The 43,620-nt window shown below is 71.7% G+C and carries 39 protein-coding genes and 1 tRNA gene; 23 read left to right on the top strand and 17 right to left on the bottom strand.

Features of this window, described 5'->3' with window-relative positions; all coding sequences use genetic code 11:
• Positions 1-252: 252 nt before the first annotated feature.
• Positions 253-987 (bottom strand): 4'-phosphopantetheinyl transferase family protein, encoded by a 735-nt coding sequence (locus IE318_RS22140; RefSeq protein ID WP_189902923.1) that lies wholly within the window; start codon positions 985-987, stop codon positions 253-255.
• A gap of 313 nt (positions 988-1,300) precedes the next feature.
• Here IE318_RS22140 and IE318_RS22135 point away from each other — a divergent pair, with 313 nt between their 5' ends.
• The 3 genes from IE318_RS22135 to IE318_RS22125 all read left to right on the top strand — a co-directional run bounded on the left by IE318_RS22135 (position 1,301) and on the right by IE318_RS22125 (position 6,406).
• Positions 1,301-2,146 carry a metallophosphoesterase family protein gene (locus IE318_RS22135; protein WP_229903666.1) on the top strand — a complete coding sequence of 282 codons (846 nt, stop codon included), beginning with the start codon at positions 1,301-1,303 and terminating at the stop codon, positions 2,144-2,146.
• 197 nt (positions 2,147-2,343) lie between these two features.
• A complete protein-coding gene (locus IE318_RS22130; RefSeq protein WP_189902921.1) occupies positions 2,344-5,184 on the top strand; it encodes a helix-turn-helix transcriptional regulator in 2,841 nt (946 codons plus the stop codon).
• A 250-nt stretch (positions 5,185-5,434) separates the two neighbouring features.
• On the top strand, positions 5,435-6,406 hold the full coding sequence (locus tag IE318_RS22125) for a polyprenyl synthetase family protein (RefSeq protein WP_229903665.1): 972 nt from the start codon (positions 5,435-5,437) through the stop codon (positions 6,404-6,406).
• Positions 6,407-6,731: 325 nt separating this feature from the next.
• On the opposite strand, the gene IE318_RS22120 is transcribed toward IE318_RS22125, so the two are convergent.
• From IE318_RS22120 to IE318_RS22105, 4 genes are read right to left on the bottom strand one after another with little or no spacing between them, the layout of a single operon-like run.
• A complete protein-coding gene (locus IE318_RS22120) occupies positions 6,732-8,492 on the bottom strand; it encodes an AMP-binding protein (protein WP_189902919.1) in 1,761 nt (586 codons plus the stop codon).
• Positions 8,489-10,819 (bottom strand): ATP-binding protein, encoded by a 2,331-nt coding sequence (locus IE318_RS22115; RefSeq protein WP_189902917.1) that lies wholly within the window; start codon positions 10,817-10,819, stop codon positions 8,489-8,491. Before IE318_RS22115 ends, IE318_RS22120 begins: the two co-directional genes overlap by 4 nt.
• Before the next feature lie 52 nt (positions 10,820-10,871).
• Positions 10,872-13,655: an AfsR/SARP family transcriptional regulator gene (locus tag IE318_RS45090; RefSeq protein WP_229903664.1), complete on the bottom strand. Its 2,784-nt coding sequence runs from the start codon at positions 13,653-13,655 to the stop codon at positions 10,872-10,874.
• A gap of 10 nt (positions 13,656-13,665) precedes the next feature.
• Positions 13,666-14,676: an AfsA-related hotdog domain-containing protein gene (locus tag IE318_RS22105; RefSeq protein WP_189902915.1), complete on the bottom strand. Its 1,011-nt coding sequence runs from the start codon at positions 14,674-14,676 to the stop codon at positions 13,666-13,668.
• Positions 14,677-15,005: 329 nt separating this feature from the next.
• Here IE318_RS22105 and IE318_RS22100 point away from each other — a divergent pair, with 329 nt between their 5' ends.
• Complete coding sequence (locus IE318_RS22100; RefSeq protein WP_189902913.1) at positions 15,006-16,466, top strand: MFS transporter; 1,461 nt, start codon at positions 15,006-15,008, stop codon at positions 16,464-16,466.
• A 15-nt stretch (positions 16,467-16,481) separates the two neighbouring features.
• On the opposite strand, the gene hypE is transcribed toward IE318_RS22100, so the two are convergent.
• The 6 genes from hypE to IE318_RS22070 all read right to left on the bottom strand — a co-directional run bounded on the left by hypE (position 16,482) and on the right by IE318_RS22070 (position 22,532).
• Positions 16,482-17,384, bottom strand: coding sequence for a hydrogenase expression/formation protein HypE (gene hypE, locus IE318_RS22095; protein WP_189902911.1), 903 nt, complete (start codon positions 17,382-17,384; stop codon positions 16,482-16,484).
• Between the two features lie 202 nt (positions 17,385-17,586).
• On the bottom strand, positions 17,587-17,976 hold the full coding sequence (locus IE318_RS22090; RefSeq protein ID WP_229903663.1) for a hypothetical protein: 390 nt from the start codon (positions 17,974-17,976) through the stop codon (positions 17,587-17,589).
• 734 nt (positions 17,977-18,710) lie between these two features.
• Positions 18,711-19,772, bottom strand: a complete 1,062-nt coding sequence (locus tag IE318_RS22085) for a DNA cytosine methyltransferase (RefSeq protein WP_189902909.1) — start codon at positions 19,770-19,772, stop codon at positions 18,711-18,713.
• A 50-nt stretch (positions 19,773-19,822) separates the two neighbouring features.
• On the bottom strand, positions 19,823-20,656 hold the full coding sequence (locus IE318_RS22080) for a type II restriction endonuclease (RefSeq protein ID WP_229903662.1): 834 nt from the start codon (positions 20,654-20,656) through the stop codon (positions 19,823-19,825).
• Positions 20,657-20,790: 134 nt separating this feature from the next.
• Positions 20,791-22,038, bottom strand: coding sequence for an NsdA family TPR-like regulatory protein (locus tag IE318_RS22075; RefSeq protein WP_189902907.1), 1,248 nt, complete (start codon positions 22,036-22,038; stop codon positions 20,791-20,793).
• Between the two features lie 158 nt (positions 22,039-22,196).
• Positions 22,197-22,532 carry a winged helix-turn-helix domain-containing protein gene (locus IE318_RS22070; RefSeq protein WP_229903661.1) on the bottom strand — a complete coding sequence of 112 codons (336 nt, stop codon included), beginning with the start codon at positions 22,530-22,532 and terminating at the stop codon, positions 22,197-22,199.
• 550 nt (positions 22,533-23,082) lie between these two features.
• Between IE318_RS22070 and IE318_RS22065 the strand changes: the two genes are divergently transcribed.
• The 14 genes from IE318_RS22065 to IE318_RS22000 all read left to right on the top strand — a co-directional run bounded on the left by IE318_RS22065 (position 23,083) and on the right by IE318_RS22000 (position 33,867).
• On the top strand, positions 23,083-23,352 hold the full coding sequence (locus IE318_RS22065; protein WP_189902905.1) for a DUF6284 family protein: 270 nt from the start codon (positions 23,083-23,085) through the stop codon (positions 23,350-23,352).
• Positions 23,349-23,693 (top strand): hypothetical protein, encoded by a 345-nt coding sequence (locus tag IE318_RS22060; protein WP_189902903.1) that lies wholly within the window; start codon positions 23,349-23,351, stop codon positions 23,691-23,693. Before IE318_RS22065 ends, IE318_RS22060 begins: the two co-directional genes overlap by 4 nt.
• On the top strand, positions 23,690-24,550 hold the full coding sequence (locus tag IE318_RS22055; RefSeq protein ID WP_308438585.1) for a protein spdB: 861 nt from the start codon (positions 23,690-23,692) through the stop codon (positions 24,548-24,550). Before IE318_RS22060 ends, IE318_RS22055 begins: the two co-directional genes overlap by 4 nt.
• The gene (locus IE318_RS22050) at positions 24,547-25,164 is read left to right on the top strand and encodes a GGDEF domain-containing protein (protein WP_189902901.1); all 618 of its coding nucleotides are present in this window, start codon (positions 24,547-24,549) and stop codon (positions 25,162-25,164) included. Before IE318_RS22055 ends, IE318_RS22050 begins: the two co-directional genes overlap by 4 nt.
• Positions 25,161-25,496: an RRQRL motif-containing zinc-binding protein gene (locus IE318_RS22045; protein ID WP_189902899.1), complete on the top strand. Its 336-nt coding sequence runs from the start codon at positions 25,161-25,163 to the stop codon at positions 25,494-25,496. Before IE318_RS22050 ends, IE318_RS22045 begins: the two co-directional genes overlap by 4 nt.
• Before the next feature lie 80 nt (positions 25,497-25,576).
• Positions 25,577-27,751 carry a cell division protein FtsK gene (locus tag IE318_RS22040; protein ID WP_189902897.1) on the top strand — a complete coding sequence of 725 codons (2,175 nt, stop codon included), beginning with the start codon at positions 25,577-25,579 and terminating at the stop codon, positions 27,749-27,751.
• Between the two features lie 141 nt (positions 27,752-27,892).
• Positions 27,893-28,162 (top strand): hypothetical protein, encoded by a 270-nt coding sequence (locus IE318_RS22035; RefSeq protein ID WP_189902895.1) that lies wholly within the window; start codon positions 27,893-27,895, stop codon positions 28,160-28,162.
• Positions 28,159-28,353, top strand: a complete 195-nt coding sequence (locus IE318_RS22030) for a hypothetical protein (RefSeq protein ID WP_189902893.1) — start codon at positions 28,159-28,161, stop codon at positions 28,351-28,353. Before IE318_RS22035 ends, IE318_RS22030 begins: the two co-directional genes overlap by 4 nt.
• 13 nt (positions 28,354-28,366) lie before the next feature.
• Positions 28,367-28,822: a hypothetical protein gene (locus tag IE318_RS22025; protein WP_189902891.1), complete on the top strand. Its 456-nt coding sequence runs from the start codon at positions 28,367-28,369 to the stop codon at positions 28,820-28,822.
• A 90-nt stretch (positions 28,823-28,912) separates the two neighbouring features.
• Entirely contained in the window at positions 28,913-29,605 is a 693-nt protein-coding gene (locus IE318_RS22020; RefSeq protein WP_189902889.1) for a class I SAM-dependent methyltransferase, read from the top strand.
• Entirely contained in the window at positions 29,602-30,450 is an 849-nt protein-coding gene (locus IE318_RS22015; protein ID WP_189902887.1) for a bifunctional DNA primase/polymerase, read from the top strand. Before IE318_RS22020 ends, IE318_RS22015 begins: the two co-directional genes overlap by 4 nt.
• Before the next feature lie 3 nt (positions 30,451-30,453).
• Complete coding sequence (locus IE318_RS22010; RefSeq protein ID WP_189902885.1) at positions 30,454-31,932, top strand: AICE element replication initiation protein; 1,479 nt, start codon at positions 30,454-30,456, stop codon at positions 31,930-31,932.
• Between the two features lie 447 nt (positions 31,933-32,379).
• The gene (locus IE318_RS22005) at positions 32,380-32,589 is read left to right on the top strand and encodes a helix-turn-helix domain-containing protein (RefSeq protein WP_189902882.1); all 210 of its coding nucleotides are present in this window, start codon (positions 32,380-32,382) and stop codon (positions 32,587-32,589) included.
• 72 nt (positions 32,590-32,661) lie between these two features.
• Complete coding sequence (locus IE318_RS22000; RefSeq protein ID WP_189902880.1) at positions 32,662-33,867, top strand: site-specific integrase; 1,206 nt, start codon at positions 32,662-32,664, stop codon at positions 33,865-33,867.
• A gap of 83 nt (positions 33,868-33,950) precedes the next feature.
• Here IE318_RS22000 and IE318_RS21995 read toward each other — a convergent pair.
• From IE318_RS21995 to IE318_RS21985, 3 genes are all read right to left on the bottom strand, one after another.
• Positions 33,951-34,024, bottom strand: a tRNA-Pro gene (locus IE318_RS21995).
• A gap of 33 nt (positions 34,025-34,057) precedes the next feature.
• Positions 34,058-34,780: a Pr6Pr family membrane protein gene (locus tag IE318_RS21990; protein ID WP_229903660.1), complete on the bottom strand. Its 723-nt coding sequence runs from the start codon at positions 34,778-34,780 to the stop codon at positions 34,058-34,060.
• Between the two features lie 275 nt (positions 34,781-35,055).
• Positions 35,056-35,982, bottom strand: coding sequence for a metallophosphoesterase (locus IE318_RS21985; RefSeq protein ID WP_189902875.1), 927 nt, complete (start codon positions 35,980-35,982; stop codon positions 35,056-35,058).
• A 121-nt stretch (positions 35,983-36,103) separates the two neighbouring features.
• On the opposite strand from IE318_RS21985, the gene IE318_RS21980 reads away from it, so the two are divergent.
• Positions 36,104-36,568, top strand: a complete 465-nt coding sequence (locus IE318_RS21980) for a GatB/YqeY domain-containing protein (protein WP_189902873.1) — start codon at positions 36,104-36,106, stop codon at positions 36,566-36,568.
• 167 nt (positions 36,569-36,735) lie between these two features.
• Here IE318_RS21980 and IE318_RS21975 read toward each other — a convergent pair whose 3' ends face one another.
• Positions 36,736-39,024 carry a transglycosylase domain-containing protein gene (locus IE318_RS21975; RefSeq protein WP_189902871.1) on the bottom strand — a complete coding sequence of 763 codons (2,289 nt, stop codon included), beginning with the start codon at positions 39,022-39,024 and terminating at the stop codon, positions 36,736-36,738.
• 495 nt (positions 39,025-39,519) lie between these two features.
• Between IE318_RS21975 and wblA the strand changes: the two genes are divergently transcribed.
• The gene (gene wblA, locus IE318_RS21970; RefSeq protein WP_030177205.1) at positions 39,520-39,858 is read left to right on the top strand and encodes a transcriptional regulator WblA; all 339 of its coding nucleotides are present in this window, start codon (positions 39,520-39,522) and stop codon (positions 39,856-39,858) included.
• A gap of 23 nt (positions 39,859-39,881) precedes the next feature.
• On the opposite strand, the gene bagB is transcribed toward wblA, so the two are convergent.
• Together bagB and bagA are read right to left on the bottom strand one after the other, a co-directional pair.
• Positions 39,882-41,246 (bottom strand): ATPase BagB, encoded by a 1,365-nt coding sequence (gene bagB / locus IE318_RS21965; RefSeq protein ID WP_189902869.1) that lies wholly within the window; start codon positions 41,244-41,246, stop codon positions 39,882-39,884.
• Entirely contained in the window at positions 41,243-42,229 is a 987-nt protein-coding gene (bagA, locus tag IE318_RS21960) for an ATPase BagA (RefSeq protein WP_189902867.1), read from the bottom strand. The genes bagB and bagA overlap by 4 nt, the downstream gene beginning before the upstream one ends.
• A gap of 219 nt (positions 42,230-42,448) precedes the next feature.
• On the opposite strand from bagA, the gene sp36 reads away from it, so the two are divergent.
• The 3 genes from sp36 to IE318_RS45085 all read left to right on the top strand — a co-directional run.
• Positions 42,449-42,607, top strand: coding sequence for a Sp36 family protein (gene sp36, locus IE318_RS21955; protein ID WP_107473408.1), 159 nt, complete (start codon positions 42,449-42,451; stop codon positions 42,605-42,607).
• On the top strand, positions 42,604-43,068 hold the full coding sequence (locus IE318_RS21950) for a RidA family protein (RefSeq protein ID WP_189902865.1): 465 nt from the start codon (positions 42,604-42,606) through the stop codon (positions 43,066-43,068). The genes sp36 and IE318_RS21950 overlap by 4 nt, the downstream gene beginning before the upstream one ends.
• 178 nt (positions 43,069-43,246) lie before the next feature.
• The coding region (locus IE318_RS45085) for an NUDIX hydrolase (protein ID WP_506005416.1) at positions 43,247-43,620 on the top strand (374 nt) is incomplete at its 3' end.

Below are 43,620 nucleotides of genomic sequence, written 5' to 3'. Positions count from 1 at the left end.
GGGGTCTGGCACCGCGCCTCGCCGCGTTGTCGTCGGTTGCCATGGCTCCGCCATGACGCCCTCCTCCGCCTTGCGATCCTCCCCCACTGCCTGAACGGCGTGGGAGGTACCCCCACCACCAGACCCCGCTCCCTGATCCGGCCTGATCCAGACGAAAGGCCCTGGCCCCCGCGGCCGGGTCCCGCGGCTGGTCCGGCAGCCGGCTCCCGCGGCCGGTCCTCATGGTCGGTCCGCGGCCGGTCCCCGCGTCGATCAGCCGCACGGATCCGCGCACAGGCTCACAGCGCTCCCCGCGGCAGACCGCGGGGGGCGCTCTTCGCCGTTCCGGGCCGGCGCCGGCACCCAGGTGGCGCTCACCAGCACACCGTTCCCCGCCGCCCAGCGGCCCTCGAACACGGTCGGCCCCGCGGGCGAGAGCACCATCCCGACCGGCACCAGCCGGGCCCGGAACCGTCCGCTCGCAGGGTCCACCGTCACCGACGCGTCGGGAAAGTCCAGCTCCTGCCCCGTCAGCGGGAACCACGCCTTGTACACCGACTCCTTGATGCTGAACAGCAGCCGCCCCCAGGACACCTGGGGCACCGCGCGCTCCAGCTGCCGTATCCAGCGCATCTCCTCCGGGAGGGCGATCGACTCCAGAATCCCCTCGGGGAGCGGCTCGTCGGGCTCCGCGTCGATGCCCAGGGCCGTGAACTGCCCGGCGCGGGCCAGCGCCGCGGCCCGGTAGCCGGCGCAGTGCGTCATGCTGCCCACGACGCCCGGCGCCCATTGCGGGACACCCCGCCGGCCCGGCAGCACCGGCCCCGGCTCCACCCCGAGCTCCTCCATCGCGCGCCGGGCGCACCAGCGCACGGTGCCGAACTCCAGCTGCCGCTTCTCGACGGAGTGCGCGACCAGCGCCAGCTCCTCGGGGTGCAGCCCGGCGTCGGCCGGGTCGGCGGTGGCCTCCGAGACGGCAACGCCGGTCGGCAGCAGGTTCGCGAGCATGGCATCCCCGATTCGCTCCGGACGGGTGGACTGCCTCCACGCTCGCCGCGGCACCGCCGCCCCGGCCACGTTCCGCGCCCCGCCCCCGGCCGGAAGGCGGCCCGCGGCGCCCTTTCCTGCCTGAGTGCTGCCATCCCCGGCGCCCCGCCACCACCACCGGTCAGCCAACTGGCAGTCACAGGACGTGACTTGTCATCCCCTTGCCACAGTCCGCGCCGAAAGCCCCTTCACCGTGCGCATCCACGTCGATTCTCTGAGTATTGGGGGCGCCTAGGGGTACGGGCGCCGGCGGCCCGTGCCTAGCCTCCGGTAGATGGCTCACGGAAAGCTCATGGGCATCAGCGACCTGCATGTCGCCCATCCGGAGAACCGGCGCATTGTCGAGGATCTCCGCCCGGACGACCCGGCCGACTGGATCGTCGTCGCGGGCGACGTGGGCGAGAGCCTGGCCGATGTGGAATGGGCCCTGGGACTGCTGAGCAGGCGCTATGCCCAGGTGGTGTGGGCGCCCGGCAACCACGAGCTGTGGACCCCGCGCGACGACCCCCGTCAGGACCTGCGCGGCGAGCACCGCTACCGCCGGCTCGTCGACCTGTGCCGCTCGTTGGGCGTCCACACCCCCGAGGACCCTTACCCCGTCTGGTGCGGGCCGCAGGGACCGCTGATCGTCGCACCGCTGTTCCTGCTGTACGACTACACCTTCCGCACCCCCGCCGCGGCCACCCGGCGGCAGGCCCTGGAGCAGGCCTACGAGGCCGGTGTGGTCTGCAACGACGAGTTCCTGCTCCACCCCGACCCCTACCCCAGCCGGGAGGCCTGGTGCCGCGCCCGGCTCGCGCTCACCGAGCGGCGCCTGGCCGCCTGCGACCCCGAGCTGCGCACCGTTCTGGTCAACCACTTCCCGCTGGTACGGCAGCCGACCGGCATCCTGCGCCACCCGGAGTTCGCCCTGTGGTGCGGCACCGAGCTCACCGGCGACTGGCACCTGAGGTTCCGGGCGGCCGCGGTCGTCTACGGCCACCTGCACATCCCGCGCACCACCTGGTACGACGGCGTCCGCTTCGAGGAGGTGTCCGTCGGCTACCCCCGGGAGTGGCGCGCCCGGCGGCACCCCGTGGACGTGCCGCGGCGGATCTTCCCCGCCACGGTGGCGCATTGATGCAGGGGCACTTTCGGCCACCGTGGGCGGCCGGACGGCCCGATACGCTGGATTCCTGATTCCGCGCGACCCTACTTCCCCGCATGCTCCGGCGAATTCGCCGAGAAGCCCTGAGGACGGGCACCAGAACAGCCGCAAGAACAGGGTGAAGAAGGCGAATTCCGCGGAAATTCGGAACCAATGGGGGATGGATTCATATGGTGCTGATCCAGCGTGCCGAGGAACTCGCCCTGATGGACTCGGCCCTCGACGGCGCCGCGGCCGGAAAATCCATGCTGGTTCTCGTCGAGGGCGCCGTCGGATGCGGAAAGAGCGAATTCCTCCAGGCGGTCGCCCTGCGCGCCGCCGACCGCGCGGCGGTCGTCCTGCGGGCCACCGGAACGGCCACGGAGCGTGACCGTCCGCTGGGAGTCGTCGCCCAGCTCGTCGGCAGCGCCCCGGCCGGTACGCTGCCCGCGCCCGCATCGCCGGAGCGGGCCGGATGCGTCGAGGCGCAGCAGGCCTTCACCCGCGCCGTCCACGAGCTGAGCGACACCGCACCCGTCGTGATCGCCGTCGACGACCTGCACCACGTGGACGAGCTGTCCCGCCGTCATCTGCTGCACCTCGCGCGCGAGACCCGCAGCACCAGGGTCCTGCTGGTCCTCGCCGCATCCGTGCACGAGTCCGTCGACGACCCGCTGTTCGCCACCGAACTGCTGCGCCAGCCGAACTTCGTCCGCGTCCGCCTCGAACGCCTGGACCGGGCCGCCGTCGCCACCCTGCTGGCCGGCCGCGACACCGCCGAGGCCGAACGCCTCCACCGGGCCAGCGGCGGCAACCCGCTGCTGCTGCGCGCCCTGCTCCAGGACCCCGGCACCCAGCCCGGCGGCCCCTACACATACGCCGTCCTGGCCTGCCTCCACCGGTGCGGGGCCGCCACCACCGAGCTGGCGCGGGCCGTCGCCGTGCTCGACGGGCACGGCGGCCCCGAACTCGTCGCCCGGCTCCTGGACATCGACGCCGTGGCCGCCGCCCGGGGCATGGCCGCCCTCGGCGACGCCGGCCTGCTCGACGGGCCCGGATTCCGCCACCCCGCCGCCCGTGACGCGGTCCTCGGCCACATGGACCCGGCCGACCGGCGCGCCCTGCACCGGCGAGCGGCCGTCGTCGCCCACGGCATGGGCGCGCCCGCCCCGGTCGTCGCCGCGCAGCTGCTCGGCGCGCGGCACACCGGCGAGGAGTGGGCCATGGGGGTCCTGCGCGCCGCCGTCGGCCAGTTCCTCGCCGACGGGGACGCCGCCCGCGCCGCCGCCTGCCTGGAACTCGCCCAGGAGGGCTGCGCCGACGACAGCCACCGGGCCCACGTACGGATCCGGCTCGCCGCCGTCACCGCGCGCACCGACCCCGCCGCCGCGGAACACCATCTGTCCGGTCCTCTCACCGCGCTGCGCGAGGGCCGCCTGCCCGCCGACGCCCTGGGCCCCCTCGCCCGCGCGCTGACGGCCCAGGGGCGCATCGACGAGGCCGTGGAGGCCCTCGACCGGCTGACGGCGAGCGGAGTGCCGGGGGGCCGGGCCGAGGCGGGGACGGGGGCGGGGCTGAGAGACGTACCAGGGGGACTGAGGGACGTACCGGGGGGACTGAGGGACGTACCGCGGGAGGACCCGCTGGACGGGCTGTCCGCGTTCCCCCACTGGGCGGCGGCCCGGCAGGCCGACGGCCGTCCGGACGGCGGCGGTGCGGGAGCGTCGGGTGCCGCGACGCGGGGAGGCCTGGGACCTGCCGCGGGCTCCACGGGCTTCGTGGCGCGCGGCGGTACGGGGCAGCCGGCGGGCTTCCCGGCGCGCTTCGGGATTCATCCGGCCGCGCTGTGGGCCGTGCCGGAGCAGGTCGAGGCCGGGGCCGCCGCGCATGTGGCGGAGGTGTTCCTGCGGGGTGCCTCGCCTGCCGAGGGCATGGTCGAGCCGCTGGCCCAGGCGCTGCGGGTGCTGCTGTATCTCGGCGGGCCGGCACGGGCCCTGCCGTGGTGCGAGATGCTCGCCGCGCAGTCCGCGCGGCGCGGTGCGACCGGCTGGCAGGCCGTCTTCGGCGGGCTGCTCGCCGAGGCCCGGCTGGGGCGGGGCGACCTCGCCGGAGCCGGGGCGGCCGCCACCGCCGCCCTGGACGCGGTCCCCGGCCGGGGCGGCAGCGTGCTGCTGAGCGGCATCGCGGGCACCCTGGTCCGGGCGTACACGGCGATGGGCCGGACCGAGGCGGCCGCCGCGGTGCTCGGCCGCCCGGTGCCCGAGGAACTGGCCGGCAGCGTGCACGGACTGGCGTATCTGCGGGCTCGCGGGCAGTACGCGCTGGCGACCAGCCGGTACCGGGCCGCGCTCGGTGACTTCCTGGACATCGGCCGGCGCATGAAGCGCTGGGGACTGGACCGGCCCCAGGTGCTGCCCTGGCGTACGGACGCGGCCTCGGCCCTGATGCGGCTCGGCGAGCTCCAGCAGGCCGAGCGGTTCATCACGGACCAGCTGTCCCGGCCGGACGCGGCCGACCCCCGGGTGCGGGGCGTCGCGCTGCGGCTCCAGGCGGAGCTGCGTGAGCCGAAGGAGCGGCAGACGCTGCTCACCAAGGCGGTGGACGAGCTGCGCAGGTCCGGCGACCAGTACGAACTGGCGCTGACGCTGGTGGACCTGGGGCGGGTGCTGAAGGAGACCGGCGAGCCCGCGCGGGCCGCCATGGCCAACCGCAGGGCCTGGCATCTGGCCCGGGACTGCGGGGCCGAGGTGCTGTGCGAGAAGGCCCTGCCCGGGCACACCGACGGGGCCGACCCCCAGGCGGAGTCGTCCCGCGGCCGGCTCGCCGAACTCGTCGCCACCCTCAGCGAGTCGGAGAAGCGGGTGGCCATGCTCGCCGTCCACGGACACACCAACCGCGAGATCGCGCTCAAGCTGTACATCACCGTCAGCACGGTCGAGCAGCACCTGACCCGCGTCTACCGCAAGCTCGACATAGCCGGGCGGCAGGAACTCCCGGTGGACCTCCAGGTGCCGGCGGACGAGTACGTGTAAGGGGGCCGGGCCCGTGCCCGGGTGACGGGACCGGGGCCGCAACCCCTTGGCAACCCCATGGCAAACTCACCGTCAACCCTTGGCAGGCTCACGGCAGTTCTCCCGCCGGGGCGGACGGCCCCGGCAGACTCCTGTCGCATTCCCGCCCCGCCCCCCTTGCCCCACCCTGGTCCTGCCCCACGCCCTATGGACCCGGCGCGGCGCTCCCGGAAGGCTCGGTACGAGCCGGAGCCCACCGGGAGGGCAGACCATGACGACATCCGCACATCCGCGGCGGCGGCCCCCCGCAACGCCCGCGCGCCTGCGCGAAGGCATGCTGCAGCGGGTCGAGGAAAGGCTGCGCTCACTGCTCACCGAGGAACACCGCGGCCGGCGTACGGCCGAGCCGCGCTCCACGGCCCTCGTCGTCGGCGTCACCGAACTCGTGCAGGCCGGCGTGGACCGGGTGCGGCCCGTCATCTGCCTCAACGGCTTCCTCGCCGCCGGCGGTGATCCCGACGGCCCCGCCGCCGACGCCGCCGTGACGGCCGCCGTCGCGCTGGAGTTCCTCGACACCTGTCTGATGATCCGCGCCGACGTGCACGACAACGCGCCCATGCGGCGCGGCATCCCCACCCTGCACATCAGCCATGCCGCCGAGCACGAACGCAACGGCTGGCGCGGCGAGTCCCGCCGCTTCGGCGAGGGCACCGCAGTGCTCGCCGGCGACCTGGCGCTCGCCTACGCGGACCGCCTCGCCGCCCGGCTGCCGCACAGCGTCCGGGAGCTCTGGGACGACCTGCGCACGGAGCGGGTGATCGGCGCGCACGCCGATGTCGCCGCCGCGACCGAGTACCTCGACGACCCCTGGCCCGAGCGCTGCATCACCGGTTGCACACGCGGCTGCGCCGCCGGCTGGTACGGCCTCCACCACGCCCTCCTGATCGGCGCCTCGCTCGCCGGCCGCGCCGACCTGGTCGCCGTGTACGAGGAGTACGCCTCCGCCCTGCACGCCGCCTGGCGGCTGCGCGGCTTCCTGGAGGGCGGTCCCGGCTACGACACGGACGCCCAGTTCCTCCGCGAGGTCGTCTTCGGCGGCCACGCCCGCGAACAGGCCGAGCAGTCCATCACCACCCTCCTCCACCGCGCCACCACCACGGCCGCCACCGCCCCCGTCCCGCCCGACTGGCGCACCGAACTGACCACCTTCGCCCACCACGTGGCCGGCCACACCACCAGGTGATGCCCGAGGCGCCGACCAAGTTGTTCGCCGGAGCGCCGGGTGATGCCGGAATGCCGGTCCGGGCCCGGCGGCCGGAGCGCGTGAGCCACCCGAGGCCCCGGCCTCCGGGACCTCGGCGCCCGGCCCCCTGTCCACGCGTGAGGCATGCCCTGCACCGCGGTTCACACGTGAGGCACGCTCTGCGCCGGGCCCGTCGGCCACCGCCCCCGACCGGCGCACCTAGGGCCTTCGCCCACCATGTGGCCGGCCGCTGCGCCGGGTGATGCCCGAGGGCCGGACGGGACCCCGCGGGCGGGCCGCGCGTGCGACACAAGGATCCCTGCGCTCAGGCGTCGGGCGCGGGCCGTGGGGCGCCCGCTCGGAGCCGGCCCAGCCAGCCGCGCAGCACGTCCCGCCGGACCTCGCCCCCCTCCCCACGTGGCAGCGCGCCGACGATCTCCAGGCGGGTGGGCAGAAACGCCTCCGCGATGCCCAGTCCGGTCAGATGCTCCCGTATCTCCGCCGGACCGGGCGGATCGGCCGCGACAGCGGGCACCACCACCGCACAGGGCAACTCCCCGTGCACCGGGTCGGTGTAGGCGACGACCGCCGCCTCCCGCACCCGTGGATGGGCCAGCAGCCGCTCCTCCACCTCCGCCACCGGCACCATGAAGATGGACCCGGTCCGCCCGCCGTCCCGGGCCAGCACCCGCACCCCGCCGTCGGTGTCCGGCGCCGCCAGGTCACCCGTGTCCAGCCAGCCGTCCCCGCCGGCCCACGTGGCCACCGGCGCCGGACTGCCGTACGACCACGTCGCCAGGCACACCGACGGTCCCCGCACCCGCAGCCGGGACCCGCCCTCGTCCACGCACACCTCCAGCCCCGCCAGCGGACGCCCGCCCACCCGGCCGGGCTGCGGGCTGAGCGTGCCCATGCCGAGCTGGGGCGCCCCCCACACGGACAGCACCTGCGCGCCCAGCGCCTCCCGCAGCCCGTCGAACAGCTCCGGCGGCGTACTGGTGCGGCCCCCCGACAGCAGCAGCCGCGGCGCCCCGCGGTCCCTGGGCCGCTCCTGCCGCGCGGCGAGCACCTCCTGCCAGTAGACCGGCTCGGCGTACGCCTGGTCGACGCCCGCCGAGGACATCAGGTCCAGCCACCGTCCCGCGTCCCACACGTCCTGGTACACACCGGTGCCGCCGACCGCGAGCGGCCAGCAGACGGTGTACAGCAGCGAGGCCAGCGAGGTCAGCGGCAGCGCGCTGAGGAAGACCTCTCCCGGGCGCCTGCCGGGGCCCGCCGGATCGGTCTGCGCGCCGATGTTCGCGTACAGCGTGTTGGGGGAGTGGAGCACCGCCCGGTAGGCGTCGCCGAGCCCCATGACGGTGATCATCAGGCAGACCCGGTCGGCGGCACCGGGCCGCAGCGCCGCCGCCCGGCCCGCCGGTGTCCGCTCGTGCGGGGTGCGCAGGAAGTACGACCCGAAGTCGACCGCACCCGTCGCGGCCGCGTCACCGATCACCACCCGGTGCCGCAGCCAGGGCACGTCCCCGGCCATGTCGGACAGCGCCTCGGCGTGCGCGAAGCCCTGCCACTCGTCCGCCACCACGCAGACCCGGGCCCGTGAACCCTCCAGGATCCGCCGCAGCCCGTGGGCCCGCACGGTGGGCAGCACCGGCACCGCCACCGCGCCCAGGCGCATACAGGCCAGCGTGAGTGCGGCGGTCTCCCACCAGTCGGGCAGCTGGTACGCGACCGGGGCGCCCTCACCGACCCCGAGCGAGGCCAGCGCGGCGGCGAACCGGTCGGTGTACAGCGCGAGTTGCGCATAGGTGACCGTGACGAGGCGCCGCCCGGCGCCCCGGTGGATCCGCTCCGACACGATCGCCGCCCGGTCGGGTGCACGCGCCGCGCCCCGGTACAGATCGTCCAGGAACGTCCCCGTACGCCACCACCCCTCCTCGCGGAACCGCGCGGCCACCTCCGCGGGCGGCACCAGTCCGCCTTCCGGCGGCGCCGACTCGCCGACCAGGTACGTGGATCCGCCTTTCGGGTACGCCGATCCGCCTCCCGGGTACGTCGACCCGCCTTCCGGGTGCGCCCTGGTCATGCCCACCGCCCCACCGCCCCGGCCACCTGCACCCGTGAGGTGCAGCCCAGTCGGCGCATCACCTGGCGTACGTGGTTGACCACCGTCCACTCCGAGAGGTCCAGCCGGGCCGCTATCTGGCGGTTCGTCAGTCCTTCGCCGACCAGCAGGGCGACCTGTACCTGCCGGGGTGTCAGCGGTGGCCGGTCCGCCGCGGCCGGGGCGTCCGCCGCGCGCCGCGCGGGCGCCGGTGCCGACAGGGCCTCCGCGACGGCCGTCCGCGGCGGCATCCGCACCCCTTCGGCCCACGCGGTGGCGAAGTCCGTCCAGCCGAGCCGCGCGCTCAACTCGGTGCGCGCCCGCTCCGCCTGGCTGCGCGCCTCGTCCCGCACCTGCGCGCCCAGTGAGGCGCGCAGCCGGTCCGCCGCCGCCAGCAGCCGCACCATACGGGGCTGCTGCCCGGGCGAGACCCGCCGCAGCAGCAGCGCGAACTCCTCCAGCAGACCGGGGAGTTCCGTACGCTCCCCGATCGACTCGTACAGCCGCAGACTCTCCCGCAGCGCCCGGTCGGCCCGCTCCGGCTCCTCACCCTCCAGCGCCATCGACGCGACGATCCGCAGCGCACCGGCCAGCCCCCGGGCGTCCCGGATGCGCCGGAACGACTCCAGCGACCGGTCCAGCAGCTCCTGCGCCTTGCGCCGCCCCCCGTCGGCGCGCAGCACCGCCGCGAGCGCGGCCGCCGTCTGGGCCGCGGGCCCGGTGAGCCCCAGCGACTCCAGCGTGCTCAGCGCGGTGACCAGGACCGGGTGCGCGCCCTGCGGCTCACCGGCCGCGAGCAGCGCCACCCCCAGATGTGCCGAGGCCAGCGCGCCCTGCCGCCGGTCGCCGGAGCTCTTCGCCAGCGCGATCGCCCGGCGGTGCCGGCGTACCGCCTCCTGAGGGTCGCCCAGCGCGAGCGCGAAGGTCCCCGCCATGTCGGCCAGCCGGGCGTGCACCGCCTCCGGCAGCCCGGGATGTTCCTCCGTCACCTCGTCGCACCGGTTCAGGCCCTCCCGCAGCCGCCCCTGCACCAGCCACGGCAGCCGGCAGCCGAGCGTCATCGCCGCGACCGCCTCGCCGTCGCCGCGCTCGCGCAGGCGGTGCAGTGCGGCCGTCACGTTCGGCCCCTCGGCCTCGAGGATCCGCAGCCACCGCACCTGCTCCGTCCCGGCGAGCCGGGGCCCGGCCGCCGCGACCAGCTCCCGGTACCGCCCGGCATGCGCGTCCAGGGCGGCATCCGCCCGCCCGGCGGACGTGGCCTCGGCACGGCAGTACGACCGGACCGGCTCGGGAACGGCGAAGCACGGCTCCCCCATGTCCCCCATGTCCTCCTGGTCCACCGCCACGACCAGCCCGCGCTCCAGCAGCGTCTCCAGCACGGCCTCGACGGCCGGCTCGGCCATGGACAGTCCGAACCCCCGCTCGTACACCGCCAGTCGCTCCAGCACCTCCCGGGCGGTGCCGTCCAGTCCGGCGAGGGCCGACGCGGCCAGCGCCGCCAGTGAACGGTGGCGCTCCGGCGCGTTCGCGGATCCGCCCGCGAGCACGGTGGTGTTCGGGCGCAGCCGTGCCAGCAGGGTGTGCGGCGGGAAGAGCCGCGACCGTCCGGCGGCCAGCTCCACGGCCAGCGGGAGCCCGTCCAGCAGGGTGCACAGAGCGGCCACGGCCCGGCCGTTCTCCGCGGTCAGCGCGAACGAGGGATCGGCATCCCGCGCACGCCGTTCGAACAGCGCCACCGCCGCGAACTCCCGCAGCTCGTCGGGGTCCGGCTCCGTGGCGCCGTCACCCCCGATCCCGGGCCCGGACCCGAACCCGTGCCCGGGCCGGGCCATGGGCCCGGGCACGGGCAGCGGCCCGACCGGCACCAGCCGCTCTCCGGGCACCCGCAGCGGTTCCCGCGCGGTGACGAGCACCACCAGCCCGGGAACCTCGGTCAGCAGCGCGGCGACGGCCTCGGCGGGGGAACGGACGCCCAGGTCGGCGTCGTCGAGCACGAGAAGCGGCCGCCCCGCCGCCCCGCCCGCGACCGCCTCACCGACCGACGGCAGGTCCCCGCCTGTCGACCGCAGCGCCTCACCCGCCGACCGGAGATCCGTCGCCGGCCCGGCCGTCCACACGCCGGAGAACTCCGCCCCGACCGCACGCACCGCCTCCACGGCCAGCCTGCTCTTGCCGACCCCGCCCGGCCCGGTCAGCGTGACGAGCCGGACGCCCGGATCGGTCAACCGGCCGTGCAGAGTGACGAGTTCCCGCTCCCGCCCGATGAGCTCCGTCACCGGGCAGGGAGGTGCCCACCGTGTCACGGACATCCAGACCCCCTTGCAGACAGACGCCTGAGACAGACGCCTGAGACAGACGTCCTCACACGCTCGCCCACGCCGCCGAAGCGCCGCTGAAGCGAGGGCGCAGCCGCCACACGCCGGGCCGCGTCTCCAGCGGCTGCCCGGCCCCGCCCGACCCCGGCGCGTGCAGGGCCCGCAGCGAGCGGAGCGCGTACGCCTCCAGACGTACGTCCCGCAGCTCCCGGGCCAGATCCAGACACCGCCCGAACCAGACCCGCGCCGCGTCCGGCCCCTCCGACTCCAGCGCCACCAGGGCCAGCGCCCGGCAGGCCTCGTACCGGCCCCGCACATGCTCCGGCGCCGGCATCGCCGTGACCGCCGACCTCAACAACTCCGCCGCCTCCGGCGCCGCGCCCGTGTCCAGACACAGCTCGGCCAGGCCGACCAGCGCCCGCCCGGCCTCCTCCCGCGCGCCCGCGTCGTCCGCGACCGCCCAGGCCCGCTCGTAGTGCTCGCGGGCCGGACCCGGCCGCCGCCACTGCCACGCCAGATCCCCGAGCACCCGCAGCATCCGCGCCTCGGCCGTACGGTCGCCGCACCGCCGCGCGGCCTCCAGGGCCAGCGCGCACACGCCCTCCGCGTCCTCCTCGCCACCCTCCGGCTCAACGCCCCCCGCCAGCCGCACGGTCAGCTCCCACAACCCGGCCTCGTACGCCACGCGCGCCAGCCGGGCCGGGACAGGACGTAAGGGATGTGCGGTGCGCACGGAACGTACGGGATGCACGTGAACCGCCGCCGCCGTCGGCACAGGCACCGGCCCCGGGCCGGTCGTCGTCAGGGCCTCGGCCTGGGGGGCGTACGCCTCGCACATCCGCTCCGTGGCCGCCCGTACCGTCGCCGCGTCCTCCCGGGCGGACAGTTCCTCGGCGGCCAGGAGCCGCAGCAGTTCCGGAAGCCGGTAGCCGCCGCCGGGTGCCACCTCCAGCAGCCCCGCGTCGACCAGGCCCTCCACCAGATCAAGGGCGTCGCCCTCGGACAGACCGAGCACCGCGGCGGCGTGCCCGGGCGCGAACTCCCCGGGCGGCAGCAGCCCCAGCAGCCGAAAAGCCCGCCGCTCGGCGCCCGCACCCGACGCGTACGCCGCCAGCAGGTGCCCCCGCACCTGGACATCACCCGTGCGCAGCACGCCGAACCGCGTGCGCTCGTCCCGCAGTCGCGCCGCCAGCGCGGCGGCCGTCCAGTGCGGGCGGGCGCCCAGCAGCCCCGCCGCGATCCGCAGCGCCAGCGGGTGACCCCCGCACAGTTCGACGATCTCCGCGACGGCCGACGGCTCCGCCGCGCCGTCGAACATCCTGCGCGCCTCCCCGGCCGTCAGCGCGCCGAGCACGACCGTCCGCAGCCCGTCGATCCCGGCGGGCACCCGGTGTCCCGTGATCAGCGCGGCGCTGCCCGGCGCGGCGGCGAGCACCTCTCTGACCTGGGCGGCGGAGTCCGCCCCGTCCAGTACCAGCAGCATCCGGCGGCTGGCGAGCGACTCCCGCGGGCCGCCGTCCGCGGTGCCGTCGGCGCGGCGTACGACATCGTGCAGCAGCCGGACCGCCTCGTCGGCCGTCAGCGGGGTCCGGTCGTCCGACGGACGCAGTTCGAGGAAGAACCGCCCGTCGGGGAAGTCATCCGCGACCCGATGGGCCCCCTCCACGGCGAAGGCCGTCTTGCCGATGCCCGGCATCCCGGTCACGGCCACCCGGACCGCCCCCGGGTCCTCCCGGAGCATCCGCTCCACCTCGGCCAGCTCGGCGCCCCGCCCGACGAACGACGGATCGGCGCCGGGCAGACACCCGTCACCGTGGTGGGCCGATCCAGGGCCGGTCACCTCACCCATGACCGCCCGGTCCACGGCCGCCCGGTCCACGGCCGCTCGGCGCACGGCCGTTCGACCCATGGCCGCCCGACCCTCGGCCGGCCCCTCCCCGGCCGCCCGCCCGGCGGGTGCCTGCGGCTCGCCCCCGGGATGGAGGAGTGCCGGATCGCCCTCCAGGATGCGCCGGTGCAACCGCTGCGACCGCGGCCCCGGTTCGATGCCCAGCTCGTTCACCAGGGTGCGGCGCAGGACGCCGTAGACCTCCAGCGCCTCGGCCGCCCGGCTGCAGCGGTACAGCGCCACCATCAGATGCAGACGGAGGTCCTCCCGCAGGGGATGCTCGGCGGTCAGGGACTGGAGTTCGCCGACGAGGTCGTGGTGCCGGCCCAGCCGCAGGTCCGCCTGGATGCGCTCCCCGAGGGCGGTCATCCGCGCCTCGGCCAGCCGCACCGCGGCACTCTCCAGCAGCGGCCCGTGCGGCGTGTCGGACAGCACGGGTCCGCGCCACAGCCCGACCGCCCGCCGCAGCAGCCGGGACGCCGAGGCGAAGTCGCCCGCCGCGAGGGCCCGTCTGCCCCGCTCGGACACCTCCTCGAACACGGCGGCGTCCAGCTCCTCGCCCACGGCCCGGAGCACATACCCGGGGCTCCGGGTGACCAGCGCGTCCTGCCCGTGGCGCGGGTCGGCCGACCGCAGCAGCTTGCGCACCTGGGACACGTACACCTGGAGCGTGGTCGTCGCGGTGCGCGGCGGTGCGGTGGGCCAGAGTTCGTCGATGAGGGTGTCGACCGAGACCACCTCGTTCGCCCGGACCAGCAGGGTGCCGAGCACCACGCGCAGCTTGGCCGCGCGCGGGGTGTACGAGATGGACGAGCCCCCCGCGTCGGTACCGCTTCCGCTCTCGCCCCCGGGACCGCTTCCGCTGCCGTCCTCGGGACCGCTCCCGGCCTCGGGACCGGTGATCTCCAGCGGGCCCAGGATCCGGAACCGCGTGCCGGACACGGGACGGACCTCAGAAGTCCTGCACCACGAGGGTGCGGGCCTCGGCCACCGTGCGCCGCCGCTGCGTCACCGTGAGCGTGACCGGCACCGAGGGCCGCCCCTCGGCATCGCGCCCGAGCGCCCCCACCACGGCGAAACAGCGCAGCGGCACGTCCAGGTCCGCCTGGCCGCGGAAGTTCACCTCGCAGGAGACCGGCATGCTGCGCTCCGCGGACAGACCGTGCGTACGGCCCGCCGCCAGCAGCGACGCCTGGCGCAGTGACTCCATCAGGTGCAGCCCCGTCAACTGGCCGTCGCCGCCCACGAAGACGGGGCTGACGCCCTCGGTCAGCACCCAGGTGCTCAGCCGGCCGCGCGCGCAGTCCGTCGGCTCACTGATCACCACGTTCTCCGGCAGGTACCGGCCGACCTCGGCGCACGTCGCCGGCCGCGGCGGCCCGTCCGGGAAGTCGTCCAGCTCCGGCATCGCCGGCTGGGCCCGGCGGACGTGCTCCAGATGCTTGCGGTAGAGGCGCGGCATCAGGAACACCAGCCCCGCTGCCCCGGTCCCGCACGACATGCCGTCGATGAGGATCTCGATGTGGAAGTCCAGCCCGCGCGGCACCTCGTCGACGACGTTCGCCGGCCGGACCCTGATATGGGTCGTCACCGGTATGCCGCCCTCCCCGGGAAGCCGGTGCGGCGAGCGCCAGCCGGAGAGGTCGGTGAGCTCGAGCGCGAGGCGGAAGAAGAGGCCGGGCCGGTCGTCCGGCACCCCGAAGTACCGGTGGCCGATGAACTCGCCGACCTCGCGGACCGTCTCCGTCGCGATCTGCACGTCGTGGAAGCGGCCGGGGCCGTCGTTGAAGAGCGGGTGGGCGACCGGCATCTCGCCGGCGAGGGCGAAGTTCTCCTCGCCGGGGCCGGGAACGTCCAGAAGGTAGTGGTCCCGGGGGGACGGGCGGTGGATCAGGTGGCACGTTCCCATGCCCGGACCGGCCGGGACCGTGTGGCTCATGGCGGTGCCGTGATCGATCGTCATGTCCCTCCCCTTGTCCGCCTCCCATCGTGAACACGAGGGCGAGCACCGGGCCAGCCGGACACGGTGGCAGCAAGATGCACGGCAGCAACTGCGCGGCGGCCGGGCGTCCATGGCGACGACACCTTGGCCTCGAGGTCGGCTTTAGCCGTATCCATGCCCCTCGCCCGACCCTGATGTCACTGCCCCGCCCCCGGATTTCCCCCGTCTGCGGGCGGGGCATCGACCTGATGTCCCCCTCTACGCCCGCGGAATGGTGCCCGCGGACACGTGCCCGCGGATCCGCACCCGCGGAATGGTGCCTGCGGATCGCTGCCTGCGGAGGAGCCGAGATGACCGTCACCGGAACCGAGCAGGCGCGGGCCGAGCAGGCGCGGGCCGAGCCGCACGCCCGCCCGAGAGCGGGCGCACGGGCGCGAGGCCGTGCCACGGCCGGTCCGTCGCGCGGGCTCCGGCTGGGCTACGCGTCCGGCTCCCTGGTCACCGGCACGTTCACCACGCTGCCGGGCCTGCTGCTGCTTCCCTACCTCACCGACACCCTGGGGGTCGGCGCCGCGCTGGCCGGGGCGATCGTGTTCCTGCCCAAGGCGTGGGACGCCCTCCTCAACCCGGTCGCCGGCCGGCTCAGCGACCGTACGCGGACCCGTTGGGGTGCCCGCCGCCCGTACGTCCTCGGTGGCGGCCTCGCGGTGGCCGCCGGCTTCGCCCTGACGTTCGCGGGGCTCGCGACCGGCACGGCCGGCGCGTGGTGCGCGGCGGCCGGATTCCTGCTCACCGCCACCGCGTTCGCCTTCTTCCAGGTGCCGTACGTGGCGATGCCCGCGGAGATCACCGACCGCCAGGAGGACCGGGTCCGGCTGGTCGGCGGCCGGGTCACCTTCATCGGCGTGGCAGCCCTGGTCACGGGAGCGGCCGGTCCCGCCCTGGTCGAGGCGGGCGGGGGAGGCGTGGCCGGGCACCGCTGGATGGGCCTGTTCGGCGCGGCCGTCGTCGCGGCCGGAACGCTCGGCGTGTTCCTGGGCACGGTTGCCGCCCCGCCCGGCCCCGTCCAGCGCAGCGAGCCGAGCCTGCGGCGCCAGCTCGCCGTCGCCCGCAGCAGCCCGCCCTTCATGACGCTGCTGCGCTGCGCCCTCGTCCAGTCGGCCGCCTCGGGCGTGCTGATCGCGGGCGCGCCCTACGTTGCGGACCACGTGCTGCCTGAACGGCTCGGCATCGGCCCCTTGGTGGCGGCGTTCGTCGCACCCAACCTCCTCACGATCGGCCTCTGGTCGCGGCTGGGCCGTCGGAGGGGGAACCGTCGCGGCCACGCGGCGGCGTCCGCGCTCTTCGCGGCCGGCTGCCTGGTCTTCCTCGCCGCGCCGGTGCTGCCCACCCCGGCGGTGCTGCTCACCATGGCCCTGGCGGGTGTGGGCCACGCCGGCCAGCTGCTCTTCCTGTACGCGATGCTGCAGGACTGCATCGCGGCGGACACGGTCCGTACGTCACGCCGGCAGGCGGGAGTGTTGTCCGGGGTCTTCACCACCGTCGAGGGCCTGGGCGTCGCCGTCGGCCCGTTCGTCTACGGACTGGTGCTCCAGCTCTCGGGCTATGTCTCCTCCGGAACCGGCCGGGCCGCCGAACAGAGCACGACCACCGGATGGGGCCTGCTCACCGGCTTCGCCGTCCTGCCGGCCCTGGCCACGGCGGCGGCCATCGCACTGCTGCGCAGCTACGACGTACAGGACTCCCGGCGGACACGACCCCCCGCGGAACCGGAACCCCGAACCGACCCCCCGACGAAACCCCACCCCTGACAGTGCCCAGTGCCCTCAATGCAACCGCACCGGCGCATGCGCATCGGGCGGTCCGAGCGGCCTCGCGCCCCCGTCCGCGCCCCTGAGCTGCACCTCCCCGGTGCGATCGGCGGTGACCTCGCCGATGACGGCGGCCTGCCGGCCGTAGGGGTGCGCGTGCAGCGCGGACAGCACCATGGCGGTGCGCTCCTCGGGGACGAACAGGCACAGGCACCCCGCGCAGGCCGCCTCCAGCGGATCGATCCCCAGCGCGCCGAGCGCGATCCGGGCCTCGTACTGCACCGGCAGGGCGGCCTCGTCGACGCGCAGGGTGAGCCTCAGGCCCGCCGCGCACGAGCGCAGCACACGGGCCAGGCCGCCCTCGGTGACGGCACGGGCGTGACGCAGGTGGGGCAGCACCGGGGCGAGCAGGCCGGACAGGGGTGCGCAGTCGCTGGGGACGAGGTGCTCGTAGCCGAGTTCGTGGCGCAGGGAGAGCAGGTGTGCGGCGTGGCCGCCGAGCGGCCCGGTCACGAGCAGCCGGTCGCCGGGCCGTATGTTCCTCTGGTCCAGCGGTGGGCCGGGGGGCCGTACGCCGAGCGCGGTGGCCGTGACGAACACCCGGTCCGCCTCGCCCGCACGCACCACTCGCGTGTCCACCGCCGCGATCTCGACCCCGGCCTCGTCGGCGGCGCGCCGCACCGAGTCCGTCAGCCTGCGCACCAGAGGCATCGGCAGCCCGGCCTCCAGCACGATCCCGAGCGTGAGCCGGCGCGGCTCGGCGCCGCTCGCGGCCAGCTCGTTGACCACCCCGCACACGGCGACCCGCCCCACGTCCCCCGCACCGAAGAACGGGGGATCGACGACGTACGCCCCGGTCCGCACGGCCGGCTCCGGCACACTGCGCAGCAGCCCGGCGACCAGTTCCCGCACCGGCATCCCGAGCCCCACCTGCGCCGTACTCCGGCCGTCCCCCTCAGCTCCCACAGCGGCCCCCCGAGACCTACGAGATCTCCGCGACCTCCGACCGACAAGATCGCCCCGCCTCTCATCCTCCTCCCCGCGCTCCGCGCGGAACACCCACCGACCGCCCGATCAGGGGGCGGTTAGGGGGACCGCATCAGGGAGCCGCTGTTGCCCGTCATGCAAGGAACGGCCAGAGGTAGACCACTCCCGCGACGCACCCCGCGGCGGAGCCGGCCATCCAGTACAAGGAAAAAGTGTTGAGAGGCACCTTGTCCCAAGGCTTCTCCTCCTGCTCCGCGATATCGGCTGCAACCCTTTTCGCGACGGGCATCAGCATGATGACGAACATCATCAGCCCGCAACTGTAGAAATACAGGGTGTGCGAGACGGAATAGCCTTTTACCGCGGCGTTGGGGAACAGGAACGCCCAGCCGGCCAGCGGGGCGATGAACATGCGCCGCTTGGCCTTGGGCGTCGGCATGCACCAGTACATCGCCGCCATGTAGACGACGGTGACCGCGCCCGCGATGAGCCCCCAGTCGTCTGTGGTCAGGTGCGCATGCATGATCGCGGCTCCTCCGGGGCGAAACACGACGTGAAGTTCCATGGCCGGGACGCACGGTCCCGCAGCGCACCCGCGCCGGTGAAATCAGCGAAACAGCAGCCACAGGCATGAGCTGGGCGGCGTGTATCGCGAAGTCCCCAGGCATTTGTGTCGTCTCGGGTCGACGCGCCTCGAAATCGAGTGGCACCCCCCGAAACTGTGGCCCGAATTCACTCGGCGAAAACTGCTCGAACAATCATACGTACCTGGTCTCCTGCCGTGAGTGGCAACTTCCGGCAGCAAGAATCAGCTGAACTCTGCCGCCCTCCGGCAACCTCACGCTCCGGCGGAACCGCTCCCCACCCGGGCGCCAGGCGCCGGCCACATCCCGCAGCTTCTCCGGTGACCCGCGGTGGCGAAGGCTCATGCCGACGGAGGCCGGGACCCGGACTCCGAAGTCGGCCGGCAAGGGGGTGGGCCGGCAAACACGTCAGGGGCCCGATCCGCTTTCACGGATCAGGCCCCTGACCTGGTACTACGGCGTCGGGGTGGCGGGATTTGAACCCACGACCTCTTCGTCCCGAACGCGATCAGGCCCTAGTGTGCCTGCGACCCTGGGCACTCATCTGAGCCTTTGGTTCCTACAGCCGTCCACTACCGTCCGCGAGGGTATGGGTGTGGCTGCATCGTTTGGCCCCCTGTTTGGCCCCCTCAACGACGCATGAGCTATCCGCGCCGCGGTCTGTTGCCTCTGGTCAACTCAGCACGTCCGCGACCGACCGGACAACCGCCTCAGCGAGACGCGGTGGCACGCTGTTGCCAACCTGGGCCTGGACTGACGAACGTGACCCGACGAACTCGAAGCTGTCGGGAAACGTGAAGAGTCGCTTCAGCTCGGGGATGCGCAGGCGCCTGTTCTCCCAATGGAACGGGCCCACGTACGGGCCGGGTTGGGCCTGAATCGTCGGGGAGGGCTTACCAGGGTCCAACTTCAACAGGAAGGACCAGTACCTGCTCCGCCACTTGAACAGCGGATCGGGGTGGCCCCGCTTCTCCGTGTAGAAGAGGTAGTTGTCTCCCGGCGGAACGTCAGGCAGAAGATGACCGAACTGCCCGCCGACGCGCTCTTCAGGCTCTGGATCACTGACGAGTCCCTTCAGGGCCTCGCCGGCTGTGACGTACGGCGCAGCACCTTCTGTACCCGAAGACCTACGCTCCCACTTGCCCGTGTGGGTCGCTGTAGGCAAGGAAGGGATCTTTTCCCCTTCGGGCGCGCCGACGATGAAGAGGCGCGGCCTGGCTTGCGGCACCCCGTAGTCAGCTGCGTTGAGGACTTTCCAGTCAAATTCGTACCCCGCCTCCTTGATCTCTCTCAAGAGTCGATCGAAGGCAGGACGACTGGCCTTGTTGTTGTACGTCAATGCGTAGACGTTTTCGAGCACAAAGGCTCTCGGCTTGGCCTCACGGAGAACGCGCGTATATTCTTGCAAGAGACTGGCGTCGGGGTCCAGTCCGTCTCGTTTCCAGTCCAGCCAGAAGCCAGACTTGGAGAATGGAGTGCAAGGGGGACCGCCGACCAGCAGATCCGGCCGCTCGCCACCCCTTAGGCCAGCGTGCTCCAAAATCTCGTCCGTGGTCGTCATGAGGATGTCATTAACAATGACGGAGTCGAGGTGGGGAAAGTTTTTCTCCATAGTGAGAGCAGCGTCCTTGTTGCGTTCGACCGCTGCCCGAACCTCGAAACCGGCGGCCTCGACGCCAAGGTCCAGGCCGCCAGCCCCGGAGAATAGAGAGATCGCCACCCCTTGATTGTTCATGAGCTGTAGTGTGCCACAAGCGTCCGCAGGTGCGGGAGGGAGGCGCGAAGTCAACCCTGTAGGCTACCGGAGCCGCCCTGTGCGGCTCCGCGCAACCTGTCAAGCTCTGCCTGCTGCGCGGTCATGAGCTTGTTCAGCTGGTTGCTAACTTGCGCGCTGATCTTGAACTGGAAGGCACGCCAGAAGCGGTAGAACTCCTCCGGTGTGTCGAACTCGCCACGTCCCTCTCGGAGGGCGGCGATGGAGTCTACTGCCCCTATGTACTCGCGTGTGGTCGACGAACGTTTCTTGCTGGCGATGCGCCAAGGCTCCTGCACAATAACTTCAAGGTCGTCTACGCGCCAAGCTGAAGCCTCATTCAATGTGTAGATTACGAGAACGTCTAGATGAGTCTCGTAGTCTCCGAAGGGACGGAATGTTCCAGGCCAGTGGAGGGCTGGCCATTTGAAATAAGTGTTTCCGGTATAGAGGGTGATTCTGCTTTGTGTCCGGCCGTTTGGAACTCCGCTTGCGGTGACTGCCCTACGCGCCGCCTTGATGTCAATCGCGTGATGTCCGCCGCCGAATCGAGGTCCACTGACTTCGAGGTCCGGATATCCGCGCTCTGACCCTCGCTGAAAAGCAATCCCGCCTGCCCCGGTGATTGCGGAGATTATGAAGTCGATGATGGAGACTTCGATAATGTTCGCAAGCGAGGCGGGTTCTTTTGGTAGCGGCAGTAGATGACCCCGGGTCGCGAGTTTCTCCTCTAGATCTTGTGGGCCAGTGATTGTGATTGGCCATTCGGCACCCGGGCTATCGGTTTGGAGTACTCCCCTCACGTTGAACTTGTACTGGCTGCAGACCTCGCGCAGCCATTCTTCAATCGTGTCCGCACCTGTCACAGACTGATCTTGTCATGCAAGTCGGCTGTTAGGTCGGGGGAGTTTGATATGCAGGCAATTATCCGATTGACGCCTATTCGCCCAGTATGGTCGTAGGCGGTCAGTTCCAGTGCCTGCTTGTGGGAGCCGTCAGGTCACTGCGGAAGAAACCCGGGTTTCTCCTGCCCGAGTGTTTGTAGGCGTGCCAGGTAGTCCCGGGCCCCAGGTTCTGCGGCGTACCGGCGCTTCATCTCGGCGGCAAGCTCGCGGCTTGTCATGATGAGGGATGGCACCGACTGGCGGTCCCCTTCGAGGGCTCGTTCCCCCATGATGAGTGCCTGTTCCAGATCGCCTTCACGTGCCGCCGTGACTCCGAGGGTGACGCGCGCTTCGGCGTTGCGCATTGGTGAGCGCTCGGTGCCGTCGAAGTCTGTTCCTGCCCTCAGCACCTCTTCGGCGAGCGTGCGCGCAAGCTTGTCTTCGCCGACCAGGCGGTAGCAGTCCATCGCGTAGAAGTCGAACTTGGCTGGGTCCACCACGAAGTGGTTGTCCAAGTTCTCGGGGTACGGCATCCCTTCGAGCAACCGCCGCCCCTTGTCCAAGGCGACCTCGACTTGCCGGCGGTCCCCGATCCGCGCCCATGCCTTGGCTTCCTGGCCTGCGAGCTGCACGGCCACGCCGTGGTGCTGTGCCGTCTCTGCTCCAGCCTGCGCCGCTGCGATGACGCCCCGGTAGTCGCCGGTCGTTAGGGCGAACCACGCCCGCATCTCGTGTGCCCAACCGGCGACCTCTGCGTGATCAGCCTCGGTCGCGAGCGAGAGCGCGGCCTGTCGGGTCGACTCGGCCGCGTGGCGGTCGCCTGTGTCGTACTCGACGCAGCCGACCAATAGCGCGAGCCAACCGGACAGCGCGAGCACCTCCCGGTGCTGTGCGAGCGTGAGGCTCTTCTTGTGGAGGTCGACGACGCGTCGGAGCCACTGCCGCCCCTCGATGAGGAGCTGTTCACTCGGCATGAACGGGTATTCCGAGGCAAGCCGGTCCGCTGTGATTCGCAAGGCATCAAGCGTGGCGTTGTCGACATCGGACCGGTTGAGACGGCTGACGATCTCCAGCGTCTCCATGCCAGACGCTGCAAGGATCTCCCTGTCTCCATCCCGCCGCGAGGGTGCCGGGAAGAGCGCGTGCGTCACGGTGCCGAAGAGGGCCGCGATGATCGGTTGATAGAAGTCGTTCGGCATCTGGCCTGACTCCCAGCGCTTCCACTGGCGAATCATGCTGTCCTCCGCCGGCAGCTCCGTGGGAGCGTGCGCCCGCAGTGCCCTCACTGCCTGACGCTGCGACCAGTCGCGCGCCGTTCGTTCGGCAGCAATGCGCCGAGCCCATGCGGGCCTGTCGTCGGTCATGTGCCCTCCTCCGAGTGCCTACTCCGAGTCTCACCCGCGCGTCAGGGGGACAGGGAAGGGGACAGAGGGGTGTCACTGGACATGTCCCCACCTCCGCCGTGCCGTCCCCTAGCTGTCACTTACCTCACAACTACCGTTCCTCGCATGCTGGTTGCAGATCACGCACCACCCGGGGCGGAGCGCTCTTCGAGTGCTGCGACCCGTTCAGCCAATGCCTGAATCTGGGAGCGGATGTCCTTGATGTCGTCGCGTACGTCGCCGGTGGGGGCCGACCCGTCACCGACGAAGTTACCGAGGTTCCCGGCCGAGACGATGAGCCCTTCGGCCCGAAGTGCTGCCAACCCGTTCTGGATGGTCTGGCTCGCGAACCCGAATCGGTCCATCAGCTCTCGCTGCGACGGGAGCTTGTCTCCCGGCTTCATTTTTTTGATGTCAGCGCGTAGTGCGTCCGCGACCTGCACCGCTTTCGACTTGGGGCCTCCTGTGGCAGTCATGCTCTGAGCGTACCCACCACAGCGAACTAGCGCGCATCACTTCACAAGGGTTGTGCACCACAGCAGACTAGTGCACGCTAGTCAGTGAGCGGCCTCGCGGAATTCCGTGGGCTAGCCGCCTGATCTGCACGAATGCACGGGGCGGGGACGCTGCAATCCCGCCAAAGGCCAGGTGGAACAGGGTTTCGGCCCGTACTGGCGAGGTGGCCCGGCGACCGCGAGCAACGGCCGGAGAGTGGGGACGTGGTCCCCCTTGCAGTGCTTCACCCCTGTTGACCCCGTGGAAAGGACACCTGATGTACCGACGAAGACCGTGAGCGCCGCCGCGACGGACCGGCTGGCGGCGCTGTGCGACAAGCCGGTCCGTCTCTGGTTTCGCAGCCGATGAGCTGCGGCCGGCTGCCTCCCTCGCCCGTCCGTCTCACGTACTGCGTGTGGACGTACGGGCGGGAGGCGGGGAGCCGGAATCGACTCCAACGGCGCGAGCCCCCGGTGCGGGAACACCGGGGGCTCTGTTCGGGCCGTTCCTCGCTGGAAGGAACTACGACCCATGAACCACGTTGTCACACTTCAGGACGCCATCACGGCGTTCGCCGACTTCATCGAGCCGACCGCTGCTGAGCTGGACGCGATCGAGCAGGAGATGCCCGTGATCCTGGCGGACGTCGACCTGTTGGACGCGCACATCACCACCCTGGACCGCATCCCGAGCGAGCTGGACGAGCGGCGCATCCGTCGGGCCCGGCGCCGGGCGCTCGCCGCCCGGGTCGCGCTGGTCAACCGCGCGGCGGGTGCGAGCCTTCCCGGGGGTGCCGCGTGACACTGGACGACCTCGCGGTCCCCCTGCGGGCGCTGCGGCTGCTGGCCGTGGACTTCGGTCACCTGCCCGCCCCCGACGTGGACGTGTCCCTGCTCTACCCGGAGCAGTTGCGGCTGGCTTTCCACGACACCTCGTGCGAGAGCCTGGCCGCGTTCGAGGAGTGGCGCACCGCGTTGCAGATCGCCCCGGACGCGGTCGACTCCCACACCCAGAGCGACGGTCAGACCCTCGTGCTCAAGGCCGAGGGACCGTTCGCCGGCGCGGTCGTGATGCTGACCGCCTATGCCGACGTGCCGGTCAACGACCGTGCCCCGGCGGGGCAGGCGGGAGGTGCCCAGTGAAGGCGAAGACGGTTCTGCCGGCTGTCGCGATGACGGCCGTGTCCATGGTGCTCACCCTCGCGGTGGTCATGATGTGGCTGGGGGCGGCGGTGCCGTGGCCGGTCGCGCTGGTCGTGGGTCTCGGTATCGACGGTGGATGGCTGGCCACCCTCGCCTACGAACGGCGTCTCGCGGCACAGGGCGACCACAGCCGTGCGGTCACGGCGGTCGGCTGGTCTTTCGGCATCCTCGCCGCCGGCGTCCTGGTCGCCCACGCGCTGACCGCTGAGCACTCAGCCGGCGCGTGGCTGGCCGTGGCGTGGCTGCCGATCGCGGCGAAGGCCCTGTGGCTCGTGCACAGCCTGTGGGAGCGCACCGCGCTCACGCCGCTCGCGCTGGACGCGATCCGGGGAATCCAGCAGGAGGCGCGCGACGAAGCCGCCGTGGCCCGTGCTCGGCTGCGGGCGGAAGCGGCCACCGAGGAGACGCGGCTGGCGGCCGTGACGGAAGCCGGTGCCCGCGTCGCACGCGTCCAAGCCAAGACCTCACGGACCCTCGCGGGCGCCTGGTCGACGCTGGAGGCCGCTCGCAGGGGCGAGGAGACTGGCAGGGCCCTGACCAGCGTGACGACACCCGTCACGCCCGGCGTCACACCCCGCTGGGAACTGCCCGTCTGGGGCCCGACCGAGCCGGTTCCGGCGCTGGAGACAGCCGCCCCGGCCCTGTCGGATGATGCGCTGGACACCCTCGTTCACGACATCCGGCACAGCCAGACGCCGCCCCTGTCCTACCGGGAGATGGCTGCCCGCTTCCGCGCAGCCGGCCACTCCGCCTCCGAGGTCCGGTTGCGGGCTGCGTGGAAGCGGGTGGCCGCGTGAGTACCCTCGCCGCGCTCTTACCGGCCGTGCCGCCCATCATCGGGTGGGCGGTACACGCCCGATGGCTGCACGGACGGCTGACCACCGCCCGACGTGATCCGCTCACCGGGTTGTGGACGCGGGACGCGTTCACCCGGCGGGCCCGCCGCCTGCTGCGCGACCCCCGCGCCGTGGTCGTGCTGGCGGACGTCGACCACTTCAAGCAGATCAACGACACCCACGGCCACGCGGCCGGTGACGTACTGCTCGCCACGGTCGCCGCCCGCCTCACCCACGGCGCCACCCCCGGCGGAGTAACCGGGCGGCTCGGTGGGGATGAATTCGCCGCCGTCGTGGTCGACCGCGACGGCACGATGGCCGATCGGTTGCACACCCTCGCCCGCGTCCTGGCCCGGCCGGTCGACGCCGCACCCGAGGTACACACCACGGTGTCCCTGGGGTGGGTGCGGGCTGCCGACCACCCGGGCGAGGACCTGTCCGCGCTGCTGCGCCGCGCTGATGAAGCCATGTACGCGGCCAAGCGGTCCGGCCGGTCCGGTCCCCGCAGGGCCCGTCTCGGGCGGCTGCTCGGGTCGGTCGCCGGCCGCCGTCCCGGACGGCGCGGCGCGGCGTGAGCACGCTCCCGGTCTTCCGGTGGCGCCTGGCCCCGGACGGCTACGCCACCCGCCGCCAACTGCGCGCCCGTGGCCTGCGGCCCGGTGGCCAGGACGTGGCCGCGCAGCTCGAACGGCCGCGCCGCCGCCGCGGCCCGCTGGTCGCCTACCTCTACCGCATCGACCTGGCCAAGCCGGTCCGGCCGATGACCCCGGCCCGGCGGGCGGCGCTCGCCAAGGCCAACGCCGCCCGGCGCACCTGCCCCGCCTGCGCTCGGGACGCCGGCTACGTCATCCCCACCTCGCTCGGCATGTGCGTTTCCTGCGCCTACCCCGAGCAGTACGCCGCCTGAAGTCCCGGCGGGGCCGGTCCGCTCACCTCCTACAGCGACGGACCGGCCCCGCCTTCCCTCTGCGAGAGAAGGAAGTCTCAGTGAAGCATCCCGACGACGACCACGAATTGTTCAACCGCCTGGAAGCCGAAATGGCCGCCGAGCAGGGCGCCGACGTGGTCGACTTGGACAAGGCCCGCGCCGCCCGCGAACCGGCCCCCGCCACCGGCCCGGAGCCGGCCGGCCCCGGTACGCCGGTCATGGTCGACCAGAGCGCCCCCGCGGCGACTGGTCACGGCTACCTCGGCCGGCTCGCCGGCGCCCGCCGCCGCGGGGTCGTGCCCATCTGGCTGAAGTCCGTGACCGAGCTGCGCACCGCCGCCGGGTGGGTGGCCCGCCACTACGCCCACACCGCCGGGTATCACGCGCTGCGTGCTCCCATCTACGCCGCCAGGCTGGCGCTCCAGGCCCCGGCCGGTGCCGCGAAGTTCGTTGGGGGCACGATGCGGTGGGTGGCCGACCGTGAGGGCGAACCGGTCCGGCTCGCCGCCGTGCGGCGTGAGGACGCTGCCGAGTACCTGAAGCTGTCGCGGCAGCGTGACGGACGGGTCCGGCTGCGGACCCTGGTCGCCGCGCTCTCGATGTTCACCGGTCTCGGTCTGGCGCTCGCCCTGTACGTGCTGGCCCCCGACTGGCTGCAAGCCGTCTCCGTGAGCGCGGTCGTCCTCGCCCTGGGGGCCGCCGGCCGCAAGGCGGATGCCCCGGTCGTGCACCGGGCGGTGGAGCTGCCCAAGGCGACCAAGCTCACGTCCGACATCGTGCTGCGGGCGCTGGGGGCCCTGGGGATTCCTGCGATCAACCAGGCGCAGGGCAAGGGGCGGGACGGGTTCGAGTTCACCGCCCCCATCACGCGCGACGGTCCCGGCTGGCGTGCGGAGGGCAACCTGCCCTACGGCGTGACCGTGACGGACATCATCGAGCGCCGTGAGCGGCTCGCGTCCGGTCTGCGCCGCCCGCTGGGGTGCGTGTGGCCCGAGGCGGTCCCCGACGAGCACACCGGGCACCTGGTGCTGTGGGTCGGGGATCAGGACATGTCGCGGGCGTCTCAGCCGGCGTGGCCGCTGCTGAAGTCGGGCAGCGTGGATCTGTTCAAGCCGGTCGCCTACGGCACCGACCAGCGCGGCCGGTGGACCGAAGTCACGCTCATGTACATCGCCGGCGTCATCGGCGCCATCCCCCGCATGGGCAAGACCTTCCTGCTGCGGCTGCTGCTGCTCATCGCGGCACTCGACCCGCGCGCGGAGCTGCACACCTACGACATGAAGGGCACCGGCGACCTTGACCCGGTGGGCAACGCCGTGGGCTACCGGCACGCCGCCGGCGACGACGACGAACCCGTCCAGTACGCGCTGGACGACTTCCGGGCCCTGCGCGAGGAACTGCGCCGCCGCACCAAGGTCATCCGGTCCCTGCCCCGGGACATCTGCCCCGAGTCCAAGGTGACGTCCGCGCTCGCGGACAAACGGTCACTCGGGCTGCACCCGATCGTGCTCGGGGTGGACGAGTGCCAAGTCCTCTTCGAGCACCCGGACCACGGCAAGGAGTTCGAGGAGATCATCACTGACCTGGTCAAGCGCGGCCCCGCGACCGGGATCGTGGTCCTGCTGGCCACGCAGCGCCCCGACGCCAAGTCGCTGCCCACCGGCATCAGCGCGAACGCCTCGGCACGGTGGTGCCTTAAGGTGATGGGCCAGCTGGAGAACGACATGGTGCTCGGCACCTCCGCCTACAAGCGCGGCGTGCGGGCGACCATGTTCGCCTGGGGAGACAAGGGCATCCACTACTTCGTGGGCGAAGGCTCCGACGCCCGCATCGTCCGCTCCGTCTACGTCGACGCCGGCGGCGCCGAAGCCATCGCCGCCCGCGCCCGCCGCGTCCGCGAGAAGGCCGGACTGCTCGCCGGCCACGCCCTCGGCGAGGCACCCGAGCCGACCACGGCCGCCTACGACCTGCTCGCCGACATCCTCGCCGTCGTCCCGGCCAAGGAAGCCAAGGCATGGTCGGAAACCATCGTGACCCGGCTCGCAGACCTGCGCCCCGAGGTCTACGACGGATGGGACCCCGACGCGCTCGCCGCCGCCCTCAAGCCGCACGGCGTGTCCACCATCCAGGTCGGGCGCCGGGTGAACGGCAAGGTCGTCAACCGGCGCGGCGTCGACCGCTCCCACATCACCACCGCAATCGCGGAGCGTGACGGAAAGCGAGACGCGGGCTGACGCTCCGGGGCCGCTAACGATAGCGGCAGCCCCCGCTAACGTTAGCGGCCCCGCTAGCGCCCCACACCGCCTCTGATCAGGCCGCTAGTGGATAGCGGCCCACCTGCGCAAACCCCAAAAACCCGCCAGGAAGGGCCCCACGTGACCCCCGCCCTGCTCGCTATCGCCTGCCTACTCGCCGTCACCCTCGGTTACGTCGGCGTATGTGCGGTGTCGCCGTTCGGTGACTGCCGCCGCTGCCGTGGCATGGGCCACGCCCTCAAGACGGACCGCAAGGGACGCATGAGGCGCGGCAAGGACTGCCGCCGCTGCCACGCCACCGGCAAGCGCATCCGCACCGGCCGCTGGCTCTACAACCGCTGGGCCCGCATCTACCGCGCCGGCACCGACACCCCGGAAGGGTCCCGATGATCCTCGACATCTCCGCCGTCCTGCTGTTCGGCGCCGCCTCCGTCTTCGCCGTCCGCACCCGCTCCGCCGGCGGCGGCGCCGCGCTCGTGCTGTTCCTGTTCGGGTTCTTCGCCGCCGGCACCGGCGCCTACGAGCCCATCCACAACCTCGTGCAGGCATCCGCCGACGCCCTGTCCGCCCTCGGCAACTGAAGGAGACCCGGCCGTGACCGAACCCACCACCCTCCGGACCGCGCCCCTCGTGATCCACCACCCCACCCCGGTCACCCCCGCCGCCATGCACGCGGCGCCGGTCGTTGCCGTCCAGCCGGGCTACATCCCGGCCGTGGCGAGCGTCGTCCTGCCGGACGGCCGTGTCGTGACCGGCTACGCCGTGGCACCGGCTCAGCCCGAGCCGGTCGCAGCCAAGCCGGCCGTGTCCCGCGCGGCGGTGAACGTCGCCCTCGGGGGCGTGGGGTTCCTCGCGGTGTGCGGCGGTCTGCTGCTGCTCACCTCGTTCATTGCCGCGCTGACCGCGTTCATCGGCCAACTCATCATCCTCGCCGCCGTCATCTTCGGCGGCTGGATCGCCGTGCAGGTGCTCGGCACGAGCGGCCACAAGGGCGGCACCACGGTCAACATCCGCCGGGCCGTGATCAAGCGCAACCGCTTCCACAGCTAGCTACGCCAAGGGCGGCCCCCCACTCTCGCCAAAGAAGCGGGGCCGCCCTTGTCCAACCGTCCTCAACAGACCTGTTGGAGGTCTCCCAGCATGACGCAACCCAACCTGATCCGGCGAGTGCACGGCCACCGGCCGACGCTGCTGGACCTGTACTGCTGCCAGGGCGGCGCCGCCAAGGGCTACACCGACGCCGGGTTCGACGTGACCGGCGTCGACAAGGATCCACAGCCCCGCTACCCATACCGGTTCGTACAGGCGGACGCGATCGCGTTCGTCCTGGAGCACGGGGCCGCGTTCGACTTCATCCACGCCTCCCCGCCGTGCCAGCACGACACCGACTGTCAGCGTCTTCGGGGCAATGACCACCCAGACCTGATCGCGCCCACCCGCGCAGCTCTGGAATCGACAGGGCGGCCGTGGGTGATGGAGAACGTGGGGGGCGCGGTGCCTAAGCTGCGCGCCCCGGTGATGCTGTGCGGGCAGATGTTCCACCTGGCCAACTACCGACACCGGTTCTTCGAGACCGGCGGCGGCTTCACCCTCGCCCAGCCGGACCACCCCGAGCACCTCGTGCCGCAGGCCAAGATGGGGCGTCCCGTCCCGCCGGGGCACTACGGGCAGTTCGTCGGCAACTTCTCCGGTGTTCCCCTGGCCCGGAAGGTGCTGGGGGTGCCGTGGATGAACCGCGACGGCATCCGCGAGTGCATCCCCCCGGCCTACGCCCACCACATCGGCCGCGCCGCCCTTGCCACGCTCGCCCCCGCGCTGGGGGTGGCGGCATGAACGAGACGCCCTATCCCCTGCAGACCGCGCTGAGTCTGGCCGCGTCCGGTGTGCCGGTGCTGCCCCTGCGGCGAGGGAAGGTGCCGTTCGGCAACTGCCCGGCATGCGCGGACAACGCGTGCGGCGGCCGGCCGAACATGAAGACCCCGGGCCCCTGCCCGTGCCCCGGTGTCTGCCACGCGTGGGCCGCCGCCACCACCGCGCCCGCGGTCATCGTCTCGCCCCTGTGGCGGGAGGCGTGGCAGCGCGCGGTGTGCGTCGGCTACCACCCCGGCGGCGCCGGTCTGACCGTGGTGGACCTGGACGACGCGGACGCCGTTGCGTGGGCCCGCCAGATCCTGCCTGCCACACGCACGGTGCCGACGACGCGCGGTGAGCACTGGATCTACCGGGGTGCCATGACCTCCCGCAACGCGGTCCGGACCGGCGTCGACATCAAGTCGTCTATGTCTTATGCCCGCTACCTCGGGCCCGGCACCGGCCACATGGTCGACCTGCCCGACGCCGTGCGTGCCCTCGCGGTCAAGAGGCCACCTGCGGTCAGGCCGGTGCCGCACGTCGGCGCCGCGCCCGCAGGTGCGGCGGGCGGGGGATGCCCTCATCGCACGCCCGCCTACCTCGAACGCGGTATCGCCATGGCCGTGCAGCGCATCACCGAGGCTCGCAGCGCGGTCCACGCCACGGTCTACGGGGCGTTCCTCGCGGTGCTGTCCACGCACGGCCGGTGCGGCTGCCTCACCGACATCCACGTCACCCGACTGTTCACCGCTGCGCAGACCAAGGGCGAGACCCTGCGGCACTGCACGGACGCGTGGACCAACGCCCGCACCGTATTGGGGCTGTGAGCCATGTCCGACGACGACAAGACCCCCGCCCGTGACGTCATCGCCGGTTACGCGCAGGAGCACTTCCGGTACTTCCGCACCGCTGACGGCACCGTGTACGCACAGAGGAACGGCCACCCCGTGGCCCGCCCGATCCGCTCCCAGGGCACCTCGGGCAGCCACCGGCAGGAACTCATGGTGGGCCTCTTCCATGACGGATACGGCGTCTTCAACGGCACCGCCTTGAAGGAGGCACTCGACTTGATCGAGGCACTCGCGCTGAGCCAGGACGTCCAGCCCGTACATATCCGCGTCGCGCCCGGGTTCGACGGGGCGACATGGCTGGACCTCGGGCGCGCTGACGGGCAGTCGGTCCGAATCCACCCCACCGGGTGGGACATCCGCACCCCCGACCCCGCAGAGGTGTGCTGGCGCCGCACGCAGCTCACGGGCGAGCTGCCCATGCCCGTCAAGGACACCGACGGCAAGGGCATCGATCTCCTGCTTAGGCTGTGCAACTTCGCCAATGCCGAGACCGAATGCCTGGCCATCGCGTGGTTGATCGGCTGTCTCGGTCCGTCCGTTCCCGTCCCCGCCCCGTTCCTCACCGGCCCCCAGGGCGCCGGCAAATCGACGGGCGGGCGGATGCTCGTGCGCATCATCGAGGGCATGAGCGGGGACCTGCGCCGGGCCCCGAAGGATGAGGAGAACCTGATCGCGGCCGTGGCCGCTGGATGGGTCACCGCCCTTGACAACCTCTCCCACTTGGCGCCGGACCTGTCGGACGCGATGTGCTGCATTGTCACCGGGGCCGAGACCGTCAAACGCGCCCTGTACACCGACGGGGACGTCGTCCGGGCTCGCTACCGCCGCCCCCTGCTGCTGACCGGCATCGACGTCGGTGTCATCCGGCCCGACCTTGCCGAACGGCTCCTGCCACTGCGCCTGGAACGCCCCAGCGTCCGGCGGACCGAAGCGGAACTGTGGGCCGAGTACGCACAAGCCCTGCCCGTGATTCTCGGCTCCCTGCTCGACCTCACGGTCAAGGTGCGTGCGGCAGAGGCGGACATTCCGACCGATCTGCGGATGGCCGACTTCGCGCACCTGTGCGCGCAGCTCGACGCGGCCACCGGGTTCGGGGCGCTCGCCGCCTACCGGGCCAGCCTGGACGACCTCAACGACGACGTCATTGAAGGTGACTTGCTGGCACAGACCGTCCTGAAGCACGCCGCCGGCATCGCTCCGGGGGCAGAGGAGCGGATGACTTCTGCCGAGTGGCTGCACGCCCTCACGGGCCTCTACAGCGGCGAGGACTGCCGCCCCCTGCCAAAAGGCTGGCCGACCACCGGCAAAGTCCTCTCAGACCGCCTCAAGCGCCTTCAGCCCACCCTCGCCGCCCGAGGCGTCCTCATCGACTGGGGACGCACCAAGGCGGCCCGGTACATCGAGATGGCCCGGCCCCCGGCCCCGCCGCCCGCACACGAGCAGAAACCGGCGTTCTGACCGTCGGCACCCCTGCCGGTCGCCACAAGCAAGAGGAGCACCCGGGCGAGGCGTTCACCCGGGCGAGGCGTGCTCCTCTTGCTGTTCGGCGGCGGCGCCGCCCTGCGATGGTCGCGCCGCGTAGCGGCTCCTTCTTCACGCTCTGAGCCGCGCACTACAACAGACACCACTCCCTTTCTTGTCCGAAGTAAAGAGCCGCTGCGTCACCTGCGTCACCCATGGACGGCAAACGACCCGTGACCTGCCAAGAGAGCGGTGACGCAGACGCGCGGCGAGTGCGTCACCCCGCGTCACCCACGTCACCGATGACGGGCAGTCGCGTCACCGGTGACGCACCCCGAAACTGCCTTCGTCACTCAAACCCGCAGGTCAGCGCCCCGAATGACGCAGGTGACGCGATGACGCAGAAATGCGCACCTCGGACAGAAGCAACCTGGAGTCGCCTGGATGAGCACCGTTGCTGAACCTGCTGAACAACTCCTCTACCGACCTGAAGAGGCGGCAAAGGCTCTCCGCATTGGCCGCTCGATGGTCTACGAGGAGATCCGACTCGGACGCCTCAAGACCGTCCGTATCGGCCGCCGCCGACTTGTGCCGCCTGAGTACATCGAGCAGTACGTCGAACTCCTCAAGAGCGAGGCAGAAGCCGCCGCCTGAACCCAACAACGCGAACAACAGGGCCGCGTCTTCCGGGGCGCGGCCCTGTTCCATATGGAGGCACAACACAGCATGACCGAGACCCCGAAGCGCGCCCAAAGGGCTGGCCACGGTGCGGACACGATCTATTGGGACCCTGCCAAGAAGAGCTACGTCGGAGCCGTATCCCTGGGCTACGCCCCAAACGGCAAGCGCCGCCGGCCGAAGGTCTACGGCAAGACGAAGACGGAAGTCCGCAACAAGATCCGCGACTTGAAGAAGGAGGTGCAGACGGGCGTCAAGGCGCCGGCCAACTACACCGTGGCCGACGCGGTGAACGACTGGTTGGAGCGCGGGCTGAAGGGGCGCGACGAGAAGGGCACCATCGGCAAGAACCGCTCGATGGCGAGCAAGCACCTGATCCCGTTCATCGGTAAGGCCAAGCTGAAGGAACTCAGCGCGGACGACGTCGACGACTGGTTGGACGGCAGGGCCGAATTCCTCGCGACGCGAAGCCTGCGTGACCTGCTCGCCATCCTGCGTCGCTCCATCGCGCACGCTCAGCGCAGGGACAAGGCGGCGCGGAACGTCGCCTTACTCGTCACCGCACCGGAGGGGCGCCCCGGCCGACCGAGCAAAGCGCTGAACCTGGAACAGGCGAAAGCTGTGCTCACCGCGGCGCGTCCGTCACGGCTGTATGCCTACCTCGTGCTCTCGCTCCTCAGCGGCGTCCGCACGGAAGAGGCGCGGCCCCTCACCTGGGATCACGTCTTCCTGGAGACGACGGATGGCATCCCGCCTCACGTAGCGGTGTGGCGTTCGGTGCGCAAGCACGGCGAGACCAAGACCAGGAAGAGCCGCCGAACCATCGCTCTGCCGAAGCAGGTGGTCGACGTCCTCGAAGAGCACATGCGATGGCAGAAGCAGGAGCGGGCATCGAAGGGGATGGAGTGGGACCCGGTCGGCCGCGTCTTCACCACCCGGAGCGGTGAGCCGCTCGATGCGGCCAACGTCCGGCGAGACTTCAAAGCCATCGTGAAGAAGGCTGGGCTCAAGCCGGAGTGGACCCCGAGAGAGCTGCGGCACAGCTTCGTGTCCCTGCTCTCCGATCACGGCATCCCCCTGGAACGGATCGCACTGCTGGTTGGGCACAGCAGCCAGGCGACCACAGAGGCGGTCTACCGCAAGCAACTGCGGCCCGTGATCACACAGGGTGCCGAAGCGATGGATGCCATCTTCGCTGAAGATCAGGAAGGAACTGACGCGCCGGACGACGAGCAGGGCGACGCGGTGGCCTGATCAAAATCGTTTGGCCCCCCGTTTGGCCCCCCGAGCACGACAGAGGCCCATTCACGATCACGTGAATGGGCCTCTGACCTGTGTCGGGGTGGCGGGATTTGAACCCACGACCTCTTCGTCCCGAACGAAGCGCGCTGCCAAGCTGCGCTACACCCCGGTGTCGCTGCTTGTCGCGGCGACGACGTTTACTTTAGCCCACCGGTGGCCGGAGACGAAATCCGGTTTTCGTGCGGCGGCGGATCGGGTTCGGGCGGGTGTGGTCGAGGGCCACGAGGAGGACGGCCAGGGCGTAGAAGGAGAGGCCCAGGAGGAGGGCGTTGGCCAGGACGTGCTTGTAGCCGTGCCGGGCGACGTCGAGGAAGGGATAGAGGTACCGGTCCGTCGCGCTCGGGGGGAGCAGTTCGCCGCGGGTGAGGAAGAAGGCCAGGTAGGCCAGGGGGTAGAGCAGCCACGGTGCCGCCTGGCGCAGGCGCAGAGGGGCGGGGGCGGTCAGCAGGAGCCAGTCCAGGAGGGCTGCGATCGGGACCGCCGTGAGGAGGAGATGGCCGGCCACCGACTGCCACAGGGGGTGGGTGCCGGGGGTGCCCGTGATCGAGAACGGCGGGGAGGCGTCGGTCAGCAGCAGATGGTGGACCAGGGCGGCGATCGTGACGTAGAGCACAACCGCTCCGGTCAGCGCCGCGGGTACGGGGCTGCGGGCGGCCCAGGCCCTGCGGGCCGAGATCGCGAGGACCAGCGCGACCGCGATGTTGCTCTGGATCGCGAAGTGACTCAGGACGCGCAGCGGGGGGCCGACCACCATGTCGGCGGTCACCGCCGCCGCGGCCGCCGCGGCGATCAGCAGGCGGTACATCGCCGTCCACGGACGCGGGACGGGGGTCATCACCGCGGTCGCCGGGACGGTCGAAGGCATCAGTACGGAGATGCCCGGGATCGCGGGGAGGTCCGGTATGTCCCGAGGGAATGAAGGGGTGGAGGGTGGCGGTGTTTCCGGTCGTTGCGAGGAATCCTGCGACGGTGGCGCTTCGGGGGGTGGTGGCGCTTCCGGGGGTGGTGGGGTTCCCGGGGGTGGTGGGGATCCCGAGGTGGGGGGCGTGGGGGCGGCGGTCATGACCTCACCGTAGGGAGGGAGGGCATGACCGGCGATCCGGGTGGGCTGGGCGGGTTACACCCCGGCTGGGACAGGCGCTAGTTACGGCCCACCAGCGTCAGCAGTGTCGCCTCCGGGGGGCAGGCGAAACGGACCGGGGTGTAGCGGTTGGTGCCGCAGCCGGCCGAGACGTGCAGGTAGGAGGTGTGCCCCTCGGACGTGTGCGTGGACAGACCCTTCACCCGGTCGGTGTCCAGGTCGCAGTTGGTGACCAGGGCGCCGTAGAAGGGGATGCAGAGCTGACCGCCGTGGGTGTGGCCGGCCAGGATCAGGGGGTAGCCGTCCGCGGTGAAGGCGTCCAGGGAGCGCAGGTACGGGGCGTGGACCACGCCCATCGAGAAGTCCGCCACGCCGGACGGGCCGCCTGCCACCTTCGTGTAGCGGTCCCGCTTGATGTGCGGGTCGTCCAGGCCGGTCAGCTCCACCGAGACGCCTTCGACCTTGAGGATGCCGCGCGTGTTGGTCAGGTTGAGCCAGCCCGCCTCCTCGAAGCCGTCGCGCAGGTCCTCCCACGGGTTGTGGATCGCGCCGACCGCCGGGGCGTTGCCGTTCAGGCCGTGCCGGCCGCTGGTCTTCTCCAGCAGATAGCGTGCGGGGTTGCGCAGCTTCGGGCCGTAGTAGTCGTTGGAGCCGAAGACGTACGCGCCCGGGAACTCCATCAGGGGGCCCAGCGCGTCCAGCACCTCCGGCACGCCCTCCGGGTCGGAGAGGTTGTCCCCGGTGTTGATCACGAAGTCCGGGCGCAGCCCGGCCAGCGAGCGCAGCCAGCGCTGCTTCTTGCGCTGGCCGCTGACCATGTGGATGTCCGAGACCTGCAGGACGCGCAGGGGGCGCATGCCGGAGGGCAGCACCGGGACCGTCACCCGCCGCAGGCGGAAGGAGCGGGCCTCGAAGCCCGCCGAGTAGAGAAGACCGGCGGTCGCGACCGCCGTGATGCCCAGGGGAACTCGGTATCGCGCGCGCATGCGTCCATCGTCTCAGGAGCGTGCCGGGCAGCGGAAATTGGGCCGGGTCCGGGGCCATGCGTTCGCGGCATCCCGTAAATGCTCGCGCACCGGCGTTGCCGTACCTGCGACAATCAGGACCATGACCACGCTCAAGTCGAAGCTGCACGAAGACCTCAACGCCGCGATCAAGGAGCGCGATGAGCTGCGCTCCTCGACGCTCCGGCTGACGCTCGCCGCGATCACCAAGGAGGAGGTCGCGGGCAAGGAGAAGCGCGAGCTCTCCGACGACGAGGTCCTCAAGGTGATCACCAAGGAGGCCAAGAAGCGCCGGGAGGCGGCCGAGGCCTTCGCCCAGGGTGGTCGTACGGAGTCGGCCGAGCGGGAGAAGGCCGAGGGTGAGGTGCTTGCCGCGTACCTGCCCAAGCAGCTGTCCGACGACGAGCTGAACGCGATCGTCGCCCAGGCCGTCGAGGAGGCGCGGGCCGCCGGTGCCGAGGGGCCGCGTGCCATGGGCGCGGTCATGAAGATCGTGAACCCGAAGGTCGCGGGGCAGGCCGAGGGCGGGCGTGTCGCCGCCGTGGTGAAGAGGCTGCTGGCCGGCTGATCCGGTCGTCCGTCCGCTCCGACCGTTTCCCGGCAGGGGCGCGAGGGGCGCGCAAGCGAAGGGGCGCCGGCTTTCCGCCGTGCGCCCCTTGCTCGTATGTTCCTGCGTTCCTGTCGCCGTACGTTCCTGTCGCGTCGGCCGAGCCGGTCGAAGTCGTTCGGCCGCCGTCAGCCGCGCCGGCCCCCGTTCCCGTTCCCGCGTGCGCCGCCGTCCTGGCCTTGGACGAAGCCCCCCGGGACGGAGATGCTGGGTGAAGGGTTCGGGCCGCCCCCGGTCGTGCCGCCGTTGGTCACGCCGCCGAAGAGGCCCCCGATGAGGCCGCCGTTGTCACCGTTGTTCCCGTCGTCGCCGCGCCCGCGCCCCTTGTTCTTGTCCTTGTCCTTCTCCTTGTCGGGGATGTCGACGAGGTTGAAGGACGGGGCCGGCTTGCCCTGCAGGGCGCCGGTCATCGCGTCCCGCCAGATCGGGCCGGGGACGTCGGCGCCGTAGACGAGGCCGTGCAGGACGCCGCCGATGCGGATGTTGGTCATCTGGACCTTCTGGGTGGCGCTGCCCACCCACACCGCGCCCGCCAGGTTCGGCGTGTAGCCGACGAACCACGCGTTCTTGCGCTCGTCCGTCGTACCCGTCTTACCGGCGTTGTCGCGGTCCGAGAGGCCGGCCTGCCGGCCCGTACCGGAGTCGATCACGCCCTGGAGCAGCGTGTTGACCGTGTCCGCGGTCTTCACGGACATGGCGCGCGAGCAGGTCGACTTCGGCACCGCCAGCGACTTCTCCTGGCCGCCGATCTTCTGGCTGATCGACTCGATGGCGATCGGGGTGCAGTACACCCCGCGGGAGGCGAAGGTGGCGTACGCGCTCGCCATCGTGAGCGGGGAGAGGCCCACCGCGCCGAGCGCGATGGAGGGCGTCTGCGGCAGCTTCTCGCCGTTGCCCTGCACCACGTGCAGCTTGTCCGTCATGTTGACCACCGGGCACAGCCCGATGTCGGAGATCATCTGGACGAAGTAGGTGTTGACCGACTTCGCCATGGCCTCCTTCATGGCGTACGGGCCGTGTTCCGAGGTGCTCTCGTTCTCCACGTTGTCGTGGTACGTGTTGACCCACTGCTTGCCGTCGCACGCCTGCACCGGGCTCGGGTACGGCATCTTGTACGGCGACGAGTACTCCTGCCCCGGCGGCTTGCCGCCCTCGATCGCCGCCGCCGCCACGAACGGCTTGAACGTCGAGCCGGTCGGGAAGCCGAAGTTCGAGCCGCCCCGGTCGCTGCCGACCGAGTAGTTGATCTCGGTCTGGTCCTTGCCGTAGCCGTACGGCTTGGACTGGCCCATCGCCAGGACCTTGCCGGTGCCCGGCTCGACCAGTACGGCCGCCGCCGCGACCGGGTCCGACTGGTAGATGTGCTGCTTCAGCGAGGCCTGTACCGAGGCCTGGGCCTTCGGGTCCAGGGTGGTACGGATGGTCAGGCCGCCCTGGTTCCAGATCTTGGCCCGCTCGGTGCGGGTCTTGCCGAAGACCGGGTCGTTGAGGAAGACCTCCTCGACGTACTTGCAGAAGAAGCTCGAGTCCTTGACCGCGGTGATGCAGCCGTTGCGCGGCTGGGTGACCTTCAGGCCCAGCGGCTCCTTCTTCGCCCGGTCGGCCTCCGCCTGCGAGATGTCGCCGACCTCGGCCATGCGCTGGAGCACGACGTTGCGCCGCTTGGTGGCCTCCGCCTCGTCGTCGACCGGGTCGTAGCGGCTCGGTGACTGGACGATGCCGGCCAGCAGCGCCGACTCCGGGAGGGTGAGGTCCTTGGCGTGCTTGGAGAAGTACCGCTGGGAGGCGGCCTCGACGCCGTAGGCCTGCTCACCGAAGAAGGTGATGTTCAGGTAGTTCTCGAGGATCTTCTTCTTGCCCAGCTCCTGCTCGACCTGGATCGCGTACTTCAGTTCCTTGACCTTGCGGCCGAGGGTCTGCTGGGTGGCCTGGGCGACCTTGGTGGGGTCGTCGCCCGCCTCCTCGACGAAGACGTTCTTCACGTACTGCTGGGTGAGCGTGGAGGCGCCCTGGGCGACACCGCCGCTCTGCGCGTTCTTGTTGAGAGCGCGCAGCACGCCCTTCAGGTCGATCGCGCCGTGCTGGTAGAAGCGCGCGTCCTCGATCGCGACGAGCGCCTTCTGCATGTACGGCGAGATGTCCTTCAGCTCCACCACCGTGCGGTCCCGGGAGTAGACCTGGGCGATCGGCTGGCCCTGGCTGTCCAGGATGGTGGTGCGCTGGCTGAGCGGAGGACGCTTGAGGTTGGCCGGGATGTCGTCGAACCCCTGGACCGACCCCTTGGCCGCCAGGCCGAGCGCGCCGGCCGCGGGCAGCGCGATGCCGGCCATCACCGCCCCCGCGAGCACACTGACACCGAGGAACTTGGCGGCCTGCTGCGTGGGCGACAGGCCTCCGCCCGAGCGCTTCTTTGGCATGGGGGCAGCCTACGTTCTCATTCGCCGGACACGCGTATAGGCCTTGGCCTAAGCTGCTCTCAACTGTCACAGCAGTGCGGCCACGTATCAATACGTCCGGCGGCCTCGAAACGTTCCGGGTTCTCCCGACTTTTTTGGTCGGGGTGATGACCGGGGGTGTTCTGGGCGCTTTTGGGGGAGTTGGTGCGGTGCCGGTCGGGTGGCGCGACGCGCACGGCTCACGGGTGTGTGGCGTGCCCGAAATCGCCTTGTGTGCCACCTGGCGTCCGTTGTGACGCAACTGAATCGTCCCGTTGTGCCGGGATTGTTGCGTATGTCGCCACCTCACTCCCCCGGGTGATCTGCCGCTAACCCATAGTCCGTTCGGGCCATTCAAGATTGGGCCCGCAGGGGGTGTTGCGCTGTGCCCACCTTCCGTAACGTCCTCAACTGGCGGCGGTGAATATGCCGCTGCCGCCGTGGGGGAGCCTCGATTCGGGAGAGGACGGCGCCGGTATGGGCTGGGTAACCGACTGGAGTGCGCAGGCGGCCTGCCGCACTACCGATCCGGATGAACTGTTCGTTCAGGGAGCAGCGCAGAACAGGGCCAAGGCGGTGTGCACCGGATGCCCGGTACGCACCGAATGCCTCGCCGACGCGCTCGACAACCGCGTCGAGTTCGGCGTCTGGGGAGGCATGACGGAGCGGGAGCGCCGCGCACTGCTGCGCCGGCGGCCGACCGTCACCTCGTGGCGCCGGCTGCTGGAGACCGCTCGCATGGAGTACGAGCGCGGGGCCGGCCTGGTGTCCCTCGACGACGACCAGGTGTACGAGAACTACGCGGCGGTGAGCTGAGGGCACCCATCGGGGTGCCTTTGTCACTCGCCGGGCTCGGGCAGCTCGCGGCGGTTGTCCGCGAGCCGGTCGCCGATGTCCCGCAGCCCCGCGAGGTCGTGCACGTCGCCGGGCAGCGCCGCCACTTCGGCCACCGCCACCTCGGGGTGCCGGGCGGTGAAGCGGTCACGCGTGCGCTGCTCACGGGAGAGCAGCTGCATGCGTTCGGCGTGCAGCCTCAGCAGGCCCGCGGTCACCTGGTCGACGGGATCCACGGACGTCTGGAGTGGGTCCACGGACGCCTGGACGGGATCGGGAGAAGAAGGTGAAGATTCGGGGGAGTCCGAACCGCCATACGTTTCGGGAGAGTTACGAAGTCCAGCTTTCCCGTCTCCCTGATCCACAATGCGGGGCTCTTCAAGATTTTCCGCGGCGGCGAGCGCCCGCTCGGCCGACAGCTGTCCGGCGCCGCTGCCATGGACGCGGTTGAGCACCAGACCGGCCAGCGGCATCTTCTCCGCGGCCAGCCGCTCCACGAAGTACGCGGCCTCGCGCAGCGCGTCCCGCTCCGGGGCCGCGACCACGAGGAACGCCGTCCCGGGCGCCTGGAGCAGCTTGTACGTGGCGTCCGCGCGCGTACGGAAGCCGCCGAACGTGGTGTCCATCGCGGCGACGAACGTCTGCACGTCCTTGAGCAGCTGACCGCCCAGCAGCTTGCCGAGGGTGCCCGTCATCATCGACATGCCGACGTTCAGGAACTTCATCCCCGCGCGCCCGCCCAGCTTCGCGGGCGCCGTCAGCAGCCGGATCAGCCGGCCGTCCAGGAAGGAGCCGAGCCGCTTCGGCGCGTCCAGGAAGTCCAGGGCCGAGCGGGAGGGAGGCGTGTCGACGACGATGAGGTCCCATTCGTCCCGGGCCCGCAGCTGCCCCAGCTTCTCCATCGCCATGTACTCCTGCGTGCCCGCGAAGCCCGCCGAGAGGGACTGGTAGAAGGGGTTGGCCAGGATCGCGGCCGCCCGCTCCGGATCCGCGTGCGCCTCGACGACCTCGTCGAAGGTGCGCTTCATGTCGAGCATCATGGCGTGCAGCTCGCCCTCGCCCTCGGTGCCCTTCACCCGACGGGGGACGTTGTCGAGCGAGTCGATGCCCATGGACTGCGCCAGGCGGCGGGCCGGGTCGATGGTCAGGACCACCACCTTGCGGCCGCGCTCGGCGGCGCGCAGCCCGAGGGCCGCCGCCGTCGTCGTCTTGCCGACACCGCCCGAGCCGCAGCACACCACGATCCGCGTATCCGGGTCGTCGAGCAGCGGATCGATGTCGAGCAGACGCGCGGGCGCGAGGCGACGGGCACCCTGTGACGCCTCCTGCGTGCGCGTGGTCTCCCGCGCGGGGGCCGGGTCCGGGCTCATGACATCCCCTGCAATCCCTGCTTGCGCAGCTCGGTCGCCAGTTCGTACAGGCCCGCCAGATCCATGCCCTCGGCGAACAGTGGCAGTTCGTGCAGCGGCAGACCCAGCTCGCTCAGGACGGACCGCTGCTCCTCCTCCAGGGCGTACCGCTCGGCGTACTCCTCCGCCTGCCCGAGCAGCGGCTCCACCAGTCGTTCCGCGTGCCCGCCGCGCCGTGCGCCGCCGAGCCCGGCGGCGGACAGCGACCGGGCGAGGGAGGCCCGCGGCACGGTCCGTACGAGTTCCAGATCGGCCGCGTCCAGCAGCTGCGGCCGCACCATGTTCACGATGACGCGCCCCACCGGCAGGCGTGCGGCGCGCAGTTCCGCGATGCCGTCCACGGTCTCCTGGACGGGCATCTCCTCCAGCAGCGCCACCAGGTGCACGGCCGTCTCGGCCGACTTCAGCACCCGCATCACCGCCTGGGCCTGATTGTGTATCGGGCCGATCTTTGCGAGCCCGGCCACCTCGTCGTTGACGTTGAGGAAGCGGGTGATGCGGCCGGTCGGCGGCGCGTCCATGATCACGTAGTCGTAGACGAACCGTCCGCCGCGGTCCTTGCGGCGCACCGCCTCGCACGCCTTGCCGGTCAGCAGGACGTCCCTGAGGCCCGGCGCGATGGTGGTGGCGAAGTCGATGGCGCCGAGTTTCTTCAGGGCCCGGCCCGCGCCACCCAGCTTGTAGAACATCTGGAGGTAGTCCAGCAGAGCCAGTTCGGGGTCTATGGCGAGTGCGTACACCTCCCCGCCCCCGGGAGCGACGGCGATCTTCCGTTCCTCATACGGCAGCGCCTCCGTTTCGAAGAGCTGTGCGATGCCCTGCCGACCCTCGACCTCGACGAGGAGCGTCCGCTTCCCCTCCGTGGCCAGGGCCAGCGCGAGGGCGGCGGCGACCGTCGTCTTTCCGGTCCCGCCCTTGCCGCTGACGACCTGGAGCCTGCTCACGCCTTCGAGACTAACCAGTCCGCGCTCCGGGCACGCGGGAGGCTGTGGACAACTGCCGTCGTGGTCGGCCTTCCGCCCTGCGGAACCTGTGGACAAGCACCGCGGCCGCCGCCGTGTGTCCGGCGGCCGACCGCCGTCGCCGTCGGCCGTGTGTCCGGCGGACAACCGCCGTGCGGTCGGCCGCGTGCCCGGCGGACCACAGCGGATACAGTCGGCCACATGAAGAAGTGGGAATACGCGACCGTGCCGCTGCTCGTCCACGCCACGAAGCAGATTCTGGACACCTGGGGCGAGGACGGCTGGGAGCTCGTCCAGGTCGTGCCCGGGCCGAACCCCGAGCAGCTCGTGGCCTACCTGAAGCGGGAGAAGCAGGCATGAGCGCGGTCGAGGCCAAGCTGGCCGAACTCGGTCTGACGCTGCCGGAGGTCGTGCCTCCGCTGGCCGCCTACCAGCCCGCCGTGCAGTCCGGGCCGTACGTCTACACCGCAGGCCAGCTGCCGATGGTCGAGGGCAAGCTGCCGGTCACCGGCAAGGTGGGCCTGGAGGTCACCCCGGAGGAGGCCAAGGAGCTGGCCCGCATCTGCGCGCTGAACGCCCTCGCGGCCGTCAAGTCCGTCGCGGGCGACCTGGACCGCATCGCGCGCGTGGTGAAGGTCGTGGGCTTCGTCGCCTCGGCCGCGGACTTCACCGGCCAGCCCGGCGTCGTCAACGGCGCCAGCGAGCTGCTGGCCGAGGTCCTGGGCGACAAGGGCGTGCACGCGCGCAGCGCGGTCGGCGTCGCGGTGCTGCCGCTGGACGCGCCGGTGGAGGTGGAGATCCAGGTCGAGCTGGTGCCGTAGCGGACGGTGCCGGTGCGGGCCGGCCGTACCGGACGGTGCCGTGGCGCACTGACACACCGGGGGGGGCTCGCGGCGGCCACGGGGCCGGGCCGCCACGGAGGTCACGGGAATCTCCCTCGCAGGCCCCTGACCTCGGGCACCTCTCGAACATTCGCCCACCACGGGATAGCCTCCGCCCATGGCGAATGGGCAGTGGTTTCCCCCGGACTGGCCGGACCGCATCCGCGCGCTCGCGGACGGCACCCTCACACCGGTCACGCCCAGGCGCGCGGCCACCGTCATGCTCCTGCGGGACACCGACGCCGGGCCCGCCGTGCACATGCTGCGCAGACGCGCCTCCATGGCCTTCGCCGGAGGCGCGTACGCGTACCCCGGCGGGGGAGTCGACCCCCGCGACGACGACCTCCGGGTCCGCTGGGCCGGTCCCACGCGCGCGTGGTGGGCCGACCGGCTCGGCGTGGCGGAGACGGAGGCCCAGGCGATCGTCTGCGCGGCCGTCCGGGAGACGTACGAGGAGGCGGGCGTCCTGCTCGCCGGCCCCGACCCGGACTC

The sequence above is a fragment of the Streptomyces spiralis genome, assembly GCF_014654675.1.
Lineage (GTDB): Bacteria > Actinomycetota > Actinomycetes > Streptomycetales > Streptomycetaceae > Streptomyces > Streptomyces spiralis.
The sequence above is the reverse complement of the archived record's forward strand: the minus strand, read 5'-3'. Positions and strand labels throughout refer to the sequence as shown.

Excerpts from the sequence above, each read along its gene's own strand:
- IE318_RS22140 (WP_189902923.1), bottom strand. The coding sequence starts at position 987 with ATGCTCGCGAACCTGCTGCCGACCGGCGTTGCCGTCTCGGAGGCCACC.
- IE318_RS22135 (WP_229903666.1), top strand. The coding sequence starts at position 1,301 with ATGGCTCACGGAAAGCTCATGGGCATCAGCGACCTGCATGTCGCCCAT.
- IE318_RS22130 (WP_189902921.1), top strand. The coding sequence starts at position 2,344 with ATGGTGCTGATCCAGCGTGCCGAGGAACTCGCCCTGATGGACTCGGCC.
- IE318_RS22125 (WP_229903665.1), top strand. The coding sequence starts at position 5,435 with ATGACGACATCCGCACATCCGCGGCGGCGGCCCCCCGCAACGCCCGCG.
- IE318_RS22120 (WP_189902919.1), bottom strand. The coding sequence starts at position 8,492 with ATGACCAGGGCGCACCCGGAAGGCGGGTCGACGTACCCGGGAGGCGGA.
- IE318_RS22115 (WP_189902917.1), bottom strand. The coding sequence starts at position 10,819 with ATGTCCGTGACACGGTGGGCACCTCCCTGCCCGGTGACGGAGCTCATC.
- IE318_RS22105 (WP_189902915.1), bottom strand. The coding sequence starts at position 14,676 with ATGACGATCGATCACGGCACCGCCATGAGCCACACGGTCCCGGCCGGT.
- IE318_RS22100 (WP_189902913.1), top strand. The coding sequence starts at position 15,006 with ATGACCGTCACCGGAACCGAGCAGGCGCGGGCCGAGCAGGCGCGGGCC.
- hypE (WP_189902911.1), bottom strand. The coding sequence starts at position 17,384 with ATGCCGGTGCGGGAACTGGTCGCCGGGCTGCTGCGCAGTGTGCCGGAG.
- IE318_RS22090 (WP_229903663.1), bottom strand. The coding sequence starts at position 17,976 with ATGCATGCGCACCTGACCACAGACGACTGGGGGCTCATCGCGGGCGCG.
- IE318_RS22085 (WP_189902909.1), bottom strand. The coding sequence starts at position 19,772 with ATGAACAATCAAGGGGTGGCGATCTCTCTATTCTCCGGGGCTGGCGGC.
- IE318_RS22075 (WP_189902907.1), bottom strand. The coding sequence starts at position 22,038 with ATGACCGACGACAGGCCCGCATGGGCTCGGCGCATTGCTGCCGAACGA.
- IE318_RS22070 (WP_229903661.1), bottom strand. The coding sequence starts at position 22,532 with ATGACTGCCACAGGAGGCCCCAAGTCGAAAGCGGTGCAGGTCGCGGAC.
- IE318_RS22065 (WP_189902905.1), top strand. The coding sequence starts at position 23,083 with ATGAACCACGTTGTCACACTTCAGGACGCCATCACGGCGTTCGCCGAC.
- IE318_RS22030 (WP_189902893.1), top strand. The coding sequence starts at position 28,159 with ATGATCCTCGACATCTCCGCCGTCCTGCTGTTCGGCGCCGCCTCCGTC.
- IE318_RS22020 (WP_189902889.1), top strand. The coding sequence starts at position 28,913 with ATGACGCAACCCAACCTGATCCGGCGAGTGCACGGCCACCGGCCGACG.
- IE318_RS22015 (WP_189902887.1), top strand. The coding sequence starts at position 29,602 with ATGAACGAGACGCCCTATCCCCTGCAGACCGCGCTGAGTCTGGCCGCG.
- IE318_RS22010 (WP_189902885.1), top strand. The coding sequence starts at position 30,454 with ATGTCCGACGACGACAAGACCCCCGCCCGTGACGTCATCGCCGGTTAC.
- IE318_RS22005 (WP_189902882.1), top strand. The coding sequence starts at position 32,380 with ATGAGCACCGTTGCTGAACCTGCTGAACAACTCCTCTACCGACCTGAA.
- IE318_RS22000 (WP_189902880.1), top strand. The coding sequence starts at position 32,662 with ATGACCGAGACCCCGAAGCGCGCCCAAAGGGCTGGCCACGGTGCGGAC.
- IE318_RS21990 (WP_229903660.1), bottom strand. The coding sequence starts at position 34,780 with ATGCCTTCGACCGTCCCGGCGACCGCGGTGATGACCCCCGTCCCGCGT.
- IE318_RS21985 (WP_189902875.1), bottom strand. The coding sequence starts at position 35,982 with ATGCGCGCGCGATACCGAGTTCCCCTGGGCATCACGGCGGTCGCGACC.
- IE318_RS21980 (WP_189902873.1), top strand. The coding sequence starts at position 36,104 with ATGACCACGCTCAAGTCGAAGCTGCACGAAGACCTCAACGCCGCGATC.
- IE318_RS21975 (WP_189902871.1), bottom strand. The coding sequence starts at position 39,024 with ATGCCAAAGAAGCGCTCGGGCGGAGGCCTGTCGCCCACGCAGCAGGCC.
- wblA (WP_030177205.1), top strand. The coding sequence starts at position 39,520 with ATGGGCTGGGTAACCGACTGGAGTGCGCAGGCGGCCTGCCGCACTACC.
- bagB (WP_189902869.1), bottom strand. The coding sequence starts at position 41,246 with ATGAGCCCGGACCCGGCCCCCGCGCGGGAGACCACGCGCACGCAGGAG.
- sp36 (WP_107473408.1), top strand. The coding sequence starts at position 42,449 with ATGAAGAAGTGGGAATACGCGACCGTGCCGCTGCTCGTCCACGCCACG.
- IE318_RS21950 (WP_189902865.1), top strand. The coding sequence starts at position 42,604 with ATGAGCGCGGTCGAGGCCAAGCTGGCCGAACTCGGTCTGACGCTGCCG.